The organism is Actinomycetota bacterium, assembly GCA_005888325.1.
Classification (GTDB): domain Bacteria; phylum Actinomycetota; class Acidimicrobiia; order Acidimicrobiales; family AC-14; genus AC-14.
This window is the reverse complement of record VAWU01000051.1, coordinates 1-47,769: the sequence shown is the minus strand read 5'-3', so window position 1 is coordinate 47,769 and position 47,769 is coordinate 1. Positions and strand designations below refer to the sequence as shown.

Annotated in this window: 43 protein-coding genes and 1 pseudogene; 10 read left to right on the top strand and 34 right to left on the bottom strand. The window is 69.3% G+C overall.

Features of this window, described 5'->3' with window-relative positions:
* Nucleotides 1-292: 292 nt before the first annotated feature.
* From E6G06_15965 to E6G06_15950, 4 genes are all read right to left on the bottom strand, one after another.
* A complete protein-coding gene (locus E6G06_15965) occupies nucleotides 293-739 on the bottom strand; it encodes a DUF4234 domain-containing protein (GenBank protein TML88651.1) in 447 nt (148 codons plus the stop codon).
* Nucleotides 736-2,817 (bottom strand): MMPL family transporter, encoded by a 2,082-nt coding sequence (locus E6G06_15960; protein ID TML88650.1) that lies wholly within the window; start codon nucleotides 2,815-2,817, stop codon nucleotides 736-738. Before E6G06_15960 ends, E6G06_15965 begins: the two co-directional genes overlap by 4 nt.
* Nucleotides 2,818-2,899: 82 nt before the next feature.
* The gene (locus tag E6G06_15955) at nucleotides 2,900-3,562 is read right to left on the bottom strand and encodes a response regulator transcription factor (protein ID TML88649.1); all 663 of its coding nucleotides are present in this window, start codon (nucleotides 3,560-3,562) and stop codon (nucleotides 2,900-2,902) included.
* The gene (locus tag E6G06_15950; protein TML88648.1) at nucleotides 3,559-4,686 is read right to left on the bottom strand and encodes a sensor histidine kinase; all 1,128 of its coding nucleotides are present in this window, start codon (nucleotides 4,684-4,686) and stop codon (nucleotides 3,559-3,561) included. Before E6G06_15950 ends, E6G06_15955 begins: the two co-directional genes overlap by 4 nt.
* A gap of 89 nt (nucleotides 4,687-4,775) precedes the next feature.
* Here E6G06_15950 and E6G06_15945 point away from each other — a divergent pair, with 89 nt between their 5' ends.
* The 3 genes from E6G06_15945 to E6G06_15935 are packed head-to-tail and all read left to right on the top strand — an operon-like array spanning nucleotide 4,776 to nucleotide 6,516.
* The gene (locus E6G06_15945) at nucleotides 4,776-5,147 is read left to right on the top strand and encodes a hypothetical protein (protein TML88647.1); all 372 of its coding nucleotides are present in this window, start codon (nucleotides 4,776-4,778) and stop codon (nucleotides 5,145-5,147) included.
* Nucleotides 5,144-5,764, top strand: coding sequence for a hypothetical protein (locus E6G06_15940; GenBank protein TML88646.1), 621 nt, complete (start codon nucleotides 5,144-5,146; stop codon nucleotides 5,762-5,764). Before E6G06_15945 ends, E6G06_15940 begins: the two co-directional genes overlap by 4 nt.
* 29 nt (nucleotides 5,765-5,793) lie before the next feature.
* The gene (locus E6G06_15935; GenBank protein TML88645.1) at nucleotides 5,794-6,516 is read left to right on the top strand and encodes a maleylpyruvate isomerase family mycothiol-dependent enzyme; all 723 of its coding nucleotides are present in this window, start codon (nucleotides 5,794-5,796) and stop codon (nucleotides 6,514-6,516) included.
* Nucleotides 6,517-6,525: 9 nt separating this feature from the next.
* On the opposite strand, the gene E6G06_15930 is transcribed toward E6G06_15935, so the two are convergent.
* The 4 genes from E6G06_15930 to E6G06_15915 all read right to left on the bottom strand — a co-directional run bounded on the left by E6G06_15930 (nucleotide 6,526) and on the right by E6G06_15915 (nucleotide 8,999).
* Entirely contained in the window at nucleotides 6,526-7,356 is an 831-nt protein-coding gene (locus tag E6G06_15930; GenBank protein TML88644.1) for an alpha/beta hydrolase, read from the bottom strand.
* Between the two features lie 25 nt (nucleotides 7,357-7,381).
* Nucleotides 7,382-8,005, bottom strand: a complete 624-nt coding sequence (locus E6G06_15925; protein TML88643.1) for an alpha-ketoglutarate-dependent dioxygenase AlkB — start codon at nucleotides 8,003-8,005, stop codon at nucleotides 7,382-7,384.
* Entirely contained in the window at nucleotides 8,002-8,589 is a 588-nt protein-coding gene (locus E6G06_15920; protein ID TML88652.1) for an HD domain-containing protein, read from the bottom strand. Before E6G06_15920 ends, E6G06_15925 begins: the two co-directional genes overlap by 4 nt.
* A gap of 71 nt (nucleotides 8,590-8,660) precedes the next feature.
* A complete protein-coding gene (locus E6G06_15915) occupies nucleotides 8,661-8,999 on the bottom strand; it encodes an antibiotic biosynthesis monooxygenase (protein TML88642.1) in 339 nt (112 codons plus the stop codon).
* Between the two features lie 182 nt (nucleotides 9,000-9,181).
* On the opposite strand from E6G06_15915, the gene E6G06_15910 reads away from it, so the two are divergent.
* Entirely contained in the window at nucleotides 9,182-10,402 is a 1,221-nt protein-coding gene (locus E6G06_15910) for a hypothetical protein (GenBank protein TML88641.1), read from the top strand.
* Nucleotides 10,403-10,425: 23 nt separating this feature from the next.
* On the opposite strand, the gene E6G06_15905 is transcribed toward E6G06_15910, so the two are convergent.
* Both E6G06_15905 and E6G06_15900 read right to left on the bottom strand, forming a co-directional pair.
* Nucleotides 10,426-11,538 (bottom strand): amidohydrolase, encoded by a 1,113-nt coding sequence (locus tag E6G06_15905; GenBank protein TML88640.1) that lies wholly within the window; start codon nucleotides 11,536-11,538, stop codon nucleotides 10,426-10,428.
* A complete protein-coding gene (locus E6G06_15900; GenBank protein TML88639.1) occupies nucleotides 11,535-13,193 on the bottom strand; it encodes an amidohydrolase in 1,659 nt (552 codons plus the stop codon). The genes E6G06_15905 and E6G06_15900 overlap by 4 nt, the downstream gene beginning before the upstream one ends.
* 144 nt (nucleotides 13,194-13,337) lie before the next feature.
* Here E6G06_15900 and E6G06_15895 point away from each other — a divergent pair, with 144 nt between their 5' ends.
* Complete coding sequence (locus E6G06_15895; GenBank protein TML88638.1) at nucleotides 13,338-14,153, top strand: phytanoyl-CoA dioxygenase family protein; 816 nt, start codon at nucleotides 13,338-13,340, stop codon at nucleotides 14,151-14,153.
* Here the strand turns inward: E6G06_15895 and E6G06_15890 are convergent.
* The gene (locus E6G06_15890; GenBank protein ID TML88637.1) at nucleotides 14,131-15,108 is read right to left on the bottom strand and encodes a cation diffusion facilitator family transporter; all 978 of its coding nucleotides are present in this window, start codon (nucleotides 15,106-15,108) and stop codon (nucleotides 14,131-14,133) included. The genes E6G06_15895 and E6G06_15890 overlap by 23 nt on opposite strands.
* Complete coding sequence (locus E6G06_15885) at nucleotides 15,105-16,229, bottom strand: AI-2E family transporter (protein TML88636.1); 1,125 nt, start codon at nucleotides 16,227-16,229, stop codon at nucleotides 15,105-15,107. The genes E6G06_15890 and E6G06_15885 overlap by 4 nt, the downstream gene beginning before the upstream one ends.
* Before the next feature lie 19 nt (nucleotides 16,230-16,248).
* Here E6G06_15885 and E6G06_15880 point away from each other — a divergent pair, with 19 nt between their 5' ends.
* The gene (locus E6G06_15880) at nucleotides 16,249-17,460 is read left to right on the top strand and encodes an AI-2E family transporter (protein ID TML88635.1); all 1,212 of its coding nucleotides are present in this window, start codon (nucleotides 16,249-16,251) and stop codon (nucleotides 17,458-17,460) included.
* Here the strand turns inward: E6G06_15880 and E6G06_15875 are convergent.
* From E6G06_15875 to E6G06_15855, 5 genes are read right to left on the bottom strand one after another with little or no spacing between them, the layout of a single operon-like run.
* On the bottom strand, nucleotides 17,384-17,674 hold the full coding sequence (locus tag E6G06_15875; protein TML88634.1) for an MTH1187 family thiamine-binding protein: 291 nt from the start codon (nucleotides 17,672-17,674) through the stop codon (nucleotides 17,384-17,386). The two genes, E6G06_15880 and E6G06_15875, sit on opposite strands and share 77 nt — an antisense overlap.
* Nucleotides 17,671-18,558, bottom strand: coding sequence for an LLM class flavin-dependent oxidoreductase (locus E6G06_15870; GenBank protein TML88633.1), 888 nt, complete (start codon nucleotides 18,556-18,558; stop codon nucleotides 17,671-17,673). Before E6G06_15870 ends, E6G06_15875 begins: the two co-directional genes overlap by 4 nt.
* Entirely contained in the window at nucleotides 18,555-19,823 is a 1,269-nt protein-coding gene (locus E6G06_15865) for an alpha-L-fucosidase (GenBank protein TML88632.1), read from the bottom strand. The genes E6G06_15870 and E6G06_15865 overlap by 4 nt, the downstream gene beginning before the upstream one ends.
* Nucleotides 19,820-21,508 carry a D-aminoacylase gene (locus E6G06_15860; protein TML88631.1) on the bottom strand — a complete coding sequence of 563 codons (1,689 nt, stop codon included), beginning with the start codon at nucleotides 21,506-21,508 and terminating at the stop codon, nucleotides 19,820-19,822. Before E6G06_15860 ends, E6G06_15865 begins: the two co-directional genes overlap by 4 nt.
* Before the next feature lie 52 nt (nucleotides 21,509-21,560).
* Nucleotides 21,561-21,980, bottom strand: coding sequence for an NYN domain-containing protein (locus E6G06_15855; protein TML88630.1), 420 nt, complete (start codon nucleotides 21,978-21,980; stop codon nucleotides 21,561-21,563).
* Here E6G06_15855 and E6G06_15850 point away from each other — a divergent pair.
* Nucleotides 21,949-22,428, top strand: a complete 480-nt coding sequence (locus E6G06_15850) for an Hsp20/alpha crystallin family protein (GenBank protein ID TML88629.1) — start codon at nucleotides 21,949-21,951, stop codon at nucleotides 22,426-22,428. The two genes, E6G06_15855 and E6G06_15850, sit on opposite strands and share 32 nt — an antisense overlap.
* Nucleotides 22,429-22,447: 19 nt before the next feature.
* Here E6G06_15850 and E6G06_15845 read toward each other — a convergent pair whose 3' ends face one another.
* The 3 genes from E6G06_15845 to E6G06_15835 form a co-directional block, all read right to left on the bottom strand.
* Nucleotides 22,448-23,362 carry a DMT family transporter gene (locus E6G06_15845; protein ID TML88628.1) on the bottom strand — a complete coding sequence of 305 codons (915 nt, stop codon included), beginning with the start codon at nucleotides 23,360-23,362 and terminating at the stop codon, nucleotides 22,448-22,450.
* 89 nt (nucleotides 23,363-23,451) lie between these two features.
* A complete protein-coding gene (locus E6G06_15840) occupies nucleotides 23,452-24,177 on the bottom strand; it encodes a hypothetical protein (GenBank protein TML88627.1) in 726 nt (241 codons plus the stop codon).
* Nucleotides 24,178-24,413: 236 nt separating this feature from the next.
* On the bottom strand, nucleotides 24,414-25,799 hold the full coding sequence (locus E6G06_15835; protein TML88626.1) for a glycosyltransferase family 2 protein: 1,386 nt from the start codon (nucleotides 25,797-25,799) through the stop codon (nucleotides 24,414-24,416).
* A 274-nt stretch (nucleotides 25,800-26,073) separates the two neighbouring features.
* Here E6G06_15835 and E6G06_15830 point away from each other — a divergent pair, with 274 nt between their 5' ends.
* Entirely contained in the window at nucleotides 26,074-26,949 is an 876-nt protein-coding gene (locus E6G06_15830; GenBank protein ID TML88625.1) for a hypothetical protein, read from the top strand.
* 42 nt (nucleotides 26,950-26,991) lie between these two features.
* Here the strand turns inward: E6G06_15830 and E6G06_15825 are convergent, their stop codons facing one another.
* The 9 genes and pseudogenes from E6G06_15825 to E6G06_15785 form a co-directional block, all read right to left on the bottom strand.
* A complete protein-coding gene (locus tag E6G06_15825; GenBank protein ID TML88624.1) occupies nucleotides 26,992-27,306 on the bottom strand; it encodes a hypothetical protein in 315 nt (104 codons plus the stop codon).
* 2 nt (nucleotides 27,307-27,308) lie between these two features.
* Nucleotides 27,309-28,007: a hypothetical protein gene (locus tag E6G06_15820; GenBank protein TML88623.1), complete on the bottom strand. Its 699-nt coding sequence runs from the start codon at nucleotides 28,005-28,007 to the stop codon at nucleotides 27,309-27,311.
* Between the two features lie 58 nt (nucleotides 28,008-28,065).
* Nucleotides 28,066-29,199 carry a phospholipase gene (locus E6G06_15815; GenBank protein TML88622.1) on the bottom strand — a complete coding sequence of 378 codons (1,134 nt, stop codon included), beginning with the start codon at nucleotides 29,197-29,199 and terminating at the stop codon, nucleotides 28,066-28,068.
* A gap of 69 nt (nucleotides 29,200-29,268) precedes the next feature.
* Nucleotides 29,269-29,637 (bottom strand): annotated as a pseudogene (locus tag E6G06_15810) (twin-arginine translocation signal domain-containing protein).
* A gap of 1,694 nt (nucleotides 29,638-31,331) precedes the next feature.
* Nucleotides 31,332-32,810, bottom strand: a complete 1,479-nt coding sequence (locus E6G06_15805) for an NAD(P)/FAD-dependent oxidoreductase (protein TML88621.1) — start codon at nucleotides 32,808-32,810, stop codon at nucleotides 31,332-31,334.
* A 13-nt stretch (nucleotides 32,811-32,823) separates the two neighbouring features.
* Nucleotides 32,824-33,282, bottom strand: a complete 459-nt coding sequence (locus E6G06_15800) for an acyl dehydratase (protein TML88620.1) — start codon at nucleotides 33,280-33,282, stop codon at nucleotides 32,824-32,826.
* A complete protein-coding gene (locus tag E6G06_15795) occupies nucleotides 33,275-33,823 on the bottom strand; it encodes a MaoC family dehydratase (GenBank protein ID TML88619.1) in 549 nt (182 codons plus the stop codon). The genes E6G06_15800 and E6G06_15795 overlap by 8 nt, the downstream gene beginning before the upstream one ends.
* Before the next feature lie 11 nt (nucleotides 33,824-33,834).
* Nucleotides 33,835-36,024 carry an MMPL family transporter gene (locus E6G06_15790; GenBank protein TML88618.1) on the bottom strand — a complete coding sequence of 730 codons (2,190 nt, stop codon included), beginning with the start codon at nucleotides 36,022-36,024 and terminating at the stop codon, nucleotides 33,835-33,837.
* Nucleotides 36,021-36,587, bottom strand: coding sequence for a TetR/AcrR family transcriptional regulator (locus tag E6G06_15785; protein TML88617.1), 567 nt, complete (start codon nucleotides 36,585-36,587; stop codon nucleotides 36,021-36,023). Before E6G06_15785 ends, E6G06_15790 begins: the two co-directional genes overlap by 4 nt.
* A gap of 145 nt (nucleotides 36,588-36,732) precedes the next feature.
* Between E6G06_15785 and E6G06_15780 the strand changes: the two genes are divergently transcribed.
* Nucleotides 36,733-39,168: a hypothetical protein gene (locus E6G06_15780; GenBank protein TML88616.1), complete on the top strand. Its 2,436-nt coding sequence runs from the start codon at nucleotides 36,733-36,735 to the stop codon at nucleotides 39,166-39,168.
* On the top strand, nucleotides 39,165-40,136 hold the full coding sequence (locus tag E6G06_15775) for a hypothetical protein (protein TML88615.1): 972 nt from the start codon (nucleotides 39,165-39,167) through the stop codon (nucleotides 40,134-40,136). The genes E6G06_15780 and E6G06_15775 overlap by 4 nt, the downstream gene beginning before the upstream one ends.
* Here the strand turns inward: E6G06_15775 and E6G06_15770 are convergent.
* The 5 genes from E6G06_15770 to E6G06_15750 form a co-directional block, all read right to left on the bottom strand.
* Nucleotides 40,108-42,381, bottom strand: a complete 2,274-nt coding sequence (locus E6G06_15770; GenBank protein ID TML88614.1) for a hypothetical protein — start codon at nucleotides 42,379-42,381, stop codon at nucleotides 40,108-40,110. The two genes, E6G06_15775 and E6G06_15770, sit on opposite strands and share 29 nt — an antisense overlap.
* A complete protein-coding gene (locus E6G06_15765) occupies nucleotides 42,333-44,687 on the bottom strand; it encodes an FtsX-like permease family protein (protein TML88613.1) in 2,355 nt (784 codons plus the stop codon). The genes E6G06_15770 and E6G06_15765 overlap by 49 nt, the downstream gene beginning before the upstream one ends.
* A gap of 133 nt (nucleotides 44,688-44,820) precedes the next feature.
* Nucleotides 44,821-46,098, bottom strand: coding sequence for an acyl-CoA dehydrogenase (locus E6G06_15760; protein ID TML88612.1), 1,278 nt, complete (start codon nucleotides 46,096-46,098; stop codon nucleotides 44,821-44,823).
* Between the two features lie 64 nt (nucleotides 46,099-46,162).
* Complete coding sequence (locus E6G06_15755; protein ID TML88611.1) at nucleotides 46,163-47,410, bottom strand: cytochrome P450; 1,248 nt, start codon at nucleotides 47,408-47,410, stop codon at nucleotides 46,163-46,165.
* Nucleotides 47,411-47,460: 50 nt separating this feature from the next.
* Nucleotides 47,461-47,769, bottom strand: a 309-nt coding sequence (locus E6G06_15750; protein TML88610.1) for a VOC family protein, incomplete at its 5' end; no start/stop codon positions are given.

The window sequence follows — 47,769 nt, the reverse complement described above, 5'->3', positions numbered from 1 at the left end:
CACCCGCACCTCGCCAGTGGTCGGACTCGGCCACCCTTCGGGCGGCCAGCGCCTTGCCCGCAGCCACCAGCTTCTCCATGGACACGAACGCGTCGACGAATGCGACAGCCGCGTCGACCTACAGCGCCTCGGGGTCGAGGCCGGCCACGAAGTCACGCAACGCCGCTTCCATCTCCTGCAGACGCATGACCTACTCCACGTCCAGGGCTGCAGCTCACGGGGAAGCGAACGTATGTTCGATGGTAGCAGGCCCCACCGACAAGCGGCAAGCACCAATCGAAGATTTTTCGTCCTACGCGGGACGCGCGCCCTTGCTGATCCAGAACTCGTTGAGCGACTGCTGCACCTTGAGGTACCAGATGATGTTGCCGATCAGCGGCAACAGGAACCAGAGGCCCCAGAGCGGGGTGACCGGGCTCTGGCGACCATCGCGTTCGTACATGTTCTTGATCTCGTTCGGGATCGTGAACATGAGGACGATCGAGAGAATGATGTAGACGACGACGCCGAGCACGCCGCCGAGGCCGTCGCCGGTGTACTTCTTGAGGTCCTCGCTGGTGCGGTAGGTCCAGAGCGCGCCCCAGATCCCGAACGTGACGATGGTGAGCAGGATGACGAGACCGGGGCTGTAGTAGACGCCACCGACGGCCTCGGGCACGACACCGACCGGCGGTTGGTAGCCGCCGGGCGGCGGTGGAGGCGGCGGTGGGGGAGGGGGAGGCTGCGGTATGTCACTCATGGCGCGAACGTAGCCGCACGGACCTCGGGCTTCCCGGGGCCGGCCGTGAGCCGGTGCAGCCGGCGGAGCGGCCGCGGGGCCCACCAGTTGCGGTCGCCCATCAGCTTCATGGCGGCCGGCACGAGCAGGGTGCGGACGAAGGTGGCGTCGATCACGACCGCCACCGCCAGGCCCAGCCCGAGCTCCTTGACCACGAGGAAGCCCCCGGTCGCGAAGCCCGCGAACACCACGACGATGAGCAGGGCGGCCGAGGTGATGATGCGGCCGGTGTGCTGCAGCCCCTCGGCGACCGCGGTGTCGTTGTCGCCGATGCGCTCGTACACCTCCTTGATACGCGAGAGCAGGAACACCTCGTAGTCCGTCGACAGGCCCAGGGCGAACAGCAGCACGAGGACGGGAGCGAGCACGTCGAGCGAGCCCGTCGACTCGAAGCCCAGCACGCCCGACAGGTGACCTTCCTGGAACACCCACGCCAGCACGCCCAGCGTGGCGCCGAGCGACAGCGCGTTCATCACCAACGCCTTCAACGCCACCACGACCGAGCTGGTCATGATGAAGAGCAGGACGAGCGTGGCGAGGGCGACGATCGCGAGCGCAGTCGGAAGCCGACCGAACAGCGCGGCCTTGAAGTCCACCATCTCTGCGGCGTTGCCGGTGACGAGGACAGGGAACGCAGGTCGGTCACGGCGCAGCGAGTGCACCAGACGCTGTCCGGCCTCGCTCTGTCCGTCACCTGCGGGCACGATGTCGACCACCGACATACCGCTGCGGTCGTCGACTGCCACCGAACGGACGCCGGGAAGCCCGCGCACCTCGTCGACCCATGCCTCGAGCCGCGGGTCGGTCGAGGACGTGCGCGCCACCACCGTCACCGGCTCCGCCACCTGCGCCGGGAACTGTGCGTGTCCGATGTCCCAGAGCTGACGCGACGGCGACGAGCGCGGGAGCGAACGGCCGTCGGGCCGCCCGAAGCTCGCGTGCAGGAGCGGCGTGGCGACGACGACGAGCCCGAGCCCCACGACGAGGATTACGGGCACCGCCCGCCGCTGCACCAGCCGGGCGATGCGAGCGAAGTAGCCGTGACAGCCCGCGACCCCGGCCGTCACGCGTCCGACGCCGATGCGCCGGCCCGCCACCGCGAGCAGCGCGGGGGCAAGGGTCAGGGCGGCGGCCATGGCCGCGAGCACCACGCCGATGCCCCCGGCGGCGATGGAGTGGAGCGCGGGCACGTCGAGGGCGAACAGGCCGCAGAGGGCGACCGCGACGGTGAGGGCCGAGAAGGCGACGGTCACCCCGGCCGTTGCGACGGTGCGCTCGACCGCGTGCTCGATCTCGAGGCCGGCCGCGCGCTCCTCGCGGAAGCGGTTCACCATGAGGAGGCCGTAATCGATGCCGAGTCCGAGGCCGAACATGGTGGCGACGTTGACGGCGAACACCGACACGTCGCCGAGCGCGGTGGTGGCGAGGAGGAAGATGAACGCGCCCGACACCCCGGCGAGCGCGATGAGAAGAGGAACGCCGGCCGCCACGACGCCGCCGAAGATCACGATCATGGTGGCTAGTGCGACGGGCAGGGCGACGGCCTCGCCGCGCTGCAGGTCCTTCTGTGATTGGGCGGAGAACTCTTCATCCTGCAAGAGGTCGCCACCGACGACCACCCGACGGGCCGAGATGCGTCGCAGCCGGTCTCGAGCGGCATCGACGGCTGCGCTCCGTTCCTCGTCGCTCTGCCCCTTGGCGAACGCGACATCGACCGCGATCGACCTGCCGTCGCGCGAGCGGATGCCGTCCTGCACGTGGGCAACGCCCCGGAGATGACGCACGTCGTCGGCCGCGGCGGCAACGTCCGGGGGCCGCGCGCCTTGGGCGACCGCGTAGATGTGCCCGTCGTCGCCCCCCGCGCGAGAGAGCAGTCGATTGGCTCGCTGCGACTCGTAGTGGGGAGCGGTATCGACGTCGGATGTGAGTGACGAACCGACACCGGCGGCGGCGAGCACGCCGAGCAGCGTGAGCGCACCCCAGACGGTGATGACGAGGCGACGGCGGCGAAACGTGAACTGACCGAGGCGCGTGAACATGATTCGGACGGTACGGGAACGTGGGCCCGGCGTCGTCAGCCCGGGGCGTGAACGTGGTCTCCGACTGCGGTCGGAGACACGGTCATCCGCCGGGGGCGACCAACCCGACGTCGTACGCGAGGATCACCGCCTGCACCCGGTCGCGCAGGTCGAGCTTCATGAGCACGTGGCCGAAATGCGTCTTCACGGTCGCGCCGCTCACGTAGAGCGCTTCGGCGATCTCCGTGTTCGACAAGCCCCGGGCGACGAGCTCGAGCACCTCACGCTCGCGTCCGGTGAGGACGTCGAGCCGGGCGGAGCGGTCCGCCTGCAGGGGGCGGCGGGCGAAGTCCTCGACGAGGCGGCGGGTCACCGACGGTGCGAGCAGGGCCTCCCCGCCCGCGATCACCCGGATGCCGCGAGCGAGCTCGTCGCGGGGGACGTCCTTCAGCAGGAAGCCACTGGCTCCCGCGCGCAGCGCTTCGTACACGTACTCGTCGAGGTCGAAGGTCGTAAGCACCAGCACCTTCACCGGGTCGCGCGCGTCGGAGCCCGCCAGCCGGCGCGTCGCCTCGATCCCGTCCATCACCGGCATACGGACGTCCATGAGCACGACGTCGGGCTTCAGGGCGTGAGCCTGCGCGACGGCCACCTCGCCGTTCTCGGCCTCGCCCACCACCTCGATGTCGTCGTGGGCGTCGAGGATCATGCGGAAGCCGGCGCGCACGAGGGCCTGGTCGTCGACGACGAGGACGCGGATGCTCACCGTGGAAGACGCGCGCTCACTGCGAACCCACCTCCAGGCCGGTTGCCGGCGGTCAGCTCACCGCCGAGGAGGTCGACGCGCTCCCGCATGCCGACGAGCCCGTGGCCGCCGTTGGTGCGGGTCGCCCCGCACCCCTCGTCGCGGATCTCGAGATCGAGCTGATGAGGCAGGAAGCGAACGTTCACCTCCGCGCGCGCAGATCCCGCGTGCTTGAGCACGTTGGTCAGCGCCTCTTGCACGATGCGATACGCAGACAGGTCGACGCCGTCCGGGAGTGGTACGTCACGACTGCCCTCGACGGTGAGGTCGACGGCGACGCCGGCGTCGCGAACGCGCGCGACGAGGTCGTCGAGGTCGTCGAGACCGGGCTGGGGCTCCGTTGCCGCGCTCGTCGGGCTCGCCGTCGCGTCCCTGTCGACGTCGCGCAGGACGCCGAGCACGCGTCGCAGCTCGGTGAGCGCGTCGCGCGCCGCGTCGCCGATGGTGGCGAGCACGGTTGCCGCCCGCGCAGGTTGGTCGGGGAGCAGCGCCTGGCCCGCCTCGGCCTGGATGGCGATGACGCTCACCTGATGCGCGGCGATGTCGTGGAGCTCGCGGGCGATGCGCAGCCGTTCATCGGCCGCCGCCTGCCTCGCCTGCTTGGCGGCGCGGTCGCGCAGCTCGACGGTATAGGCACCGAGCAGCCAGGCCGAGCCCACGGTGACGAAGGCCGTGAACCAGTCGCCCAAGCTCGCGTCGGCCCACCTCGAGGCGAGGCTGCCCGTGATGAAGATGGCGGTGGCCACGGCGGCGCGCAGGGCTGTGCGCCGGGGTGTGTAGGCGGCGACGGTGTAGACGCCGAGGAGGGCGCCGAAGGGGAGCGGAGGGTCGACGTAGGGGGCCATGCCGTAGACGCAGGCGGCGATCCCGGTGACGAGCCAGATCGCCACCGGGTGCCGCCGGCGGGCCACGAGGACCAGGTGCTCGACGAGGAGCAGCACGATGGCGAGCGCGGGCGCGTGCTCGTGCGGGTCCTCGTGCTGATGGGCGACGATGACGACGCTGGCGATGGCGACGGCCGCGAGGACGACGGCGAGCAGCGCGTCCTGCACCACGTCGGGCACGGTCGCGAGCCGCCTGCGCACGAGGTCGACGGTACCGGCCGGCGCGGTTGGCCGCCTCAGACCGGAGTAGGAGATCTCGGCTCCGTCACGCCTCGTTCGTACCGTCAGGCGTGCGCCGATGGATCAGAGCACGCCGAGCCCCACGGTCGAACGTCAAGGTTCTCGACGGGCTCGATGTCACCCGCATGCACGAGCGGCTCGCGGTCGGCCCGCGCGTGTTGCACGCCAACCTCCTGCACCTCGGAGAGGAGTGGCCGGTCGCTCGTCAGACCGTGCGCGTCTACGTCTGGATGACGGGCTTCGAGATCGGGTCGCCCGTGGAGTGGTCGGGCCGCGAGCACGCTGGCGACTACCACGGTGTCGGGTTCTGGGACGACCTGACGGGAGGCGATCTCGTGTTGTCGGCATCGGTGGGGCCATTGGCTCACCTCGGCCGTGGCGACCGGGTGCTCGTCGCCGCCGGCCACCTCTACGGCCGATGAGGGCGCGCCTCGTCTCCTACGGCACCAAGACCGCGGCCCACTGGAGGCAGGGCGAGTGCGAACGCTGCGGTGCCTGGCTCCCGCCGATGCCGGGAAGCCACGAGGAGCATCCGGACGCTGCCGTTTGGGACTACGTCTTCACGTGCCTGGCCTGCGGCCAGGAGCACGTTCGGCGCGACTCGATCCCACCCGAGCGGTGGACCGAGGACCCCGACGTCACCTACCACGAGCCCGGTAGCCGGGCGCCCGAGCCGGTCCGCGACCCTGACGGGTGCCGGGGGGCCGAGCGGCTCTCTGTCGCCGAGAAAGCGCTGGTTCGCGACTGTTGGGCGATGCTCGACAGCCTGCGCGAGTCCTTCACCATCCACCAGGTCGTCTACATCTGGGACATCGCCAGATCACTCGAAGCCCAGGACATCGCCGCGCTCGTCGCGGCCGCCGCCGAATACGTGAACCTTCTCGACTACGAGGCCGTCCACGGAAAGGAAGTGGGGACCTACTACGGCGACGAGGGCGATGTCACTCCCCTCCGCGCCGACCTCGACCAAATTCCCCTGGCGCGCGACCTGCGAGCTGGTCGTGCGTCTCCCTGGCTGCCGCTCCATCGACTCGCCTGACGAGCATCCGTCTGTCGTACGATCCGGCCATGGACTACGCCGAGCACGTCGACGCCGCGGAACGAGGCACGCAGGCGATGATCGCCGCCTTCCGCAACGCCGAACCCGATGCACGCGTCCCGTCGTGTCCCGAGTGGGCCCTCGCCGACCTCGCCGAGCACGTCGGTGGCTTCACCGGGTTCTGGGCCCATGTGCTGTGCGAAGGCACCGGTCGCCCCAAAGCGCCGATTCCCGAGCACCGGCTCGGCCAGCCGCTCGGAGACTGGTACGCGAGCCTGGCGCCGTTGCTCGTCGACGAGCTGCGCGCGACACCGCCGGAGACCGCCGTGTGGACCTGGGCCGACGACAAGTCCGCTCGATTCGTCGCCCGCCGGTGCGCGCACGAGCTCGCCATCCACCGCTTCGACGCCCAGCTCGCCGGGGGAGCCCCGCAACCCGTCGACGCCGCCCTGGCCGCCGACGGCATCGACGAGATCTTCTACATGGTCGACGCCGCGTCCGACCGCGCCGGGCGGGGCGAGGGCGAGACGCTGCACCTGCACGGCACCGATCGCGACGACGAGTGGCTGCTCACGCTCGACCCCGACGGGCTCCAGGTCGAGCGCCGCCACGCCAAGGCGGACCTCGCGCTTCGCGGCGCGGTCTCCGACCTCGAGCTGCTGCTGTACCAGCGGCCGACGCTCGGCGAGGTCGAGCGCCTCGGCGACGAGAGCGTGTTGGACGCGTGGCAGCGCGTCTTCACCTTCGGTTGACCGGCGCGCTCAGGCGGTTGCTGCGCGGGCGTGCTCGGTCACCAACGACACCAGCCGGTCCCAGTACTCGGGCGGATAGTCGTGCCCCATGCCCTCGATGAGCACGAAGCGGGCGCCGGGGATCGCCTCGGCCGTACGCCGACCACCACTCGGATCGACGAGCCGGTCTGCGTCGCCGTGCAGCACCAGCGCCGGCGTGCGCACGTCGCCCAACGCGGCCGTGCGGCTGCCCGCGGCGATGATCGCAGCCATCTGGCGCGCCTGACCTTCAGGGTAGAAGCATCGGTCGTAGGCCTCGGCGGCATTGTCCGTCAGCCGGGGCTCGTCGTAACACGCGGGGCTGCCCCACGTGCGCGCGGATTCGAGATGGCGCGCGACGTAGTCGTCTCGGCTCTCGGGTGGTGGCGACAGGATGAGCCGCAGCGCGTCGGGTGCCGGGTTGCCGACGTCGGGGTCGCCGGTGGTCGACATCACCGACGTGATCGACAACAGCCGGTCGGGGTGCTCGATCGCCATCGTCTGCACGATCATCCCGCCCATCGACACGCCCATGACGTGCGCGCGCTCGACCCCCGCCGCGTCGAGCACGGCGACGGCGTCGGCGGCCATGTCGCTCGGTGTGTACGGCATCGCCGCGCCGTCGAGCTTGGACGACAGGCCTACGTCTCGGTTGTCGAACCGGATGACGCGGAACCCCTCGGCCGCGAACTTCTCGCACCACTCCTCGCGATAGGCGATGCACTGACTGCTGAGCCCGTTGACCAAGAGCAGCGCGGGGTCGTCCCGGCTGCCGAACGTCTCGTAGTACAGGTCCACGTCGCCGTTGTGCGCGAATGCCATCGTCAAGGTGTAGCAGCTGCCGGGCTCACGCGCCGTGGCGAAAGGTGATGCTGATGCGCGGGCCCGCTTTGGCGACCTTGGGCACCGTGTGCTCCCATGTGCGTTGCGTGCTGCCGCCGGTGACGAGCAGGTCGCCGCGTCCGAGGAGGAGCGCCCGGCTCCTTCCGCCCGTGCCGGGACGGAGCAGGAACCGGCGAGGCTCGCCGACCGACAGGATGGCGACGAGCGGATCGTCGATCTCGCGTGCGATGCGATCGCGGTGCCAGGCCACGCTGTCGCGGCCGTCGCGATAGAGGTTGAGCCCCGCCGAGTCGAACGTCACCCGGTAGCGCTGCGAGAGGGCAAGACGCATCTCCTCGATGAGCGGCAGGAACGGCGGCTCGCCGGACTCGAGCCTCCACCAGGCGGTGAGCCGGGGCTGGTCGACCATGCGCCCGTACATCGGCACGACGTGGTGCTCCCACGGCGCTCCTTCTCGCAACTGGTGGAAGACGTCGTCGCTGCCCGACAGCCAGCCCGGTGCCCGATCGACCCAGGCGGTCTCGTCCAGCTGGACACGCGCGAGTGTCGCGAACCCGACGTCGATCGCCGGCTCGGTCGCTCCCGCGAGCAACGAGGGCTGCCACGCGAGCGGCGCCGCGTCGCTCATTTGTCGTTCCCGACCAGGCGTTCGAGCTCGGCGACGGTGCGGTTCAGCTCGTCGGACAGCGGCGAGTGAAGCCGCTCGTGGAAGACCGCGGCGAGCGAGCGGTAGTACCCGAGCTGTCGCTCGGGGTCGTTCTCGTTGAACCGGTTCCACACGTCGACGTGCTGCCGGAGGTCGGAGAGGATGCACCGGGCGTTGTGCAGCTTGTCGGCGGCGGCCACGACCAGCGACCGCTCGGGCGCCTCGCGCAGATGCTCGATGTAGCGCTGCTTGCGCAGGCCCCACGCCTCCTTGGTCTGGCCGGCGGTGGTGTCGACCAGGCTGTCGGAGAGGTCGCGCACGATGGCGGCGACCTCGGCGCCGAACTCGGCTTCGATGCGCCCGAGCTCGGCCTCCCCGCCTTTGTCCTCGGCCGAGTCGTGCAGGAACGCGGCCGCCACCTGCACCTCGTCACCGCCCGCCTCCATCACCAGCGCCGCGACCGACATCAGGTGGGAGAGGTAGGGGATGTCGGTCTCCTTGCGCGTCTCGCCCGCGAACTGCCGGGCCGCCTTGGTGAACGCTCGCTCGACCAACACAGCCGGAATTCTAGTCGCGATCCGCGACAGACGAACAGGTGTTCGATAGCGTGATGCGGGTGTCGGCAAACATGGTTGGCCTACGGTTCGGGTTCGCCTTCGAGGTCCAGTTCGGCCATCCGGTCCCACTGCTCACCTGGAACCTCGACGTTGACGATCTGTGGAACGTCGGCAAGTAACCGCGGCAGCCGCGCGATTGCGGACTTGAAGTGGGCCGAGTCGACGTGTGCCTTGCCAGCCGCGCCGTCCCGGAACGTCTCGATGAGCACCCACAGGTTGGGGTCCTCGGCGCTGCGGTACCAATCGAAAGAGATGTTGCCGGGCTCCGCACGGGTGGCGGTGGTGAACTCCTCGACCAGCGAGGTCCAGTCGTCGGCGTATTCCGGACGCACCGGGTGCTTGACGACGATGAGGATCATCAGCGCGGCTCCTTCCGGATTGGCTCCCGATTTCGCTCGCATGGATGCGCTCCGCGGCGCAGAGCGACCAGTTGACCAACGGAAGCCTGCCCCTGCGTAAGGGCCGGCGCCGTTCCGCCGATCACGTCGGGCGACGAGATCCGGGCATGGCGGGCGAGACGTTGAAGCGCGAAACTCACGGCATGAGGCGCGCCCTCGTGCTGGTCGTGGCTCCCATGCTGTTGGCGGGCTGCACCTGGATCACCCGCTCCTCGGTGCCCAATCAGTCCGGGCTCGGGACCGAAGGCAACGCCTCGAGCACGCATCCTTCGCTCTCCCAGCACGGCGGGGTCGTGGCCTTCGACTCGAGCGCCACCAACCTCGTCGGGAACGACCTCAACGGGGCGAGCGACGTGTTCGTCCGCGACCACGTGGCGAACAAGACCAAACGTGTCAGCGTCGCCGGCGCGGCGACCGAGGCGAACGGGCCCAGCCGCGACCCGGCGATCAGCGACGACGGCCGTTACGTCGCGTTCGAGACCAACGCGTCGAACCTTTTCCCCGGTGACGGCGACGGCAAGACCGACGTTGTGCTGCGGGATCGCGTCATGAACACGACGCAGGTGGTGAGCATCCAGCCCAACGGCGACCCGTTCATCCAGGATGCGATCGACCCGGCCATCAGCGGCAACGGCCGGTTCGTGTCGTTCAACGCGTACGTCCAGTTCATGTCGTTCTGCTGTGTGCTGACCGGGCCCTACGTACGCGACACCCTCAACAACACCACCACGCTGATGCCGCAGGTGGGCGGCGGCATCGCTTTCTCGGGCTATCCGTCGCCGTTGTCCGACGACGGCACGCGCATCGCGTACGGGGGCTTCGCCCCCCTCGACAACGGCACGGGCGACGCGTCATACGCCATCGCGGTGGCGAACACCGCGACCGCAACGATCGTCGCCAACGTCGCCAGCGGGACGCTGTCGCACCAGTACCAGACGTATTTCAACCTCGCGCTGTCGGGCGACGGGCACCTCGTCGCGGTGCTGTTCGGGAGCACGAGCGGAGGGCCACTGTTCACCTACGACCTCAACGCGCCCGGGCTCCACGAGGTGTTCGCCAACTTCGCCCAGACCCGGCAGGTGGCCCTCTCCGACAACGGAGGCGTGATCGCCTTCGAGGCCACGATCTCGGGCCGCAACGGCTGGTACCTCACCGATCCCACGGGCAGTCCGCCCAGGAACGTGAGCACCAACGGCTCGGGCACGCCGGCCTCGCGCGTCGACACCGCCGACCTCTCGGGCGACGGCAACTGGGTGGCGTTCGCCACCGACGACGCCGGCATGGTGAGCGGCGACGGCAACGGTGTCACCGACGTCTTCACCCGCTCGGCCGGGGCGGCCCAGAGCGGCCCGACCGAGCCGTGACGGCGCGACCGAACGTCTGACGGCTACAAGCCGTACAACGCGACGGCGTTGCCCCCGACGATGGCGGCCAGGTCGTCGTCGCCGACGCCCGCGAAGTCACGCTCGATGACCTTGCGGGAGTGGGGCCAGGTCGAGTCGGAGTGCGGGTAGTCGCTCGCCCACATCAGCTGGCCGATGCCCACCCGCTCGCGCGTCTCCACCGCCACCGGGTCCTTCTGGAAGGTGAACCAGCAGTTGTCGCGCAGGTACTCGCTGGGCTGGCGGCGGATCGGCGCCGCGTTGCGGCCCAGCCAGTTGTGATGGCGCTCGTACATCTGGTCGAGCCGGTAGGCGAGGTGCGCGACCCAGCCTGCGTCGTGCTCGGCGGAGACCACCCGCAGCGAGGGATGGCGATCGAACACGCCGCCGAAGATCAACAGCGCGAGCGTCTGTTGCATCTGCTGCACGACGCTCATCACCGTCATCATGAGGATCCCCGATCGCAGCGTGGGGTCGCCGCCCATCGCGCCGGTGAGGATGTGGAACGACACCGGCATCTCCCGCTGGGCGAGCGCCGCCCACAGCGGGTCGAAGCGGGCCTCGGCATAATGACCGTCGGCGGGCATGCCCGGCACCATCGCCCCGCGCAAGCCGTCGTCGGCGGTGCGGTCCACCTCGGTCACCCCCGCGTCGACTTCGACGGTCGGGATCATCGCCAACCCCACCAGCCGGCCCCGCCCCGCCTCGCAGTACTCGACCAGCCAGTCGTTGTAGGCGCGGATGCACGCGAGCTGGTAGTCGACGTCGGTCGACTGCGCGAGCGTCATCCCGACCGACGGGTAGAGGACCTCGGCCGCGATGCCGTCCATGTCCATGTCGGCCAGGCGGGCCACCGGGTCCCAGCCGCCCGATCGCAGCGACTCGACCTGGTCGCCCGTCCAGCGCAGCTCCTTCGACGACTTGCCCGCCGCGCCCGCCAGCCCGACGGGAAACGGGCGGAGGCCCTCGATGACGAACACGTGGCCGTGGTGCTCGTCCTCGACCATCTTCGGGGCGCGGTCCGCGAAGGGCCCGCCGGCCAGTCGCGAGGTCCACAGGTCGTGGGGCTCGAGCACGTGGCTGTCGGCAGAGATCACGCGCAGCTCGTTCGCGCTCATGGGGCGCCTCCTCGCATCAGGACGCCCGGACGGGCGTCGTCGACGTCCTTGCCGTCGGTCCGGATCGCAGTGCCGTTCACCCACACGTGCTCGATCCCGCGACTGTGGACGATGAGCCGGTCGGCTCCGCCGGGCAGGTCGAACACGCGCTCCATCGGCTCGACGCCCACCGTGTCGGGATCGAACGCGACCAGGTCGGCCGCGAACCCTTCGCGCACGAGGCCCCGCCCGCGCAGGCGGAACACCTGCGAAGGGTGCCCGGTGAGACGCCACACCGCCTGCTCGAGCGAGAGCACTCCCAACTCGCGCACCCAGTGCCCGAGCAGGTGGGTGGAGAAACAGGCGTCGCAGAGCTGGCTCGCGTGCGCGCCCGCGTCGGAGAGCCCGAGCAGGGTGCGCCCGTCCTGCAGCAGCCGGCCCACCTCCTCCTCGTCGTCGTTGGCGAGCACGATGCGAAAGCGCGTCTGCAGGTCCTCCTCGAGCGAGAGATCGACCACCACCTCGAACGGCTCGGTGCCGCGCTCGGCCGCCACCTCGGTCAGCGGTCGACCCACCAATGCGCCGAACCGTGCGGTCTCCTGCACCGACGCCTTCTCCCAACGCGAGCCCCAGCTCGACGCCACCTCGGGTCGGGCGCGCTCGCGCCATTCCGGGTCCGCATACAGGTCTGCGCGCTGTTCGCGGGGGAGGGCGAGCACCTCCTTGAACGCCGGCAGCATGGCGAACGCGAACGGGTCGGCCAGGTTGAGCTGCATGACGAGCGGGCGGCACGCGACCTGCGGCCACACCTCGCCTCCGAGCGCGGCCGTGCGCTCGACCAGGTCGACCGCCTTGCCCCGCCCGAACAGACCCGTGAGCAGCGCGGTCCACGACACCGGCCGGCCCACGTGCTTCGCAAGCTCGGCCAACTCGTCGAGGAACAGCCCCGCCCCGGGCGTCACCTGCACGATGCCGCGGCCCGCGTCCTTCAGGGCGGCGGCGATGCGGAACACCTCGTCCTTCTCGGCCAAGCGGCTGGGTACGGGCTTGCCCCAGGCCCCCGAGTGTGTCGGCGACTTCGACGTTGCGAACCCGATGGCACCCGCGTCGATCGCCTCACGCACGATGTCGTGCATGCGCGCCACCTCGTCGTCGGTGGCGGCCCGCTCCGTCGCGTCGTCGCCGAGCACGTAGAGGCGCAGCGGCGTGTGACCGATCATGGCGCCGACGTTGAGCCGCTTCGGCGTGGCGTCGAGCGTGTCGAGGTACTCGGGAAAGCTCTCGAACGTCCAGGGGATGCCGGCCTCGAGCGCCTCGAACGACATGCCCTCGACGTTCTCGAGCGTGCGCGCGATCGTCGCACGGTGCTCGGGTCGCGTCGGCGCGATGCCGAAGCCGCAGTTGCCCATCACCACCGTCGTGACCCCGTGCCACGACGACGGCGTGAGGTCGGGGTCCCACAGCACCTGCGCGTCGAAATGGGTGTGGATGTCGACGACGCCGGGAGCGAGGACGAGCCCGTCGAGCTCGATCACGTCGGCCCGCCCGGTGCCGGCCGGCAGCTCACCCGGCGCCGCGATTGCGGCGATGCGACCGTCGTCGATCCCGACGTCGGCGGCACGGGCCGGCGTGCCCGTGCCGTCGACCAGTCTTGCGCCACGGAGCACCAGGTCCATGCCCCGACGCTACGCCCTCAGCGCCGCGCCCGCTCCTGCTCGGTCAGCTCGCCGAGCTCGCGGTCGAGGTCGGCTGTCGATTCGCCGACGTGCACGGTGGGCAGGGCCCGGTCGAGGCGCCGGAGCTCGCGCTACCGTGCCGCCGTGTCCGCGGCTCTGCCCGATCTGTCGAGCGACTACGCGGTGCCGGAGCACCGCGTCGCCGAGTTCGAGCGAGAAGGCCACACCGTGCTGCGCGGTGTCTGCGCGAAGGAAGAGATCGCGGCGTACCGGCCCGTGATCGAGGCGGCGACGCAGAAGCACTCCACCGAGACGCGTCCGATCGAGGCGCGCGACACCTACAGCAGAGCCTTCCTCCAGGTGACCAACCTGTGGGTGCACGACGAGGGTGTTCGGCGCTTCGTGACCGCGCGGCGCTTCGCCAGGATCGCGGCGGAGCTGTTGGGCGTCGAGGGCGTGCGCCTCTATCACGACCAGGCGCTGTTCAAGGAGGCCGGCGGCGGGCACACGCCCTGGCACCAGGACCAGTTCTACTGGCCCTTCGACAGCGACCGGACCATCACGATGTGGATGCCGCTCGTCGACGTTCCCGCGGAGATCGGCACGATGACGTTCGCCGCCGGCACCCACAAGCTCGGCTACCTCGGCCGGTTCGGCATCTCCGACGAGTCTGACGCCGCGTTCCAAGCGCTCGTCGAGGAACGAGGCATCGCGCTGAGGACGCACGGCGAGGCGGCCGCGGGCGACGCCACATTTCACGCTGGATGGACCCTGCACCGCGCCGACGCCAACCCGACGGGCAACGTGCGGTCGGTGATGACGGTGATCTACTTCGCCGACGGTCTCCGTGCCGCGCAACCCGACCACGGCTTCCGTCGGCACGACCTGAGGACGTGGCTGCCGGGTGTCGAGCCCGGCGAGCCGGCGGCGAGCCCGCTCAACCCGCGGCTGTACCCGTAGCCCGGGCGTGGGCGATGTCGGGCTCGAGGTAGATCACGCGGGCCGCGGGCACGGCCGCGCGCATCGCCGCCTCCACGTCGTCGATCGCCTGAGCCAGCTCGGGCATGGTGAGATCGGGCGCGAACTCGAGCTTGGCCGCCACGAGCAGCTCGTCGGGCCCGAGGTGCTGCGTGCGCATGTGGATCAGGCCGCGTACGTGGGGCGCGGACTCGATCGCTCGCGCGATGTTCGTCGTCACCTCGGGCGACGCCGCCTCGCCGATGAGCAGGCTCTTCATCTCCACGACGAGGATCATGGCGATGACGCCCAGGAGCACGCCGATGGCGATGCTGCCCGCCGCGTCGAAGCGTGCGTTGCCGGTGAACTCGGCGAGGCTCACGCCAAACAACGCGAACGCAAGGCCGACGAGCGCGCCGGTGTCCTCCAACAGCACGACCGGGAGCTCGGGCACCTTGGCCCGGCGGATGAACGCCCACCACGACTCGTCGCCCTTGACGTGCCGGCTCTCGCGTACCGCGGTGCGTAGCGAGAGCGACTCGAAGACGATCGCCAGCAGCAGGATCGCGACCGCCCAGCCCGCCGAGTCGAGCTCGTGCGGGTTGCGCAGCTTCTCCTCACCCTCGAACAGCGCGAACAACGAGCCGAGGGTGAAGATCACCAGCGCGACGACGAACGCCCAGAAGTAGCGCTCGGTGCCGAAACCGAACGGATGCTCGGGCGTCGGGCGTCGACGGGCCTTGCGCTCGCCCAGCAGCAACAGGCCCTGGTTGCTCGTGTCGGCCACCGAGTGCACCGCCTCGGCGAGCATCGACGCCGCGCCGGTGAAGAAGAAGCCCACGAACTTGGCGAGGGCGATGCCCAGGTTGGCGAAGAAGGCGGCGATGATCGCGGTGCGGCTGCCCTCCGCCGGGTCGGCTGACGCGCCGCGCTCTCGGTCCCCACTGTCGTCGCTCATGGCCCCTCGCCGACCGTCCCGGTGCCGATGCCCTCGATGCCGAGGTCGGACGCCTCGATCACGTCCTCGTCGGTGGGCGCCATCTGCACGACCAGCGCCGCCAGCCAGGTGATGACGGCGATGCTGACGAGCGCACCGCCCAGGCCGTAGACCTCGAGGCCGACCATCAACGCGAACAGGCTGAGGAACGGGCCCACCTGCACCGCGGGATGCACGTAGCGGCGATCGACCAGGATCTCGGCCGCCTGGAGGACGAGGAGCCCGGCGGCCACGAGGATCGCAGTCGACGTCGACGTGAGCGCGGCCACGAGGATGATCACGAGGATGGTGCCGATGGCGATGCCGACCGTGGGCACCAGGCTCCAGGCGGCCACGAACAGGGCGAGCACCACCGGCCCCGGCACGTCGGCGGCAAGCATCATCAGATTGGTGGCGACTCCGACGACCGCGAACACCACCAGCCGCCACGCGAGGTGGATGAGCGCCCGCCGGTGGGCGCCCACCACCGTCTCCTCCACGCGTCGTCGTCGGGTGGTGTCGCGGATCTGCGCGAGTCCCGCGTGAAAGAGGCGATGGCCGTGGATCATGAGGAAGATCATGAGCACTCCGGCGGCGAGAAATGCGACGCTTCGGCTCGCCGTGGCGCGCAGCACCTCGGCCTGGTCACCGCCCTGCAGAGTGAGCGGCAGCTCGCGGACGAAGTCGCGCGTGCGCGCCTCGAGCTTGAAGGCCCGCGCCGGCTCACCCCACCGCTCGGACCGCTCGATGCGTCGCGCCGCCGCGGGCGCCTCGCGCCGGAGGCGGTCGGCTTGGGTGTGCACATCGTCGACGAGCAGCCAGACGACGCCCCCCACGCAGACGACGAGCACCACGAGGACGGTGAGGAAGGCCAGGACGCGGGGGATGTGCGCGCTCAGACGGGTGACGGCCGGTGAGAGCAGGCTGGCCACCACGCCGCTCGCCAGCAGCCACCCGAGCACGCGCGTGGACGAGCTCAGCACCGCGAGGACGACGAGCCCCAAGCCGAGCAGGGCCACCGCGGCGACCACCGACCGGGGGGTGACGAGGAGGGTGGTCGGAGCGCGTGGGCGGTCCGACGGTGTCGTCGGGCCGTTCGGCATCGATCGCTACAGTAGCGGCGTGCCTCCGGACGGGATGGCCTCGCGCGACGGGAGAGCCTCGCGCGACGGGGGAGCCTTCCGCGACGAGGGAGCCGTCCGCGACGAGGAGACCGACGTCAGGATCGTCGACCTCGACCCCCGCTCCATCCTCGCCCTGCTCGTCAGCCTCTTCGCGCTCACCCTGCTGACCGCCGTGGCCCGGGCGGCGTCGCGCTCGCTCACCTGGCTCGCGATCGGCGCGCTCCTCGCACTCGCACTGAACCCGGTCGTGCTCCGCACTCAGGCGCGGCTCAAGATCCGCCGCAGCGTCGCCGTCGGCGTGGTGCTCAGCACGTTCCTCGGGGTCATCGCCGGGCTCGTCTTCCTGCTCGGTCCCCCGGTCGCAAGCCAGGCCCGTGACTTCCAGCGCGAGCTGCCGCGGGTGCTCGATCGGCTGCAGGACCTGCCGATCGTGGGTGACAAGATCCGTACGAACGACGTTCCGCGCAAGCTTAAGGACTGGATCGACAACCTGCCCGAGCGCCTGGGCGAGAACCCGGGGCGGGTCGCCCATGCGGGCCAGTCGGTCTTGAGTGGCGTGCTGGCCGCGCTCGCCATCGTCCTCATCACGATCACGCTCCTGCTCGACGGCTCGCGCGTCGTACGCGGGCTGCGCCGGGCGGTGCCTCTCTCGCGACGGGCGTTCGTCGACCGCGCGGGCGAGACGTTCTACCAAGTCGTGGGCCGCTACTTCGCGGGCTCACTGTTGGTCGCGCTCCTGGCCGGCACCGGCGTGCTCATCATGGGCGTGATCCTGAAGCTCCCCCTCACCCCGGTCGCCGCGCTCTGGACGACATCGACGAACCTCATCCCCCAGATCGGCGGCTTCCTCGGCGGCTCGATGTTCGTGGCGCTCGGCCTCACCAAGGGGCCCACGACCGCGTTGATCTGCGTCGTGTACTTCCTCGCGTACCAGCAACTCGAGAACCATGTCATCCAGCCGGTGGTCGTAGGTGAGGCGGTCGACCTCTCGCCGCCGGCCACCATGCTCGCCGCGCTCGTGGGCGCGTCGGCTGCAGGTGTGCCCGGCGCATTGCTCGCGACGCCGCTCGTCGGCGTCGTCAAGGCCCTCTACATCGAGGTGCGCGACCCGGGGAGGGCGCGGCGCAGAGCCGTCAGCGCAGACGGCGCTCGAGTGACTCGACTTTTGCGTGCAGTGCGTCGTCGACGCCGGGCCGGTGATCGATCTTGATGACGACGCTCACACGGGGCGCGCGTGCGGCGACGGCGTCGACCGCGGCCTTGATCACGCCCATCACCTGATCCCATTCACCCTCGACGTTGGTGAACATGGCGTTGGTCTCCGACGGAAGGCCACTGTCGCGCACCACGCGTACTGCATCGGCGACGAGGTCGCCCACCGAATCGGTGAGTCCGAGGGGAGTGACGGAGAAGGCCGCGATCATGCGTCGAGTATCGCGGCCCGCACGTCGGCCAGCCGCGCGAGCGAGGCCAGCACGTCGGCCTGCCCGTCGGCGAGGTGGCGCACGATCACATCGGTATAGCCCATCCCCGCGAGCTCGCGGAGCTGCTCGGCCACGCGCTCCGGACCCCCCACCACGCACGCGGACGGGTCAAAGCCCCGGTAGCCGCGCGCGAGCACCGGCCCGGCCACCCGTTCCGCGTCGGCGTCGTCCGCACCGACATGGACGTCGCGGCGGATCGCCACGGCGGTCGGAGTTCGGTCTCGCACCGCACACCGCTCGTGGTAGGTGGCGACGAGCGTGCGGGCCTGGTCGACCGTCGCTTCAGGGCCGGCGAGCCAGCCATCGCCCAGGCGGGCGGCGCGGTCGACGGCCGCCGGCGCGTGACCGCCGATCCACACCTCGAGCGGCTCGGGGGGCACGGGGGCGATCTGCGTGCCGTCGACGTTCTCGCCCGCGCAGAGACGGCGAACGATGTCGAGCGCGTGCTCGAAGCGGGCGACGCGTCGGTGGATGTCGACGTCCATGGCCGCGAACTGCTCGGCGCCGCCGCCGATGGCGCACTGCATGATGAAGCGCCCGGCCGCGATGGTCGCCAGCGTGCCGACCTGCTCGGCGACGAGCACCGGGTTCCACAGCGGGAGCAGGTAGAGCGCGCCGGCCGGCCGTTCGTCCCACTCGGCCAACAGCCGGCCGAGCATCGGGGCGTTCTGGTAGTAGGGGACGGGCACGCCGTGGTGGTCGCCGACGAAGAGCGAGTCGAGCCCTGCGTCGCGTGCGGCCCGCGCCCGCTCGATCATCCACCGCGCTCCGGCGCGCCCATCGTCGATCACGTAGCCGCTGCGCAGCGAGGTGCCGAGCCTCATGAACCGGCGGGTGAGAGGTCGACGGCGAGCACGGTCGCGTTGGCGTCGACGAGGTCGGCGGGAACCTCGATCGTGAGTTCGCCGTGCGGATCCTCGGTCAGCGAGTCGATGATGCCCGTGCGCGTGCTGTGGCGGAGCTCGGCGCGGGTCGCCAGAGCCTGCACGGACTTCACGCGCTTGATCGGCACGCCCCGGACCGTGACCGATTCGTACGGTCGCATGAGCAGGTGCAGGTAGACGCGGTCGCCGCGCCGCGTGCTGGGACCGTAGAACTGCCACGGCTCGAGTCCCGCAGTCGTGCCGGTGATGCTCTCGCCGTTGGCGCGCATCCATTCGCCCACGGCTCGCAGGCGCTCGACCTGCTCGGGCGGCAGCGTCCCGTCCCCGCGCGGGCTGACGTTGAGCAGCAGGTTCCCGCCGCGCCCGGCCACCTCGCACAACGCGTGGATGAGCTGACGCGCCGACTTGTAGTGCGTGTCCGTGGGGTTGTAGCCCCAGCTCTCGTTCATCGTCATGCACGCCTCCCACGCCCGGCCGGGTGGTCGAGGGGGAACGAACTGCTCGGGCGTCTCGTAGTCGCCGAACCCCGGCAGACGGTCGTTGACGAGGATGTCGGGCTGCAGCGAGTGGATGAGCTCGATCAGCTCGCGCCCGCCCCACTGCGCCGCCGACCGCTCCCATCCGCCGTCGAACCACAGCACGTCGATGCGGCCGTAGTTGGTGAGGAGCTCGGTGATCTGCCCGGACAGGTATTCGAGGTAGCGGCCCCACCGCTCGGGCCCGGGCACGGGTGGCGAGTAGCCGAAGCGGTAGGGCTTGTCCGCCTCGGTGAACGGGGGGTAGTCCGGCGCGCTCCAGTCGGGCAGCGAGAAGTAGAGGCCGACGCGCAGACCCTCGGCGCGCACGGCGTCGACGAACTCGCGCACGATGTCGCGCCCGAACGGCGAGTGCTCGATCGAGAACTCGGAGAGCTTGGTGTGGAACATCGCGTAGCCCGAGTGGTGCTTGGCGGTGAGCACCGCGTAGGTGGCACCGGCGTCGCGCGCGGTGCGGGCGAGAGCGGCGGCGTCCCATGCGGTGGGGGCGAACGTCGCCGCCGACGAGTGGTACTGCTCGACCGTCACCGACTGGCCGAGGGGCAGCGCGAAGGTGCCGCCGACGAGAGGCCACGAGATCTCGAGACCCTGTTGACTGGCGTGGTCCCAGTGCACGAAGAGCCCGAGGCCCGCGCCCGCGAACCAATTGGATGCGGCCCGCTCGCTCAACTGCGGAGCAGGGTGCCGGCTAGGGCGCCCGTGTGCTCGCCCTCGGCCATGAACACCTCGCCGTTCACGATGGTGGCGTCGTAGCCGGCGGAGCGCTGGATGTAGCGGCCGGCGCCGTTCGGGAAGTCGTGCGCGTACTCGGGCAGCGGGAGGCGCAGGCCGTCGAGGTCGAACACGTTGAGATCGGCGTAGGCGCCCTCGCGGATGACGCCGCGGTCGGTGATGCCGAACAGCTCCGCGGTGTCGCTCGTGAGCCGGCGCACGCCCTCCTCGAGCGTGAAGATCCGACGGTCGCGCACCCAGTGGGAGAGAAAGAACGTGGGCAGGCTGGCGTCCATGATCAGGCCCACGTGGGCCCCGGAGTCACCGAGACCGAGCACGAGCTGCGGATGGTGCAGCATCGCCTCGACCGCGTCCGTGCGCTGGTTGAGGAAGGGCCAGGTGAACAGGGCGCGGCCATCGCTCTCCAGCGCGACCCGCACGAACGTCTCCGGCACCGACTCGCCCGCCTGTGCCGCGCACGCGGCCAGGCTGTCGGCGGGGGTGTAGGTGTAGCGCGCCTCGCCGGTGCCGAGGAAGTACACGCCGTTGAAGTCGAATGGCGGCGGGCTGGCGACGGCTTCCTGCACGAGAGCGGCGCGACGGGTGTCGTCGCGCAGCACGGCCAGGCGTGCCTCGAGGTCGAGCGGCCGCAGCGCCCGCCAGGCGGGAAGCCCGTCGAAGAAGGTGCGCGCCTGCAGGCCGAACAGCAGGCCGATCCCGCGGGCGGTGGTCTGGGGACGCAGCTGCGCGCCCGCGGCGGCCTCTTCGTCGACGAACTTCAACACGTGCTCGTACAGGCCAGGCCGGAAGTCGCTCTGGGCCACGCCGAAGGTAACCGGCCGCCCGGTGGTGCGGTTGACCTCCGCCATCCACGCCACCTCGGCGCGGGTGTTGGCGAAGTCGGCGCCGTCGCCCTCGCCGAGCTTCGGCGCCACCTCGAACACGCCGCGCTTCCACCTGCCGAGCACGTCGGCGATGGCGAACAGCTCGTCGGTCTGCGCGTAGGTACCGGGGACGGCCCGTCCGTCGGGCACGCGGTGCAGCATCGTGCGCGACGTCGAGAACCCGAGCGCGCCCGCGCCGATGGCCTCTTCGACGAGCGCGGCCATCTGCTCGATGTCGTCGGCGGTCGCGGGGTCCTGCTCGAGACCGCGCTCGCCCATCACCCAGTGGCGCACCGCGCAGTGCCCGACCATGCCACCGACGTTCATCCCCTTGGGCAGCCGGTCGAGCGTGCTGAGGTACTCGCCGTAGGTCTCCCAGTCCCACGGCAGGCCGGACAGGATGGCCGCAGCGGGGATGTCCTCCACCGACTCCATCATCTCGGCGAGGTAGCCGCGGTCCTCGGGCTTGCAGGGCGCGAACGTCACGCCGCAATTGCCGAGCACGACCGACGTGACGCCGTGCCAGCAGGACGACGTCGCGATCGGGTCCCACGCGAGCTGTGCGTCGAGATGGGTGTGGATGTCGACGAAGCCGGGGCTCACGATGCGCCCGTCGGCGTCGATGGAGCGGCGGGCGGCGCCGTCCACCTCGCCCACCGCCACGATGCGATCCCCGGTCACCGCCACGTCGCCACGGAACGGCGGTGCGCCGGTGCCGTCGACCACCGTCCCATTCTCGATGATCAGGTCGAAGGCCATGCGGTCACAGTAGGCGGCAGTCGTTGGCCGTGCGCCGCCCGCGTTCTCCGGTTCAACACCCCTGGTCGTCCAGGCGCGCCAGGAAGGTGCCCGCGCCGGTGACGCGGGCGCCGCGCTGCCGGGCGCCCTCGGCGAGCGCGCGGTCCGAGGTGATCACCTCGACGAGGGCCGGCCCGTCCGCGTCACCCGGAAAGCCCGCGTCGAGGAGCTCGAGGATGCGCTCGTCGGCCGCGTCCCGGCCTCGGCGCGCGGCATAACGGACGACCACACCACCGTGATCGCCTTCCACCAGATCGGGCTGAGGTACGTCGAGGACGAGCACGACGTGCCCCCCGCTGACGGTCACAGAGCAACGGAGGCGCTCGAGCAGCCGGCGCACCGCCGCAGGCGGATCGCGCCACCAGCCCGCCACGCCGGCACCGACGACGTTGTTGCCGTCGATGACGAGCGTCGTCGGGCCGTCGCTTCCCACGTCGGCCTACGGTAGGGCCCTGCTCGCGGGCCCGGCGGCGATGCGGACTACCGTGCACTGCATGCCGACCGACAAGCCCAGCCATCAGGTTGTCGTCCAGGCGACGGCGGCCACCGAGCGAACCATGCGCCCGCAGCGCGTGCCGGTAAACGTCTACGAGACCAGCGCCGCGCTGGTGATCATCTCGCCGTTGCCGGCCGTCACCGCCCAGGACGTCACGATCGAGCTGCATCCCGGAACGCTCCGGTTCTGGGCGAGCCTGCGCAGCGCGCCCCCGCGCGAATACCTCACCCACGAATGGGAGTACGGGGGCTTCGAGCGTGAGGTCGAGCTGCCCGAGGGCTTCGGTGGCGACGTCGAGGCGTCGCTCGCGAACGGGCAGCTCGCCATCCGCGTCCTCCGCGGTCGTACCGATCAGCGCGTCAGCATCAAGCCCAACGCGCTCTGAGTTCGCCTTCCTCGTCCGTTCAGAGAACGGGAGCGCGACCCGTCTCTCTCAGCACGACCGCGCCCAGCGCGCACACGACGATCGCCATGCCGATCACCTGCAGGGCGACGATGCGCTCGTCGAGAAAGAGCGCGGCGCTCACCGTCGCGACCACCGGCACCGCCAGGGTGAGGAGCGACATCGCCGCCAGCTCGACATGGTCGTGGGCCCAGCTGATCAGGAGATGGCCGAGCCCGCCCGAGCCGACGGCGAGCGCAGCGATCCTCGCCCAGTCACCCGCGCTGCCGGGGTCGATGCGCTGGCCCGACAACAGGGTCACCGGTGTGACCGCGACGGCCGCCACGAGCGTCATCCCCGCGAGGAACTCGAAGGCGCTCAGGTCGCGTCTCGCCTGCTTGGAGGCGACGAAGTACCAGGTCCACGCGAACAGCGCGCCCGTGGCGAGGAGGTCACCGCTCGGGCTCCACACCGGTGTGGCGGAGGACCCGAACACGACGACGGCGACGCCGCCGATGGCCACCATCGTCCACATGACTGCTCGCCCGGTGACCCGTTCGCCGAACAGCCTGCCGACGAGCAGCAGCACGAGCGCGGGTTGAAGCGCGCCGATGACGGTCGCGTTGGCGACAGTGGTGTGCTTGAGGGCGCTGAAGAACAGGACGATGTCGAGGCCGAACGCCAGCCCTCCCGGCAGGCACAGCCGCAGCAGCCGCCGGTTGTACCGACCCCCGCGTGCGTAGAACACCGCGGAGGTGACCAAGGCGCCGATCCAGAGGCGGTGGAAGCCGAGCACCAGGCCGTCGATGTCGCCGACGGCCTTGGCCACGACCGCGACCCCGCCCCACACCCCGACGGCGGAGAGCACCGCCAGCGACCCCGCCACCGGACGTCTCTCCACCACCGGGCGCGCCTGTCCGACATCGTGAGCGGCCACCGAGCCATCTTCGCGGCTCCGGCATCGGGGTGTTGCTTCGAATCAGACGTCGGCGATGAGCACAGTCAGTCTGTTCCGCGCAGCACACATCATGCCGATGACACGCTGAGCACGACCGCGGCGTCCTCGGTTGCGACTCGAAGGCGTGTCAGCAGCTCCACGGCGGTGGTCCGGGCGTCCACCGGTAGGCGCGGAAGGGGCCCTCGGGGCGTCCAATGGGCGACGATGGCGTGTGGGTCCCGTGTGTTCGTGAATGCCAGTGGGAACCGAGCGGCCACGAGCGCGTCGAGCTCACTTGAGATCCGCGGATCGTTCGTCGACTCACTCGTCGCTGAGAAGGGGTAGGCGAACGCTCGAGCGGTCACGCCCAAGCGCTCGGAGAGGGTGCGCCGGCTGATGTCGAGATCGCGACCCACGCGCGTGCGCCAGTGCCGGAAGCTCTCGGGCCTTCCGCTCGCCAGCAGCACGCGGTTGTTGAGCGCGGGGCCCGAGCGCCGACCCGGCAGCGCCGCCAAGACGTGTTGATTGTGGGTGTGCGACCCGATCTCCCACCGCCCGCTGTCGCGCATCGCCCGTAACTGACCCGACGTGAGGTAGTAGGAGGCACGGTCGTGGGCGATACGAGACGTGATCACGAACATCGCGGCGCGGAAGCCGTAGCGAGCCAGGATCGGATCGGCCGCGGTCCAAGCGCTCCCGACCCCGTCGTCGAAGGTCAGGAGGATGGGGCGCGGAGGGAGGACAACGGCTTCGCCGGCACGCACAGCTTCGACTTGGGCCAGGGAGACAGAATGGAAACCGGCTCCTCGGAGCATCGCCAGTTGTTGAGCGAAGTGTTGAGGCGAAACCACCGGCGACTCCGTGGTAGGTGAGCACCGGCACACCCGCGCGATAGTCCGGGATACCCATCGCTTTGGCGAAGATCGCGAAGCCCGGGGCCACCCGCGGCGCAGGAACCCGACGCTCGTCCGCTTCCACCGAGCGCACGAAGTCCACGCTGATCATCGTGAGCGCGACGAGGGCCGCGGTGGTGACCAAAATGCGGCTCAACCTAGACACGGCGGGTACCCCAGGAACCGTCGCGCACCCGAGCGAGCGCCCACAGCAGCTGCGCCGAGAAAGCCAGATAGAACAGCGTTCCCAGACAGGCGTAGAGCCACAGGCCATCTTTGCGGGCCGAGCGGTAGTAGAGGCTGTACGCCATGGCGACGAGGTAGAGCGCCATGGCGTACACGACCGGAAAGATGCCTTGGTGCCCAGGCATCCAACAGAAGTTCCAGAAAAGAATGAGCGGACTGAGGAGCCCCGTGAGGGCAGCTATGCCGATCGAGGGCAGCGCGATCGGGCGGGTACGCCAGATGTGGCCCATGAGCAGCAACCCTTCCCGGAGCCACGACTTCTTCCAGCGCAGCTGCTGACGGAAGAATGTCGCGTACTCGTCAGGAACCTTCGTCCACGACTCGGCCCGAGCGTGATAGCGCGTTCGCCACCCTGTCCGAAGGATCTGATTGGTGAGTGAACGATCGTCGCCGTAGGTGCACGCTGCGCCAAGGAAACGCTGGTGCTCCCACGCCTCGAGCACCGGAAGAACTGCGTCTCGACGGTAAGCAGCGAAACAGCCCGAGCAACAGGTCACGGCCCCGACGACGGACTCCGCGGCCTTGAGCAGCGCGTAAGAGATGAAGTACCGGGCCGCCTGTATGCGCGTGAGGAGGTTGTCTCCCGCGTTGCGTACATAGGTGATACCGGAGACCGCACCGACTCTGGGATCGGAGAACGCCTGGACGATGCGGCCGACCGCGGGCGGGTCTGGCGCCGAATCGGAGTCCACGAAGACGAGGATCTCGGCGCCGGTCGCTCGAATTCCCGTCGCCAACGCGGCCCGCTTGCCACGGTTTTCGGGTAGGTCGATGCACTGGACCGCCCTTCGCGAGCGTGACGCCGCCGCGACCATGCGAGCCCACGTGTCGTCGCTGGATCCGTCGTTGACACACACGATCTCCAGCTTGTCGACCGGATACTGGACCCCACAGCAGGCTTCGATCGTTTCGACGATCGCCCTGCCCTCGTTGAAAGCAGGCACGATGATGGCAACGGTTGGCTGAATCCCGGTGTCCTCCGGCGTGCGGTAGAGCGCCGCCAGGGTGAAGCGGGAGAGGACATAGCCGCTCACGACCAGCGTGTAGAGGCCTCCCATGCTGCGCCAGCTGTACCGATGCAGCCTCTCGAGCAGCGCCCAGCCAAGGATGGTCAGCACACCGAGCAACGCGATCGTGGCGCCATCACGGGAAAGGACCAAGAGCATGCGCGCGGCGGTCCCGACGTCAGAGCGGTGAGTTTCAATCGACCGCGAGCGCGCGCGAGGCGGCGACGAGTCGCAGCGGCAGCGTCGGCGATGATGATCGACCAGCGGCTCTCCACACGGCGTGGGTACCAACGCCGAGCCTCGTCGGTGGCGACGACGGATTGCCGACGTCCGCCGATGCCGAGGAAGCACGCCATCGGCGGGCGGTGGTTCCCCAAAATCCCTGAGAACTCCGACTTCATCGACCGACCGACGCTCGCGCGCTCGCCCCACCGTGACCCCCCGGAGCCCACCATCGACCCGCCCCGTCACATCGGCGTAGGAATCTAGTGATCGGGTTCCGGCCCCGCTAGAGGCTGACGACGCAGGGTCGACGCTCCGCGCGCGGTCGGGCGAGACTGTCGGTGTGAGCAGGACAAGGCTGGGCGTGATCGCCGACCCTCACCTCGCGCTCGAGCGGGTGGAGGACACCGGATGGCACAACCCGTTCCGGTTGGCCGACGCGCATGACCGGCTGGACGCGGCCCTGGGCCACCCGCTCCTCGACGGCACCGATGTGGTGGTGGTGCTCGGCGATCTCGCGCACTTCGGCGACCGCACGTCGCTTCGGCGCGTGGTCGACGCGGTGGCGTCCGCCGGTCGTCCGGCGCTGCTGCTGAGCGGCAACCACGACGTGTTGACGCCCGGAGCCCGGTTGGAGGACGAGGTGGTCGGCCGCGGCGCGGGACTCGTCGCGTCGCCGTTCGCATGCCAAGCCGAAGCTCCTGCGGTGAAGGCCTTCGCCGCGGCGGGCTCGGGGCTCGCGGTGCACGAGGTGACGGGCATGAGTGAGCGGCAGCTCCAGCCGTTCGACGTGAGCGGCCGCCGGCTGGCCGACGCCGATCCCCACGGGGGACTCGACGTGCTTCTCACCCACTTCCCGGTGTTGACGCTCGAGGACCGCTGCCGAGACGCGGAGCTCCTCTACTCGGGGCACCTCGGCATCCTGGCGCCGACCCCGTCGGTGTTGCCTGCGACCGACCAACCCGTCGTCGTCCTGAGCGGCCACCTCCATCTCCGCGGCGTCACGACCGAGGCGAACGTGCTCCAGCTGGTGTTCGCCGCGCTCGTCGAGCCGCCGTACGAGGTGGCCGTGGTCGAGATCGACGTCGAAGAGACGTCGATCGGCTACCAGTGCGCGTCGGTCGTCGAGCCCGACGCCGAACGGCTCCCGGTGCTCGACCCTCCGTCGGGTCGCTGGACGTTCGCACCGGACGCCGGTCGCTGGTCGGCATCGGCCTGAGGGGCGGATCGGCGCGATCGTGCCCCGGAACCGTGGGCTGTCTCAGGCACCGTCTTCGTCGAAGAGCGAGAGGCGGCTGAGCTCGGTTGGCGCGTCGGCCGGTGGGAGGACGCCGTCCTCCGCGGCCGCGATGGTGGGCTCGTCGAGGCCGAGGTGAGCGGCGAACGCGGTGCGGTCCATGCCCAGGCGGCCGCGCTCGGCCAGCACCGACGCCGCGAATCGGGGGAACGGATGCCCCTCGCCGGCGAGGCGGTCGGCCATGGCGCCGGCCAGGCGCGCCAGGTCGGGCCGCCACTGCCCCGACGGGTGCCGGTCGCGGGCTGCGTCGTCCGGCTGCATCGTCAGCCAGGTTGGCATGCTCACCGCAGGATGGGGAGCTCGGTGAGCCCGGCGAAGCGGGGCTCGCGCTCGGCCAGGACGCGGAGGCGGTCGAGCGTGCGCTTGACCACCTGACGGACGAAGGCGGGGTTGAGCCCGTAGTCGCGGGCGACGGTGACCGAGGGCGACGGATCGCCCGCGTCGGTCTGCAGCTTGACCTCGAGGAGGATGGCGCGGTCGCGCGGCTTCACCTTGCCGCGGTCGAACGCCTCGACGAGCAGCGCGCAGCCGTCGTGGCACGGGGCGAGCCGCTCGAACACCTCGAGGCCCTCGGGCTCGTCCCCGATCGCCCGGAGCTGCTCGGCGACTGCGACGTCGTGGTCGTCGAGCGGGTCGGCGTGCTGGCCGACCCAGCCCGCGGCGATCGCCGCCAGCCGCTTCACCGCCCAGTTCCACGGCAACGCCCCGCCCTCGGGATCCCACGCGCCCGCACCGTCGAGCAGCGCCAGGCACCCGTTGAGCACGAGGCCGTCGAGCTCGTCGGGCTCGACGTGCTGCACACCCAGGCGACGCAGCTCGCGTCGCATGAGCGCGGCGACGTGGTCGCCGTACTCGAGATAGAGCGTGAAGACCGCCGCCTGGTCGCCGCCGGCCATGCGGGCCATCACCTCCACCAACCGCTCGAACCGCTGTGTCTCCACTTCTCCGCTGCCCTTTCCCTTACCGTTCTCGTCCGGCAACCACTGACGAGATGAGCATGACAGGGGGGTGTGACAGCTACGGGCGGCGGCCCCGGCGTCAGGACGCCGGGCGCGGGACCGTGGGCGGAGGCGCCACCTCGGGGACGTCGATGGCCGAGCGGGCTCGCGAGAACACGAGTGCGTCCGCCAGGTTGCGGGCGTACCTGTCGCGTGCGTGCAGCGGTTTCAGGCCCCAGCGCCACTCGATCATGCGCAACACCGAGCAATGCTCGTACGGGCCCTTGTGCTCGACCCGCGGCGGTGCCCACGGACCCATGACGATGCACGGGACGCGGAAGCCCAGGCGGGAGTAGTCGGGATGCGGCCCGGAATTCGGATTGACGTTGTCGTCGCGCACGTTCGGTGGCGGCACGTGATCGTAGAACCCTCCGTGCTCGTCGAACGTGAGCACGAACACCATTCGGTCCCATTGCGGACTGCGCCGCAGCAGTTTATAGACCTCTCCGATGAAGGCATCGCCCACCTTGACGCTGCCGTGCGGATGCATGTCGTTCGACGTCCCCGTCAGCTCGGGGATGGTCCCGTACTCGGGGTCGACGAACGCGACGTTCGGAAGCGTTCCTGCCCGGGCATGCTCCTTGAACAGCTCGTACGGATGGCTGATGTCGTCGTAGCGACGGCTGGCGAACAGACCCGTCATCGGCTCGCTGAAGTAGTAGTAGCAACCGGAGAGGCCTGCGCCACGGACACGATCCCAGATGGCGACGTCCAACTTCGACAGCCGCGACCTGTCCGGCGGGGGCAGTGATTTGGCATCTTCGAGGTAGGGATAGATGCCCGTGTCGTCGACGTCCGTCGCCGCGCAGTGCTGATAGAAGCGGTTGGGCCACGTGGCACCGAGCACCGAGCAGAAGTACCGGTCGAAGGTGGTGTAGCCGCGTGCCAGCGTGGCGAGCACCGGAAGGTCGGCCGCCGTGTAGTAGCTGATCGGGTAGGTGTCGCCGACGGCCTGCGTCTTCAAGAACCCGTCACACGCCCCGCCGTTCCATTGTTGGGCGACGGCCGGCCAGTCGTGCCGGGGATCGCCATAGCGCCATCCCTGCCAGTCGGGAGCGACGGACCAGGTCGGCCGCGCCGCGCCGGAACTGTCGGCATAGGTGAGACCGGCCTGGCGTCCGTCCGCGCCCGGGAGCCAACCCAGTAGGTGATCGAACGATCGGTTCTCCATCATCAGCACGACGACCGTGTCGAACGGCGCCTCCGCTGGGGCGGGGAGCGGTACCCCTCGCGTCTGCCGCTTCGCTCCACTGCCCGTGCACGCCCCGAGCGCCACGGCCCCTGCAGTCGCCAGCGACCCGGTCAGGAAACGGCGACGACTGATGGGCTGCGGGTTCAGGTAGTCGATCGGGACCCCGCCGGCATGGGCGGACTCTACGGCATCGGTCGGTCGATCGGCCGGCCTCGTCTCCCTCAGGGTTCGACCCCGTTGCGTCGATGAAGAGGCGTGAAGCAGCGAGTGATCGCGGCGATGTGCGCCCTCACCGTCGTCACCGGCTGCGCCGGCGGCACCGGCAATCCGATGACCATGATCCGGGCCCTCGGGGCCGGATCCAGCGCCGACCTTCAGCCCGAGACGATCCCCGCGGCCGACTCGAGCGGGCCCCTTCAGGTCATCGGGGACAGCACCGCATCAGGTGGCGCCTATCTCGATCTCGATACCGTCACCCCGCCGCCCGCTCCGACGTCAGAGGCGTTCTATGTGGACAGCGTCAGCGGCGACGACAGCCTCGACGGTCGTAGTCCCGAGACGGCTTGGAAGTCGTTGGCCAGAGCCGGGACCGCCGCCGTGGCCCCCGGCGGGAGCCTGCTCTTCAAACGCGGCGGCAGCTGGACGGGCTCGATCACCATTCCGTGGAGCGGCGTCACAGTCAGCGCGTACGGCAGTGGGCCGTTGCCGCTCATCACGAACGGGTCGACCGCCGGCAGCATCGTTAACATCCAGGGTTCGAACAACCGCATCGCGGCGCTCGAGCTGCGCGCGACCAGCACGGCTCACGGCTACTTGTCGGGGTTCAACTTCTCGAGCGGCGCCAAGTTCAACACGCTGTTCTTCACCAAGACCAGCGGTCTCTACGCCGGGGTCTACGTGAACAGCGGCGCCACCAACAACAAGATCGTCGGCAACACGATTGGGCCCAACAGCATGATCAACGTGAACGTCAACGACGACTCGGGTGCCTTCGGAGTCTTGGTCTGGGGGGACAGCAACGAGATCGCCGGCAACGACCTGCGCGGCAACGTCGGCCTCTCGGATCGCTACGGCCTGGACGGATCGGCGGTCGAGATCTACAACGGCTCGCGCAACTGGATCCATCACAACCGGGCTTCCGGCAATCTGGCCTTCTCCGAGTTGGGGGTCGATCCGAGGCACGCCGTCACCGGCAACATCTATGCCTACAACCTCGTGACGTCCGATCTCGACCAGGCCAGCTTCATGATCACCCGCGGCCCGACCCGGGCCGACGGCACACCGCAACCCAACGGTCCGGTCAACGACACCCGGGTGTACGGGAACACCGCGTTTCTGACCGCGGCGACCAGCAAGGGCATGGTCTGCTACGCGCACTGCAGTCCGACCATCTTGACGTCGGAGAACAACATCCTGGTGGCCGGCCTCCACGCCCTCGAGTCCGACGGCAGCTTTACCGAAGGAAACAACATCTATTGGCGGGTTGGCGGTAGTCCCGCGACGACCTGGCCGATCTCGGCCAGCTCCCAGCTGGACGACCCGTTGTTCCTCGATGCCGGCAGCGACTTTCACTTGGCGGCCAACAGCCCGGCGATCAATGCCGGCACGCTCGACAGCCTGTCCAGCGGCTTCTTGTACGACCTCGACGACAAGAAGGTGCCGATCGGACCTCGGCCGGACATCGGCACCTATGAGTTCGGCAACCGCACGTGCGCCAGTCTGCCGAACCCCGCCAACGGTTTCGTGACCGGCGAAGTCGATCTGCCGGCGGCCGCGAACTACTTCATCTGGTCACGCATCCGTCCGGCCGACGTCGCCGGTAAGTCGTACTACGTGCAGGTCGACAGGCGGTGCAGCATCGAAGTCGGGGGGACCGACCTGGAACCCGGCGACTGGACCTGGGTCAACTGGCGCGACGGCCGGCTCGACGCGCCGGTGGCGATCGACAAGCTGACCGCCGGCCGGCACACGGTTCGGATCTTCGGTGCTGACCCCGATGTCGGCCTCGACCGTCTGCTCTTCACTACCGATGCCGGCTGCCGGCCCCGAACCGCGGACGACAACTGCGGCTGACACCCGAGGCCGCGACGACGTCGGACGAGCTCGACGCCGCACTACGAGAATCCTTCGTGAGCGCCGGCGAACTCGTACTTGGTCGGGTCGGGCGTCTTCATCGCCTCGCGGAAGCGGACGAACGACCAGGGCCACACCGCCGGGAGCCCGCGGTCGTCGAGGTACCAGCTGCGGCAACCGGTGACCCACACCGTGCGCTGCGCCGCCACCTCGCGCGCTCGCTCGAACTCCACCAACGCCTCGCGGGTCGCGCACACCTCCCGGCACTCGCCCGCCCGGATGCGCTCGATGAGTTGCATGACGTAGCGGGTCTGGAGCTCGGCAACCTCGATGAGCGAGAAGTTCCCGACGGGCCCGTTCGGGCCGTTCAACATGAAGAAGTTCGGGAAGTCGGGAATCGAGATCGACAGGTACGCCTCCGGGCGAGGGGTCCAGGCCTGTTCGAGCGTCGTGCCGTTGCGCCCGGCGATGGTCATCGGTCGCATGAAGGCGTCGGTCTTGAATCCCGTCGCGAGCACGAGCACGTCGAGCTCGTGGAGGCGGCCATCCTTGGTGCGGATTCCGCCGGGCTCGATTCGCTCGATGGCATCAGTGACGAGCTCGGCGTTCGGACGCTGGATCGCGTCGTAGAAGTTGGGAGAGATGATCAGCCGCTTGCATGCGGCGCGGTAGTCGGGACGCAGCCGCTGTCGTAGCTCGGGGTCGTGCACGTTGTTCTCGAGGTTCGCGAGGCACGCTTGCTCGACCAATTTGAGCTCGGCCGACTCCGAGTCGACGACGGCGTTGGCGAACAGGTCGAACATGTCCGACAGGTTCTGGTGTAAGTCCACGAGTCGTTCGGGCTGCGCACGAAATGCCGCCTGCTCCTCGTCGGAGTACGCCGGGTTCTCCTGGGGCATCACCCACTGCGCCGTGCGCTGGAACAACGACAACGCCGCAACGCGATCGACGATGGCCGAGACGATCTGTATTGCTGTCGATCCTGTTCCGATGATCCCGATCCGTGTGCCGTCGAGCTGAACGCGGTGATCCCACCGCGCGCTGTGGAACATCGCTCCCGCGAAGGTGTCGATACCATCGATCTCGGGATATCGCGGGTGGTGGAGCACACCCGTCGCTGCGATCACAACGTCGACGTCGTCGCGATTTCCCGAGGCCGTCGTGAGATGCCACTTGCCATCAGAGAACTCGCATCGGGTGACCGCGTCACCGAACCGAGCTCGTTGCAGGACGCCGTGCTCCTCGGCGACCCGCTCGAAGTACGCCTGGATCTCCGGACCGGGGGCGAACCGGCGACTCCACTCCGACGTGAGGGCGAACGAGTACGAGTACAAGTGAGACGGCACGTCGCACGAAAGGCCGGGGTATGTGTTCTCGCGCCACGTGCCGCCGACGCGGTCGGCCTTCTCGTACACCGTGAAGTCCGTGATCCCGGCCTCGGTCAGCTTGATCGCGCTGAGGATGCCGGCCATCCCTGCGCCGATCACCGCGCATCGCAACGGGCGCGCCTCGGGATTCATGCGTCTGAGTTCATCACACCGTCGGCGCGCGGCGCGAGAGGATCGGCAGGCTCACCGTTGCGGTGCCGCCGACGTGTTCGCCGAGCTCGTTCACCGCGCTGAACTCGACCTCGACGAGCCCGTCGTCGCCATTGCGTGACACATCGGTCACCGAACCGTTGTAGGTGAGGACGTGTCCCGGAAACACCGGCACGCCGAGGCGGATCGCGAGACGCTTCACCATCGCTTCGGGTCCGGCCCAATCGGTCAGGAACCGACTGCACCAACCGGTATCGGAGAGGATGTTCATGAAGATGTCGGGCGCGCCCTGCTCGTTGGCGTAGGCGCGGTCGTGATGCACCGGCATGAAGTCGCGCGACGCGATCGCGCCGGCCACGATCCGCGTCGCGCTCATGTCGATCATGAGCGCCGGGAGCACGTCGCCGACCGAGATCGTGTTCCAGTCGAGCGTTTGGATGTGGCGGCTACTCATCGGTTCGCCGTCCTCGTGGCCTGAACTTCAGAATCCGAAAGCGCTGGCGACCGACGACCTCGCCGTTTCCGACGGTGTAGTTCGTCACCCACGTCACGAACCGCCCAGGCCCGAGCCGGGTCTGCTTCTCCGGTGAGACCGACTCCAGCACCGTCTCCGCCGACACGATCTCGCCGAGCCGCAGATAGCGCTCGATCTCGAACTCGGAGTTCGTCGCGAGCGTGCCGACGAGACCGGCCTCGTCCAGGACCGTGAGCACGAACGCACCCCCGCGCTCCACCGGAGACCCCCCACGCTCCGCGATGCCCGTGATCGTCGGTGTCGCCATGGCCCATGTCTGCAACATCAGCGGCGGCGCCACGATCCCACCGAACCGGGTGTCCGCCGCGTACTGCGGATCGACATACACCGGGTTGTGATCCTCGAACGCGGCGGCCCAATGACGGATCATCGGCTGGTTCACCGGATCCGGTGCGACCGAAGGTCCGCCCGCCCCGAGCGGCTTGCCGACCAGCGCCGCGAGCTGCTCGTCAAGCGTCATGTCGAGCAGTGCTAACGGTTTGCGCGCCGGCCGGCCGCTACCGGCGTCGTGGGCTCCGCCGCGGCCGCCGCGGCGGGCGCGGCAGCCGCGACGTCGGGGGGCGCTTCCACGCTGATGCGGGGGACGAGTCGATCGAGCCACTTGGGCAGCCACCAGTTGGCGTTCCCCAGCAGTTCCATCGTCGCGGGCACGAGCACCATGCGGACGATGGTCGCGTCGATGAAGATGGCGGTGGCCAGCCCGAGCCCCAGCAGCTTGAGCACCCGCAGATCCCCGAGGACGAACGACACGAAGACCGCGATCATGATGGCGGCCGCCGCGGTGATCACCCGAGCGGTCGAGGCCAGTCCGTCGGCCACCGCGGTGGCGTTGTCGCCGCTGACGAGGTACTCCTCCCGCACCCGCGAGAGCAGGAACACCTCGTAGTCCATCGACAGGCCGAACAGAACGGTGAACAGCATCATCGGCACCCAGAACTCGATCGGGCCCGGCCGGCCGATCCCGACCACGGTGCGCAACCAGCCCCATTGGAAGATGGCGACGATCACCCCGTAGGCGGCGCCGATCGACAACAGGTTCATGATGCCGGCCTTGACCGCGACCAGCACCGAGCGGAACACGGTCAGCAGCAGGAGGAACGACAGCACGATCACGGCCGCGACCATGACCGGCAGACGCCTACCAACGTGGTCGCTTGCGTCGATCGCAATGGCGGTGACGCTCCCGACGTGCACCGCCAGGCCCCGCTGCTTGATCTCCGATCGGAGCCGATGGACGAGCTGCTCGGTCGAGCGGTCCTGCGGCGCACCCTTCGGGATCACCGGCACTACGGCGGCGTTGCCCGCCGCATTGATGTTGGCCGGCGCCACGAAGGCGACGTCGGGATCAGCGCGAAGGGTGGCGGCGAAGCTGGTCACGGTGTCTTGGTTGGTGGTCCCGGTGAAATCGGCCGCCAGCAGCACCGGGCCGTTCGAGCCGGCGCCGAAGCCTTTAGCCAACAGGTCGTAGGCGCGCCGGGTCGTCAACGACGTCGGGTCGTTCCCCTGGTCGGCGACGCCCAGGTGAATCGAGAACATGGGAACCGCGATGGTCACCAAGACCGCCAGGCTTATGCCGGCCATGAGCCACGGCCGCTTCTGGATCTGGCGGCTCCATCGGAACGCCGCCGTCTCGCGGTGGTGACGACGCTTGTGCTCCTTGGCGGCCAATTTCGTGCCCGCGAACCCCATGATCGCCGGCACGAAGGTGACCGACGCCAGCATCGTCATGAGCACAGCGAGCACGGCGCCGATCGACAGGCCGTAGATGAAGTTGATGCCCATCAGGAACATGCCGAGCAACGAGATGATGACGGTGCAGCCGGCGAAGAGCACCGCCCTGCCGGCTGTCGTGAGCGCGAGCACGTTGGCGTTCTCGGGGTCGAGCCCGTCGTGGAGACCCGTCCGATAGCGCACGACGATGAACAGGGCGTAGTCGATGCCAACGCCGAGCCCGATCATGATGGCCACGTACGGCGCAAACGACGGAACTGTGATGACGTGACTGAGCAGGGTCACGAACACCAAGCCGATGCCGACGCCGAAGATGGCGGCCATCACTGGAAGGCTCATGGCCAGCAACGAGCCGAAGGCCACGAACAGGATCACGATGGCGGCCAGCAGACCGATCCCCTCGGTGGCACCCATCGGCGGCTGAAGCGCCCGGGCCACGACCGGACCGCTCAGCTCGACCGTGAGCCCCGGGACCTTCACCTTCTTGACCGCATCGATCAGGGGCTGGGCCGCCTTGGCCGGCAGGTCGCCCGCCTGCTTGTCGAAGGTGACGGTCGCGTAGGCGATGGAGCCGTCTGCGCTGACGCGGCCGACACCCTGGTAGGGCGTGTCGATGGCGACGACGTGGCCGACCTTGCCCGGCCCGACTTCGGCAAACAGCGCGTCCATCGCGCCGCGCACGTCGGCGTCGTTGACGCCCCGGGGTGAGGTGAACACGATGTCGGTGGTGTCACCGGCGCGGGCCGGAAAGCGCTCCTTCAGCAGATCGAAGGCGGCGATGGAGTCGGAGTGGCTCCCGCTGAAGTTGTCGCTGAACGCGCTGCCGATCACCCCTCCCAGCGCGTTCAACACGACGAAGCCGACGATCCACAACAGCACGACGAGGCGGCGGCGGCGGTAGCACCAGCGTGCCAGTCCGGCGAGAGTCATGGAGTCTCCTTCGAGAGAAGCGAACGAACGATACGGCGGGGGGCGTTGCGCAACGAGATCGGCGGGCGGCCGAAGAGCTCCTGGAACACCGCCTCGCGCCAGCTGCCGATCAGCATGAGCGTCAATGCCGTGCAGTCAGCGTCGGGGCTGATTCGGCCCAGCGCCTTCTCCCCTTCGAGGTACGCACTGATGCCGCGATGGGGACGGTGCGGGCCTTTGTCCGCAGGCAACATCACCGCCTTGAAACGAGCCAACAGCTGTGGGTCGGCCGCCACGCCCGCGACGAGCGGGAACATGGCCTGTTCGAACGCGATGCCCGCTCGCGTGACCCGCTCCAGGTTGACGGCCACGCTGCGGCGTCCGGGAACGAGGTCGGTGAGCACCGCGACGAAGTCGGGGAGGCGCGCGTCGATGACCGCCATGATGAGCTCGAGCCGGTCGGCGAAGTGGTTGTAGATGCTGCCTTCGGACCGCCCCGCGATGTGCGCAACGACGACACCCTCGCGCTGAACAACCTCCTCGGCGGCCGCGAGAAGGCGCTGGCGGGTCTCGGCTGCTTGCACCACTGCCGCATTCTGAGTGAGCACTCATTCAGCTGTCAAGGCGGCCATCGTCACCACTGCCCACGCGCCCGGGCGAAGGCGCGCGGCCGCGGGTTCGTCTCAGCCGACGCGGAGGTAGGGTCGGGCGACGTATCCGCCGAGGGGGTTGCACGTGGACTTGGGGTACACGTGTGGGATCCGGCTCCACGCACGGCGAGGCCGGAGAACGCAGTCCAGTCGGGAGGTCAGCGGCGGCGGCCCCGCCCGGCGCCTCTTGGTTCGTAACGCGGTGCCGTTGTGCGTGCTCGTCATCACTTTTGGTGGTCTCCTCGCGGCCTGCGATCCCCCACCCGCGATCGGCTTCGGCAAGAGCACGCTCCAACGCGCGTCGTCGGTGACTCCGACCTCGCTGCAGTTCGGACCGGACGGCCGGCTCTACGTCGCCCAGTTCAACGGCATCATCAAGATCTACACCGTGACGCGCTCGGGCGCGAACGCCTATCAGGTGACGGCCACCGAGGTCGTCAACCCCGACGTGACCAAGCGGCTCATCACCGGCATGCTCGTCGTGGGGTCGGCGACCAATCCGGTGATCTACGTGTCGTCGAGTGACCCCCGCAGCGGCGGAGGCAGTGGCGGCCAGCTCACGGATCTCGACACCAACTCGGGCGTCGTCTCGCGTCTCACGAGAGCCGGCTCGTCGTGGGCGCGGCTCGACCTTGTCCGCGGGCTTCCTCGTTCACAGGAGAACCACGCGTCTAACGGCCTCGCGCTCGATCCCGCCTCCCACACCCTCTACCTGGCCCAGGGGGGGAACACCAACAAGGGCGCCCCGTCGCACAACTTCAACTTCTTGCCCGAATACGCGTACTCGGCCGCCATCCTCAAGATCGACCTCGACGCCATCGGCAACACCACCTACGACCTGCCGACGCTGGTGAGCGAGCGGTACCCCAACCTGTCCGGGCCCTTCGGAGGCGACTTCGGGCGCCGGCAGGCGAAGCTGGTACCCGGTGGGCCGGTGCAGGTGTACGCGCCTGGTTTTCGCAATCCGTACGACCTCCTCATCAGCCGGGCCGGCCGGATGTACACCACCGACAACGGGCCCAATGCGGGCTGGGGTGCTGTGCCGGTGGGCGAGGGTCCCGGAGGGAAGTGCACGAACCAGTCGAACGAACCGGGAGACACTCAGGCCGACACGCTGCACCTCATCACCGGTCAGGGCTACTACGGCGGACACGCCAACCCGACACGAGGCAACCGGGCCAACACGTTCAACGACTCCTCGCCTCAGTCTCCGGTGCCAGTTGCGAATCCCGTCGAATGCGACTTTCGGGGAACCACCGCGAAGCACGCGCTCACGAGCTTCAGCACCGCCACGACAGGGTTGACCGAGTACACCGCGTCGAACTTCGGCGGTCAGATGAACGGCGATCTCCTCATCGCCGACTACTACGACAACGTGTTGCGGGTGAAGCTCAACGCCAACGGCGACGGCGTGACTCTGAAGCAAACACTGTTCTCCAACGTGGCCGCGCATCCCATCGACGTGGTCGCGCGGGGCGACGCCGACACGTTCCCGGGAACCATCTGGATGGCAGATATCACGAGCGGCGCGATTTGGGTGTTCGAGCCCAACGACTACGGCGGTGTGCAACCGCCGGCGTGCAGTGGTTCGTACAACACGTCGATCGACGAGGATCACGACGGATACACGAATGCGGACGAGATCGACAACGGCACCAACGCCTGCTCCGCGGCCGACACACCTCACGACTGGGACGGAGACTTCGTCTCCGACCGCAACGATCCCGACGACGACAACGATCGGGTGGCCGACACCGCCGACGCCTTCGCCATCGACGCGGCCAACGGCTTGTTGACCCGGGTGCCCGTCTCGTACACGTGGGACAGCGGCGGCGCGAACGCGAAAGGCATCCTGAACCTCGGCTGGACCGGTTTGATGTCAAACGGCCACTCCGATTACGCGAGCCTCTACGATCCCACGCGGATGACAGCGGGCGGAGCGGCGGGAGCGATGACGGTCGACAGCGTCCCCCCGGGTGACGCGTACGCCGGTTCGAACAACCAGCAGTACGCGTTCCAGTTCGGGCTCAACACCCAGCCGTCGAGCACCGGCACCTTCACGGTCCACACCCGGCTGATCGGGCCGTTCGCAGGTCTGACGCCTCAGGGGAGCCAATCGATGGGCGTCTTCATCGGCGCCGGCGATCAGGACAACTACGTCAAGCTGGTTGTCACGGCCAACGGTGGTTCCCCCGGCGTTCAGTTCCTCAAGGAAACGAGCGGCGTTGTCTCGAGCCGCCCGGTCGCCCCGGTGACCATGCCGGGGCCTGACAGCGTCGACCTCTTCGTCACCGTCGACCCGGTTTCGAGCACCGTGCAGCCGCGCTACCGCGTCACGACGGGGGGAGTGGCAAGTCCGCTCACCACTCTCGGATCGACCTCGGCGATTCCCTCCGACTGGCTTGCCAGCACCACTCGGGGGCTCGCCGTCGGCGTCATCGCCACCTCGTCCGGGGCGCAGCCGTTCCCGGCGACGTGGGATTTGATCGAGGCGACTCCGGGGAACCCCACATGAGCTCGGGAGGAGCCCGGAGGGCGCTGCTGCTTCTGGCTGTCACCGCGCTGGTGGCTTCCGCATCCGCGTGTGACGCCGACCCCGCGACCTGGAAGAGATCCACACCGAGCGGCTTCGCTCGTCAAGAGGTCTCGTTCGTCTATCTGCCGAACACCGGGACGTTCCTTCTCGCCGGTGGACGCAGCACCGTGCAGGAGTCGTACAACCCGTTGACCGATTCGTGGAAGACCGTCGCGCCGCTCCCGGCCCCGCTCGACCACGTGCAGTCCGTCGAGCTCAACGGCCTCGTGTACTACGTGGGGGGCCTTCTCGGCTGGCCCTCACCGGCGTCGGGTTTCGTTTACGTCTACGACCCCAGCACCGATCGCTTCAGCACCGCGACCCCGATGTTGCACGGGCGCAAGCGGGGCGCGGGCGCCATCGCGATTCATAACGGGAAGATCTACGTCGCCGGGGGCCTCCACGCCGGCGTGGCCGTCCCTTGGTTCGACGTGTTCGACCCGGCGACCGGGCGCTGGGCTGCGCTGCCCGACATGCCCCGTTCCCGCGACCATTTCCAGGGAGCGGTCGTGGGTGACCGCTTCTACGCCATCGGGGGCCGCCGCACCTCGATCGATGCGACGGTCACGGCGAACGACGCCTTCGACTTCACCACTGGTAGATGGGTGACCGGGCTGGCGCGATTGCCGACTGCGCGCGGCGGGTTCGCGGTCGCGGTGCTGGGCAAGGAGGTTCTCGTGATCGGTGGCGAGGGGGGCGGGCGGGTCTTCGACACGGTGGAGTCGTACGACACCGTCCACGACTCGTGGAGGACCCGCCCCTCCATGCCCACTGCGCGCCATGGTGTGCAAGCGGCTGTCTGCGGCACCGATGTTCGCGTGGTCGGGGGTGGCAAGGTGCAGGGCGCGGGTGCGCCGACCAACGCGGACGAGGTGCTGGTCAGCGGCGCGGCGCCGACATGCGGGTGAGCGGCGCCGAGTCGGCGCGCACCACGACGCGGTCCAGTATCGGATCCACCTGCGCGCGTACCCAGAACGGTCGACGGCCTCGTAGGTGCAGCTGGTGCCACCCGTAGCCGGGTGCGAGCACGTGCAAACCTGATCGCTCGGACCGAAAGGCGAATCGCTGCTCGTAGAGCTCGGACGCGCGCGGATCGCACGTGGGTCCGACCGCAACTCCCACCCGTAGGTAGCCCTCGCCCACCGCGAGAACGGTCGACGCCGGAAGCACGCCCGCCGATCGCGGACGGGCGAAGGTCCAGACCGCCTCGTAGCTCTCACCCGCCGAAGACGCTCGGTCGAGGATCACGGTTTTCGATGTCGGCAACTCCTCGCCCGATCCCGCGGTCTCGTAGGCGGTGAGGCAAGAACCCGCACTCGGGCTCCGCACGACCGCGTGCACCACGATGAGCGCACCGCGAGAGCGCGTGATCCGCGTCAGCTCGAGCGTCGGGGAGAAGAGCTGCGCGCCGGGTGGGAGCGCCGCGTCGAGTCGGTACGGCACGCGGGTCGGCATTCGATCGAGGAAGTCGATGTCGGGGGGCCCGAGGTCACTGGCGAACACGACACGTCCGGTGAGGGGAAGCTCGTCCTGCAAGAACGGCGTGCGGCTGGCGGCGCCCTCGTTGGGTCGCTCGGCGAGGAACACCACCGCGCGTCCCAGCTTCGCGACAGGGATGGCCTTCGACGCCGCCCGCAGGTCATCGGTCGTCTCGACGTTTCTCGAGATCTTCGGCGGCACAGTCGCCGCCGTGATCGCCACCATGACTGCGGCCAGACCTCCCATCACCGTGACTTCCACTCCAGTTCCGCGCCATCGGTCGAGCGGCAGGCGATCGAGCCCGCGTCCGGCGAAGACGACGAGGGGCACGATGACCGGCACGTGGTAATAGGGCCCCAGGCTCGCCAGCCCGGGGAACACGTGGGCCATCGTGAACGGGCTCCAGAAGAAGAAGTAGCCCGCGGGGATGGTCAGGGTCACGGCCGCCACGGCCCAAGCGCGCGAGCCGATGGGGCGGCTCGTCGCCAGCCCGATGACCGCCAGCGCGACGAGGACGATGCCACCGAACGACCAGCCGGGAAGACTCCAGAGGTTGTCGAGCGCACGAACCGCCGCGTGTGGCCCGTAGTGGAACGTGTTGTCGTCAAAGGTGCCGCGTCGGCCGAAGCCGAAGGTGTCGTACCGGCCGGTGACGTTGTACGGCGGTCGCCAGGGACTGCCCATCGTGTGGAAGTTGTAGAGAAGCGCCGTGCACAACGGGGGAGCAGCCCCGGCCGCGACCAACCCGGCCCGCCGCACGAGCGCCCGGAGCGAGTGGAGGTGGGTGGAGGCCAAGAGCACCGCGAAGGGCGCCGCGAACAGGAGCGCGTCGGCCGGTCGTGCGAAGACGGCGACACCGAGGGCCGCGCCGGCGAGGACCAGGCGACGGTTCGATCCCGTTCGCATCCCGGAGAGAAGCAGAACGGCGAACGCGAGCTCGAGCGTCAACTGAAAGAGGTACGGAAGGACCGTGCCGCTCTGGAGGATGGCGACGGGGGAGAGCAGGAGCAGTCCGGCCGTGAGAATGGCGGCTCGGCGGCTACGGAAGAGCTCGAAGCTCAACCCGTACACCAGGAGCACTGCCGTCGCGTAGGTGAGAGCGGGAGCCGCGTGCCGACTCCCGAACAGCGTCTCACCGATCGCGATCACGGCCGGCCACGGCGGGGCGTACTTCATGACGATGCGACCACCACGCACCCCGGCGGCCCAGGGTCGGACGAATTCCGCGTGCTTGGCCGGCAGCGTCAGGTGTCCCTGGCGCAGCATCTTCGCCTGCAGGACGTACATGGGCTCGTCGTGGTTCAGCGAGTAGAGCGGGAAGAGCGATCTCGAGGTCAGAAGCGAAAGGCACAGGGCGAGACCGACGAGCACCGCCAATGCCACCGCGGAGGATCGAGTCGCGCTGCGGTGCCGCGGGCGACGAGAGATCGCGTTCGCGCCGCGCCGACGGCGCGCTCCGCGGGTGGGGGGCCACGAGCCTCCTCGTCGCATGGTCGCCTCCCCAGGGCCGTTCGAGGATGCCTGTCTACCCGCGACCGCCCGGGCGATGCCCCCCGGGCAAGCGCGTTGGCGCCCACGCTCGCCGGCGCCCAGCGACCCCGATCGGTGCGCTGTCACTTCGCGTGCTACTCCGCGCGCAGAGTGTCGGCTGGTCGCAACCGGAGCACTCGCCATGCCGGCACCGCGGTCAGCACTCCGGTGGTGGCCACGGCGACGAAGAGGAGCACTTCGATCCACGACCAAGGCGCAACGGTCCGCACGACGACGTGGGCCCGGTTGGCGATCGGTGTCCAGACTCGTTCGCCGGCGCGGAGCCCGACGGGCACGCCGACGGCCACGGCGACGCCGACAATGGTCAACGCGTGGGCGCCGAAGATGGCTCCGCTCGCCCGAGGGGTCATGCCCAGCGTTCGAAGCGTTCCCAGCTCCCGAGTGCGAAGCCGTACCGAGACGACCAACGCATGTCCGAGCGTCACCAGACACAGCAGACCGACGAACGCCGCGAGGTAGCGGGGAAGCACCTCGACGTCCCCCAGGTTGTTGACGGCCGCCGGCTTGAGGGCGTCTTCGTTGGTCAGCACCTGCAGGCCCGCAGCCGACAGCTCTTGGTCCGCGGCGTGCGCGTCCACGCCGCGCGCCCACCGAAAGGCGACCTGGTAGAGCGCGTCCGTATCGTGGACGTTGCCGAGGAGGCGGTCGGCACCGCTCGCGGTGAGCGCGACCCCGTCGTCGTGCGCGAAGTCGCCCTCGGGAAAGAGCACCGAGCCGACAATATGGAACTCGGCCGTACGTCCGGTGCCGCGCAGCTCGATCCGATCGCCAACGTCCTTGCCGAGGTGATCCAACGTAGCGGGGCCCAAGGCCACCTCGTCGGGTTGGTGCGCGATGCGTCCACGCACAACCGACGCGCCCAGCTCTCCGCGCCTGATGTCATATGCCAGAGCCGTCAGATCGCCCGCACCGACCGCCGACTGACTGCCGGCGCCGACGGCCGAGATCGAGAAGCTGACCTGGATGCCCGCGAGCATCGCCACTCGGTCGTCCTTCTCCAGCAACGGAAGGGCGCGGTCGTAGACGTCCATTGACTTGCCGCTGTCGATCACCCGGCTCGTACCTTGACCGGTGAGCGATGGATCGGTCTGTAGCCGGGCGATCGAGGCGCTCACCGAGAGCGCCGCCACGACTCCGACGACACCGGCTGCCACCACCGCGAGCGCGCCCCGACTGGTTCGGCCTCCGCGCGCGGTCTCACCGAAGAGCGCATACCGAACACCGAGCACCAGGGCCAGCGGACGGCGAAGGGGAAGAGCCCGGACCGCGGGTCGGGCCCTCTCGGCCTGCGGCGAGGCGGCTCGTTGAGCGGCGAGTGCGATCGTGATCAGGCCGACGACGATGGAACCGGCGAGCGCGCCGAGGACGAGACCGGTGTCGAGCACGACGGAGCGGGGCGTCGGATCGACGCGGCGGGCGAGGCCCACGAGAGCCAGGGGCGAGGTGAACACGCCGGCGAGGAGCCCGACGGCGATGCCCATGGCCATCCACGGCGCGGAGACGACAACCGCGGCTGACATGAGCTGCGTCTTCGTCCAGCCCAGCGCCACGAGCGTCGCCCGATCGCGCAGCGCGAGGAGCGAGAGGCGGAGGAGAGCAAGGGCGGTGGCGATCGCACCGGCCAAGGCGACCGCCGCGGCCACCAGCCGCAGCGCGGTGGCGATCGTGCCGAGGCCGTCGTCAGTGGCGGCATCGTCGCCGAACGGGGACGGGTCGACCTCGGCGCCCGCAAGACCGGACAGGGTGCCTCGGCGAGCTTGGCGCAACGCCTCCTCCGAGAGCCGGGCGGCGACGCCGGCGTGGACGTTGAGCTGTCCGCCGTAGCGTTCGACGAACGCTCGGCTGAGGTAAAGGAGGCCCTTCAAGCGCCCGAAGTCGGCTGGCGTGCGCGTCAGGCCGACCACCTCGACTCGAACCCGCGGGCCGTCCGGTCGCCCGGGATCACCCCCGTTGTTGGCCGCATCGACCCACTTGGCAGTCATCGACTCGAGCGTGATCCTGTCGCCGACCCCAACGCCCAGGTCGGCTGCGAGCTTCTCGCTGACGGCGATCTCGTCAACGCGCCCGGCATCGACGGGACGACCCTTGGTGATGAGCGCCACATCCATGGCATGAGCGCTCTGAGGTCCGAGCGGCGCGACGGGGTAGAGGTTGTAGTCGGGGAAGTAATCGGTCCCGGCGGGGCGCACGAAGAGCTCGGCTTCTGCCCCTGCGTCCTTTACGCCGGCGATGGCGTCGACGGCGGCGACAGCCTCGGCTGGGGGGCGCTGGGTGGTGGGATCGAAGAGGATCGCGTCGCTCGCATGCGTGGCGGCACGCAGGCGATGAAACGCGGTCTCGGACCGGGCCGAAGCGGTGAGCGTGGCCACGGTCGCGGCAACGGCCGCCGCTGCGAGTCCGGCAACCACGACGTGCGACCGCCAGCGCACTCGCCACTCGGCGCGTGCGAAGACGAAGAGAGACGCAAGTCCACGGGCGCGACCATCGCGAACCCTCACAACCCGCTTCACCCGAGCATCGACTCCTGATTCGCGCCGTGGGTCAGTTCATCGACGACAAGCGCTACGCGCCTGTACGCAGTCGCTGGATCACCTCACGCAACTCGGCGTCGGGGTCGAGGCCGAGCGCGACGCGACCGATGTACTCGAAGGCCTCGTTCGGCGAGAGCGGTTGCATGAAAGGGCCGGCTCGGACGTCGCGGTACATGCGCGACAACGGACTGTCGGCAAGGTAGCCAAGCCCGCCTGTAAGTGCCATCGCTCGATCGACGACGTCAGTAGCCGCTCGGTTCACGACCAGCTTCGTGCACTGCCACTCCTTCATCATCGCGTGCACATCGTCGATGGTGAGCTCGTTGTCCGGCCGCTCCAAGTACGAGTCGATCAACTCGGCCGTGCGCGCCAGCGTCGCGCGTGCCGAAGCCAGGCCAACCTCGATCTCGGCCATCTGAAACTGCGTAGCCGGCCGTTCAGCCAGCAGCACGTCAAATGGCTTCTTGCGCGTCGTCTTGGCGATGTTGGCGACGAGATCGCGGGCCGCTTCGGCGATGCCGAGGAACGCGCCGATGAGTGGATAGTTGACCGCGGTGACGCTCGGCCAGCCTTCAGCTGTGAACGTCCCGAGCGGGTTACCGAGAAGCATCATCTCCTCGGGCACGAAGCAGTCGGTGAACACGACGTCGTGGCTGCCCGAACCCCGCATCCCGAGCGCGTCCCAGTTGCCCCGCACATCCATGCCCGCCGCCCCGCGCAGCACGATGGCCGTACCCGAGCGGTACCACCCCTCACCGTCGGGCACGCGGAGAACGACTGAGACCGAGTCGGCGATGTCGGAGTTGGTGGCGAAGACCTTGTGACCGTTGACCTTGTAGCCACCCTCGACCGGGGTCGCCTCGGTGAGGGGAAAGACGAACGAGTTGCCCGACTCGGTACCGGCGCCGGACAGCACCACTTGCGACCGCCCGAGCAGCGGAAGGAACCGGGCGACGCCCTCTCCGACCGCCGGGTCGCCGGCTGCCATGCCCTGTTGCCACGCCCGCGCCACGAGCCACACCGCGCCGATGTGCATGTTGGCGGATATAGCGCTCGCACCACAGCCGCGTCCCAACCGCGAGATCGCCACCGTGATGTCGTGCACGGACTCGACGCCCAGGCCGCCGAACTCCTCTGGGGCGCACGCGGCGAGAAAGCCGCTCTTCTTCATCGCGTCGATGTTCTCTACGACGTAGCTGTTCTCGCGGTCGTGCAGCTGCGCCCGCGTCGCGAAGTCGGCCGCGTGCTCATCGGCCAACTCGACCATCCGCGCGCCCGCCTTGGTGCGCGCCTCGAGCTCGAAGTCCACCACGCCGCCTCCCCGTTCCGACGCCAATGCTACGTGAGTCGGCCGATGGCGCGTCGACGCGGTGTCAGGCGCGCGCGAGGGCGGGCTCGGGGAACACCGGGAGTTGACTGAGGCCACGGAGGACGAGGCCGTCGCCGTGACCCCAGTGCAGCTGGTCGATGGGAATGGCGAGCCGCAGCTGCGGGAACCGGTGCAGCAGTGAGCCGAGTGCGAGCTGGCCTTCCATGCGGGCGAGCGGCGCACCGAGGCAGAAATGGATGCCATGTCCGAAGGCGAGGTGTCGCGCGTCCGTCCGATCGATGTCGAGCTCTCGGGGATCTGTGTAGTGGTCGGCGTCTCGGTTCGCCGACGCCAGGTTGATGATGACTTGCGCACCGGCCGGAATCGTCACGCCGCCGATCTCGATGGGCTCGAGCGCATAGCGGAACGTCGCATGGGGAACGGGTGCGTCGTAGCGAAGCATTTCCTCGACCGCAGCGGAGATCTTGCCGGGGGCCGCGCGCAAGGCGGCGAGCTGTTCGGGATGGTGGAGCAGGGCGACGACGCTGTTGCCGATGAGGCTGGCGGTCGTGTCGTGCCCCGCGACGATCAGCTGGAAGATCGTCGAGAGCAGTTCCTGTTGATCGAGGTGTTCGTCGCCGTCACGCGCGCTGATCAAGGCACTGACGAGGTCATCGCCCGGAGTGTCGTGCTTCGCCTCGACGAGCAGGGTCAGCATTTCGACCACCGCGTCTGACGCGCGCTTGGCGTCTGCGTACTCCTCCGGTGTCGAGGTGGGCGCGAGCAGTGCGGTGAGCTCGCGCCCCAAGACCGCGCGCTCGGCCTCGGGTACCCCGAGTAGCTCGCAGATGACGGTGAACGGGAGGGGGAACGCGAACGACTCGACGAGGTCGACCCGACTCTCCGGCCCTCGTGCCGCGACGTCATCGAGCAGGTCGTCAACGATGGTCTGGACGTGTGGACGCAGGCCCTCGATCCGGCGAACCGAGAACGCGGCAGCGACCAGGCGACGTAATCGGGTGTGATCGGGTGGATCGACCACGAGCATGTGCCGGGCGAACGCCGGCCCGGGGAGACCCTCGGCCACCACCTCCCCGCCCGAGGCGAGCGCGGCCTGCATGTCCTTGGAGAGCCGCGGATCGTTCAGCGCCACCCGCGCCTCGGCATGACGGACCACCAGCCACGCCTGGTGTCCGTCGGCGAGCGTGACCTGGTGTACCGCGCCGAGCCGACGGACCTGGGCGAACAAGGGGAACGGGTCGTCACGGTCGTAGGCGCCCCACGCTGCAAGCGCCTGGTCGACGGTTGTCACTGCACCCTCCGCGCTTCCATCGTTCCGTGGAACCAGGTCTCCGCGCGACCTCAACTCGGCGGCGCGAAGAGTTCGAGCGCGATGTTGTCGGGGTCGCGGAAGGAGAGCCCGCAACCGTATGACGCGTCCACGATCCCACCATGTGAGATTCCCATCTCGTCGAGGCGCTTCTGCCACTCTTCGAGCTCGGAGCGGTTGGCGACGCCGAAGCCGACATGGTCGAGCCCGGGTCGGAGCTCGCTGAAGGCGTCGCTGCTCTCGGGTTGAGAGTGTTGGTGGATCCCGAACAGCGTGGGGCCACCGAGTAGCCAGACGACGTGGTGGAACGGGCCGGTGTCCTCGTCGAGCACGGGCTTGGC

What these genes read in the sequence shown, in the direction of transcription:
- E6G06_15965 (TML88651.1), bottom strand. Translation starts at nt 739, where the DNA reads ATGAGTGACATACCGCAGCCTCCCCCTCCCCCACCGCCGCCTCCACCG.
- E6G06_15790 (TML88618.1), bottom strand. Translation starts at nt 36,024, where the DNA reads ATGACTCTCGCCGGACTGGCACGCTGGTGCTACCGCCGCCGCCGCCTC.
- E6G06_15960 (TML88650.1), bottom strand. Translation starts at nt 2,817, where the DNA reads ATGTTCACGCGCCTCGGTCAGTTCACGTTTCGCCGCCGTCGCCTCGTC.
- E6G06_15815 (TML88622.1), bottom strand. Translation starts at nt 29,199, where the DNA reads ATGATGGAGAACCGATCGTTCGATCACCTACTGGGTTGGCTCCCGGGC.
- E6G06_15870 (TML88633.1), bottom strand. Translation starts at nt 18,558, where the DNA reads ATGAGGCTCGGCACCTCGCTGCGCAGCGGCTACGTGATCGACGATGGG.
- E6G06_15890 (TML88637.1), bottom strand. Translation starts at nt 15,108, where the DNA reads ATGAGCGACGACAGTGGGGACCGAGAGCGCGGCGCGTCAGCCGACCCG.
- E6G06_15825 (TML88624.1), bottom strand. Translation starts at nt 27,306, where the DNA reads ATGCCAACCTGGCTGACGATGCAGCCGGACGACGCAGCCCGCGACCGG.
- E6G06_15940 (TML88646.1), top strand. Translation starts at nt 5,144, where the DNA reads ATGAGGGCGCGCCTCGTCTCCTACGGCACCAAGACCGCGGCCCACTGG.
- E6G06_15860 (TML88631.1), bottom strand. Translation starts at nt 21,508, where the DNA reads ATGGCCTTCGACCTGATCATCGAGAATGGGACGGTGGTCGACGGCACC.
- E6G06_15930 (TML88644.1), bottom strand. Translation starts at nt 7,356, where the DNA reads ATGGCATTCGCGCACAACGGCGACGTGGACCTGTACTACGAGACGTTC.
- E6G06_15800 (TML88620.1), bottom strand. Translation starts at nt 33,282, where the DNA reads ATGAGTAGCCGCCACATCCAAACGCTCGACTGGAACACGATCTCGGTC.
- E6G06_15900 (TML88639.1), bottom strand. Translation starts at nt 13,193, where the DNA reads ATGGACCTGGTGCTCCGTGGCGCAAGACTGGTCGACGGCACGGGCACG.
- E6G06_15795 (TML88619.1), bottom strand. Translation starts at nt 33,823, where the DNA reads ATGACGCTTGACGAGCAGCTCGCGGCGCTGGTCGGCAAGCCGCTCGGG.
- E6G06_15910 (TML88641.1), top strand. Translation starts at nt 9,182, where the DNA reads ATGAGGCGCGCCCTCGTGCTGGTCGTGGCTCCCATGCTGTTGGCGGGC.
- E6G06_15935 (TML88645.1), top strand. Translation starts at nt 5,794, where the DNA reads ATGGACTACGCCGAGCACGTCGACGCCGCGGAACGAGGCACGCAGGCG.
- E6G06_15775 (TML88615.1), top strand. Translation starts at nt 39,165, where the DNA reads ATGAGCTCGGGAGGAGCCCGGAGGGCGCTGCTGCTTCTGGCTGTCACC.
- E6G06_15885 (TML88636.1), bottom strand. Translation starts at nt 16,229, where the DNA reads ATGCCGAACGGCCCGACGACACCGTCGGACCGCCCACGCGCTCCGACC.
- E6G06_15770 (TML88614.1), bottom strand. Translation starts at nt 42,381, where the DNA reads ATGGCGAGTGCTCCGGTTGCGACCAGCCGACACTCTGCGCGCGGAGTA.
- E6G06_15905 (TML88640.1), bottom strand. Translation starts at nt 11,538, where the DNA reads ATGAGCGCGAACGAGCTGCGCGTGATCTCTGCCGACAGCCACGTGCTC.
- E6G06_15875 (TML88634.1), bottom strand. Translation starts at nt 17,674, where the DNA reads ATGATCGCGGCCTTCTCCGTCACTCCCCTCGGACTCACCGATTCGGTG.
- E6G06_15805 (TML88621.1), bottom strand. Translation starts at nt 32,810, where the DNA reads ATGAATCCCGAGGCGCGCCCGTTGCGATGCGCGGTGATCGGCGCAGGG.
- E6G06_15925 (TML88643.1), bottom strand. Translation starts at nt 8,005, where the DNA reads ATGAGCGACGCGGCGCCGCTCGCGTGGCAGCCCTCGTTGCTCGCGGGA.
- E6G06_15850 (TML88629.1), top strand. Translation starts at nt 21,949, where the DNA reads ATGACGAGCGTCGTCGGGCCGTCGCTTCCCACGTCGGCCTACGGTAGG.
- E6G06_15840 (TML88627.1), bottom strand. Translation starts at nt 24,177, where the DNA reads ATGCTCCGAGGAGCCGGTTTCCATTCTGTCTCCCTGGCCCAAGTCGAA.
- E6G06_15915 (TML88642.1), bottom strand. Translation starts at nt 8,999, where the DNA reads ATGATCCTCATCGTCGTCAAGCACCCGGTGCGTCCGGAATACGCCGAC.